Origin of the sequence: Coleofasciculus sp. E2-BRE-01 (genome assembly GCF_040221695.1) — a bacterium.
GTDB lineage: Bacteria > Cyanobacteriota > Cyanobacteriia > Cyanobacteriales > Coleofasciculaceae > Coleofasciculus.
Genome location: NZ_JAVKEA010000178.1, coordinates 1 through 50,309, shown reverse-complemented (window position 1 = coordinate 50,309; position 50,309 = coordinate 1). Strand labels below are relative to the sequence as shown.

At 43.7% G+C, this 50,309-nt stretch carries 47 protein-coding genes and 1 pseudogene; 21 read left to right on the top strand and 27 right to left on the bottom strand.

The genetic code is table 11. The features are described 5' to 3' along the window. The first annotated feature begins 449 nt into the window (after nucleotides 1-449). The 3 genes from RIG66_RS21975 (at nucleotide 450) to RIG66_RS21965 (ending at nucleotide 3,025) form a co-directional block, all read left to right on the top strand. Nucleotides 450-926, top strand: a complete 477-nt coding sequence (locus RIG66_RS21975; protein WP_446380856.1) for a PIN domain-containing protein — start codon at nucleotides 450-452, stop codon at nucleotides 924-926. Beyond that, nucleotides 913-1,119 (top strand): hypothetical protein, encoded by a 207-nt coding sequence (locus tag RIG66_RS21970; RefSeq protein ID WP_446371174.1) that lies wholly within the window; start codon nucleotides 913-915, stop codon nucleotides 1,117-1,119. The genes RIG66_RS21975 and RIG66_RS21970 overlap by 14 nt, the downstream gene beginning before the upstream one ends. 79 nt (nucleotides 1,120-1,198) lie before the next feature. Continuing rightward, the gene (locus tag RIG66_RS21965; protein WP_446380855.1) at nucleotides 1,199-3,025 is read left to right on the top strand and encodes an AAA-like domain-containing protein; all 1,827 of its coding nucleotides are present in this window, start codon (nucleotides 1,199-1,201) and stop codon (nucleotides 3,023-3,025) included. Between the two features lie 524 nt (nucleotides 3,026-3,549). On the opposite strand, the gene RIG66_RS21960 is transcribed toward RIG66_RS21965, so the two are convergent. From RIG66_RS21960 to RIG66_RS21940, 5 genes are all read right to left on the bottom strand, one after another. Continuing rightward, nucleotides 3,550-4,848: an ABC transporter ATP-binding protein gene (locus RIG66_RS21960; protein WP_446380854.1), complete on the bottom strand. Its 1,299-nt coding sequence runs from the start codon at nucleotides 4,846-4,848 to the stop codon at nucleotides 3,550-3,552. A 167-nt stretch (nucleotides 4,849-5,015) separates the two neighbouring features. Beyond that, nucleotides 5,016-6,119, bottom strand: coding sequence for a hypothetical protein (locus RIG66_RS21955; protein WP_446380853.1), 1,104 nt, complete (start codon nucleotides 6,117-6,119; stop codon nucleotides 5,016-5,018). Then, entirely contained in the window at nucleotides 6,116-6,631 is a 516-nt protein-coding gene (locus tag RIG66_RS21950) for a DUF4365 domain-containing protein (RefSeq protein WP_446343788.1), read from the bottom strand. The genes RIG66_RS21955 and RIG66_RS21950 overlap by 4 nt, the downstream gene beginning before the upstream one ends. A gap of 188 nt (nucleotides 6,632-6,819) precedes the next feature. Further along, nucleotides 6,820-7,041, bottom strand: a complete 222-nt coding sequence (locus RIG66_RS21945) for a hypothetical protein (RefSeq protein WP_446343790.1) — start codon at nucleotides 7,039-7,041, stop codon at nucleotides 6,820-6,822. Nucleotides 7,042-7,300: 259 nt separating this feature from the next. Continuing rightward, nucleotides 7,301-9,322 (bottom strand): protein kinase domain-containing protein, encoded by a 2,022-nt coding sequence (locus tag RIG66_RS21940; protein WP_446380852.1) that lies wholly within the window; start codon nucleotides 9,320-9,322, stop codon nucleotides 7,301-7,303. A gap of 243 nt (nucleotides 9,323-9,565) precedes the next feature. On the opposite strand from RIG66_RS21940, the gene RIG66_RS21935 reads away from it, so the two are divergent. The 6 genes from RIG66_RS21935 (at nucleotide 9,566) to RIG66_RS21910 (ending at nucleotide 15,482) form a co-directional block, all read left to right on the top strand. Next, nucleotides 9,566-10,114 carry an FHA domain-containing protein gene (locus RIG66_RS21935; RefSeq protein ID WP_446380851.1) on the top strand — a complete coding sequence of 183 codons (549 nt, stop codon included), beginning with the start codon at nucleotides 9,566-9,568 and terminating at the stop codon, nucleotides 10,112-10,114. Between the two features lie 127 nt (nucleotides 10,115-10,241). Next, complete coding sequence (locus tag RIG66_RS21930) at nucleotides 10,242-10,643, top strand: four helix bundle protein (RefSeq protein ID WP_446380850.1); 402 nt, start codon at nucleotides 10,242-10,244, stop codon at nucleotides 10,641-10,643. Nucleotides 10,644-10,866: 223 nt separating this feature from the next. Further along, entirely contained in the window at nucleotides 10,867-12,747 is a 1,881-nt protein-coding gene (locus RIG66_RS21925) for a mechanosensitive ion channel domain-containing protein (RefSeq protein ID WP_446380849.1), read from the top strand. A 257-nt stretch (nucleotides 12,748-13,004) separates the two neighbouring features. Continuing rightward, the gene (locus RIG66_RS21920) at nucleotides 13,005-13,241 is read left to right on the top strand and encodes a hypothetical protein (protein ID WP_446380848.1); all 237 of its coding nucleotides are present in this window, start codon (nucleotides 13,005-13,007) and stop codon (nucleotides 13,239-13,241) included. A gap of 71 nt (nucleotides 13,242-13,312) precedes the next feature. Next, nucleotides 13,313-13,984 carry a response regulator transcription factor gene (locus tag RIG66_RS21915; protein ID WP_446380847.1) on the top strand — a complete coding sequence of 224 codons (672 nt, stop codon included), beginning with the start codon at nucleotides 13,313-13,315 and terminating at the stop codon, nucleotides 13,982-13,984. Between the two features lie 226 nt (nucleotides 13,985-14,210). Further along, on the top strand, nucleotides 14,211-15,482 hold the full coding sequence (locus RIG66_RS21910; RefSeq protein WP_446380846.1) for a sensor histidine kinase: 1,272 nt from the start codon (nucleotides 14,211-14,213) through the stop codon (nucleotides 15,480-15,482). A 23-nt stretch (nucleotides 15,483-15,505) separates the two neighbouring features. Here the strand turns inward: RIG66_RS21910 and RIG66_RS21905 are convergent, their stop codons facing one another. From RIG66_RS21905 to RIG66_RS21895, 3 genes are all read right to left on the bottom strand, one after another. Next, complete coding sequence (locus tag RIG66_RS21905) at nucleotides 15,506-15,652, bottom strand: hypothetical protein (RefSeq protein WP_446380845.1); 147 nt, start codon at nucleotides 15,650-15,652, stop codon at nucleotides 15,506-15,508. A 161-nt stretch (nucleotides 15,653-15,813) separates the two neighbouring features. Further along, nucleotides 15,814-16,356, bottom strand: coding sequence for a glycine-rich domain-containing protein (locus tag RIG66_RS21900; RefSeq protein ID WP_446380844.1), 543 nt, complete (start codon nucleotides 16,354-16,356; stop codon nucleotides 15,814-15,816). A gap of 24 nt (nucleotides 16,357-16,380) precedes the next feature. Beyond that, on the bottom strand, nucleotides 16,381-17,841 hold the full coding sequence (locus tag RIG66_RS21895) for a serine/threonine protein kinase (RefSeq protein WP_446380843.1): 1,461 nt from the start codon (nucleotides 17,839-17,841) through the stop codon (nucleotides 16,381-16,383). 730 nt (nucleotides 17,842-18,571) lie between these two features. Between RIG66_RS21895 and RIG66_RS21890 the strand changes: the two genes are divergently transcribed. Both RIG66_RS21890 and RIG66_RS21885 read left to right on the top strand, forming a co-directional pair. After that, on the top strand, nucleotides 18,572-20,911 hold the full coding sequence (locus RIG66_RS21890; protein WP_446380842.1) for an NACHT domain-containing protein: 2,340 nt from the start codon (nucleotides 18,572-18,574) through the stop codon (nucleotides 20,909-20,911). 11 nt (nucleotides 20,912-20,922) lie between these two features. After that, complete coding sequence (locus tag RIG66_RS21885) at nucleotides 20,923-21,648, top strand: cupin domain-containing protein (RefSeq protein ID WP_446380841.1); 726 nt, start codon at nucleotides 20,923-20,925, stop codon at nucleotides 21,646-21,648. A gap of 94 nt (nucleotides 21,649-21,742) precedes the next feature. Here RIG66_RS21885 and thyX read toward each other — a convergent pair whose 3' ends face one another. The 5 genes from thyX to RIG66_RS21860 all read right to left on the bottom strand — a co-directional run bounded on the left by thyX (nucleotide 21,743) and on the right by RIG66_RS21860 (nucleotide 26,163). Beyond that, nucleotides 21,743-23,098, bottom strand: a complete 1,356-nt coding sequence (gene thyX, locus RIG66_RS21880; RefSeq protein WP_446380840.1) for an FAD-dependent thymidylate synthase — start codon at nucleotides 23,096-23,098, stop codon at nucleotides 21,743-21,745. Nucleotides 23,099-23,160: 62 nt separating this feature from the next. After that, nucleotides 23,161-23,871: a dCTP deaminase gene (locus tag RIG66_RS21875; protein ID WP_446380839.1), complete on the bottom strand. Its 711-nt coding sequence runs from the start codon at nucleotides 23,869-23,871 to the stop codon at nucleotides 23,161-23,163. 50 nt (nucleotides 23,872-23,921) lie between these two features. Further along, nucleotides 23,922-24,503, bottom strand: a complete 582-nt coding sequence (dcd, locus tag RIG66_RS21870; RefSeq protein ID WP_446380838.1) for a dCTP deaminase — start codon at nucleotides 24,501-24,503, stop codon at nucleotides 23,922-23,924. 59 nt (nucleotides 24,504-24,562) lie between these two features. Next, a complete protein-coding gene (locus tag RIG66_RS21865; protein ID WP_446380837.1) occupies nucleotides 24,563-25,459 on the bottom strand; it encodes a hypothetical protein in 897 nt (298 codons plus the stop codon). A gap of 167 nt (nucleotides 25,460-25,626) precedes the next feature. Then, nucleotides 25,627-26,163: a P-loop NTPase family protein gene (locus tag RIG66_RS21860; protein ID WP_446380836.1), complete on the bottom strand. Its 537-nt coding sequence runs from the start codon at nucleotides 26,161-26,163 to the stop codon at nucleotides 25,627-25,629. Nucleotides 26,164-26,182: 19 nt separating this feature from the next. On the opposite strand from RIG66_RS21860, the gene RIG66_RS21855 reads away from it, so the two are divergent. From RIG66_RS21855 to rph, 4 genes are all read left to right on the top strand, one after another. Beyond that, on the top strand, nucleotides 26,183-26,470 hold the full coding sequence (locus tag RIG66_RS21855; RefSeq protein ID WP_446380835.1) for a hypothetical protein: 288 nt from the start codon (nucleotides 26,183-26,185) through the stop codon (nucleotides 26,468-26,470). A gap of 13 nt (nucleotides 26,471-26,483) precedes the next feature. Then, nucleotides 26,484-26,639 carry a hypothetical protein gene (locus tag RIG66_RS21850; RefSeq protein WP_446380834.1) on the top strand — a complete coding sequence of 52 codons (156 nt, stop codon included), beginning with the start codon at nucleotides 26,484-26,486 and terminating at the stop codon, nucleotides 26,637-26,639. Nucleotides 26,640-26,734: 95 nt separating this feature from the next. After that, complete coding sequence (locus tag RIG66_RS21845) at nucleotides 26,735-27,331, top strand: adenylate kinase (RefSeq protein WP_446380833.1); 597 nt, start codon at nucleotides 26,735-26,737, stop codon at nucleotides 27,329-27,331. A 161-nt stretch (nucleotides 27,332-27,492) separates the two neighbouring features. Further along, on the top strand, nucleotides 27,493-28,209 hold the full coding sequence (gene rph, locus RIG66_RS21840; RefSeq protein ID WP_446380832.1) for a ribonuclease PH: 717 nt from the start codon (nucleotides 27,493-27,495) through the stop codon (nucleotides 28,207-28,209). 369 nt (nucleotides 28,210-28,578) lie between these two features. Here rph and RIG66_RS21835 read toward each other — a convergent pair whose 3' ends face one another. Together RIG66_RS21835 and RIG66_RS21830 are read right to left on the bottom strand one after the other, a co-directional pair. Then, a complete protein-coding gene (locus tag RIG66_RS21835) occupies nucleotides 28,579-29,793 on the bottom strand; it encodes a glycosyltransferase (protein WP_446380831.1) in 1,215 nt (404 codons plus the stop codon). Nucleotides 29,794-30,371: 578 nt separating this feature from the next. After that, nucleotides 30,372-32,312, bottom strand: a pseudogene (locus tag RIG66_RS21830) (KGGVGR-motif variant AAA ATPase); the annotation flags it as partial. 542 nt (nucleotides 32,313-32,854) lie between these two features. On the opposite strand from RIG66_RS21830, the gene bchB reads away from it, so the two are divergent. After that, a complete protein-coding gene (bchB, locus tag RIG66_RS21825) occupies nucleotides 32,855-34,381 on the top strand; it encodes a ferredoxin:protochlorophyllide reductase (ATP-dependent) subunit B (protein ID WP_446380830.1) in 1,527 nt (508 codons plus the stop codon). 109 nt (nucleotides 34,382-34,490) lie between these two features. On the opposite strand, the gene RIG66_RS21820 is transcribed toward bchB, so the two are convergent. From RIG66_RS21820 to RIG66_RS21810, 3 genes are all read right to left on the bottom strand, one after another. After that, nucleotides 34,491-35,114 (bottom strand): DUF4276 family protein, encoded by a 624-nt coding sequence (locus tag RIG66_RS21820; protein ID WP_446380829.1) that lies wholly within the window; start codon nucleotides 35,112-35,114, stop codon nucleotides 34,491-34,493. Further along, entirely contained in the window at nucleotides 35,111-36,265 is a 1,155-nt protein-coding gene (locus RIG66_RS21815; RefSeq protein ID WP_446380828.1) for an AAA family ATPase, read from the bottom strand. The genes RIG66_RS21820 and RIG66_RS21815 overlap by 4 nt, the downstream gene beginning before the upstream one ends. 161 nt (nucleotides 36,266-36,426) lie before the next feature. Further along, nucleotides 36,427-36,600: a hypothetical protein gene (locus RIG66_RS21810; protein ID WP_446380827.1), complete on the bottom strand. Its 174-nt coding sequence runs from the start codon at nucleotides 36,598-36,600 to the stop codon at nucleotides 36,427-36,429. A gap of 187 nt (nucleotides 36,601-36,787) precedes the next feature. Between RIG66_RS21810 and RIG66_RS21805 the strand changes: the two genes are divergently transcribed. From RIG66_RS21805 to RIG66_RS21795, 3 genes are all read left to right on the top strand, one after another. After that, entirely contained in the window at nucleotides 36,788-37,018 is a 231-nt protein-coding gene (locus RIG66_RS21805; RefSeq protein WP_446380826.1) for a ribbon-helix-helix domain-containing protein, read from the top strand. 9 nt (nucleotides 37,019-37,027) lie between these two features. After that, nucleotides 37,028-37,711, top strand: coding sequence for a hypothetical protein (locus RIG66_RS21800; RefSeq protein ID WP_446380825.1), 684 nt, complete (start codon nucleotides 37,028-37,030; stop codon nucleotides 37,709-37,711). A 123-nt stretch (nucleotides 37,712-37,834) separates the two neighbouring features. Further along, nucleotides 37,835-38,374 (top strand): UPF0175 family protein, encoded by a 540-nt coding sequence (locus RIG66_RS21795; RefSeq protein WP_446380824.1) that lies wholly within the window; start codon nucleotides 37,835-37,837, stop codon nucleotides 38,372-38,374. Between the two features lie 156 nt (nucleotides 38,375-38,530). Here the strand turns inward: RIG66_RS21795 and RIG66_RS21790 are convergent, their stop codons facing one another. The 3 genes from RIG66_RS21790 to RIG66_RS21780 all read right to left on the bottom strand — a co-directional run bounded on the left by RIG66_RS21790 (nucleotide 38,531) and on the right by RIG66_RS21780 (nucleotide 42,747). Continuing rightward, nucleotides 38,531-39,157, bottom strand: a complete 627-nt coding sequence (locus tag RIG66_RS21790; protein ID WP_446380823.1) for a type I restriction endonuclease — start codon at nucleotides 39,155-39,157, stop codon at nucleotides 38,531-38,533. A gap of 637 nt (nucleotides 39,158-39,794) precedes the next feature. Further along, nucleotides 39,795-41,741, bottom strand: coding sequence for an Hsp70 family protein (locus RIG66_RS21785; RefSeq protein ID WP_446380858.1), 1,947 nt, complete (start codon nucleotides 41,739-41,741; stop codon nucleotides 39,795-39,797). Nucleotides 41,742-41,847: 106 nt separating this feature from the next. After that, nucleotides 41,848-42,747 (bottom strand): hypothetical protein, encoded by a 900-nt coding sequence (locus tag RIG66_RS21780; RefSeq protein WP_446380822.1) that lies wholly within the window; start codon nucleotides 42,745-42,747, stop codon nucleotides 41,848-41,850. Between the two features lie 307 nt (nucleotides 42,748-43,054). On the opposite strand from RIG66_RS21780, the gene RIG66_RS21775 reads away from it, so the two are divergent. Next, nucleotides 43,055-44,239 (top strand): RRXRR domain-containing protein, encoded by a 1,185-nt coding sequence (locus RIG66_RS21775; protein ID WP_446380821.1) that lies wholly within the window; start codon nucleotides 43,055-43,057, stop codon nucleotides 44,237-44,239. 90 nt (nucleotides 44,240-44,329) lie between these two features. On the opposite strand, the gene RIG66_RS21770 is transcribed toward RIG66_RS21775, so the two are convergent. From RIG66_RS21770 to RIG66_RS21760, 3 genes are all read right to left on the bottom strand, one after another. Then, on the bottom strand, nucleotides 44,330-45,079 hold the full coding sequence (locus tag RIG66_RS21770; RefSeq protein WP_446380820.1) for a PEP-CTERM sorting domain-containing protein: 750 nt from the start codon (nucleotides 45,077-45,079) through the stop codon (nucleotides 44,330-44,332). Between the two features lie 315 nt (nucleotides 45,080-45,394). Then, the gene (locus tag RIG66_RS21765) at nucleotides 45,395-45,469 is read right to left on the bottom strand and encodes a PEP-CTERM sorting domain-containing protein (RefSeq protein WP_446380857.1); all 75 of its coding nucleotides are present in this window, start codon (nucleotides 45,467-45,469) and stop codon (nucleotides 45,395-45,397) included. A gap of 450 nt (nucleotides 45,470-45,919) precedes the next feature. Continuing rightward, nucleotides 45,920-46,309 (bottom strand): hypothetical protein, encoded by a 390-nt coding sequence (locus RIG66_RS21760; protein WP_446380819.1) that lies wholly within the window; start codon nucleotides 46,307-46,309, stop codon nucleotides 45,920-45,922. Nucleotides 46,310-46,485: 176 nt separating this feature from the next. On the opposite strand from RIG66_RS21760, the gene purB reads away from it, so the two are divergent. Next, nucleotides 46,486-47,781: an adenylosuccinate lyase gene (gene purB, locus RIG66_RS21755; protein ID WP_446380818.1), complete on the top strand. Its 1,296-nt coding sequence runs from the start codon at nucleotides 46,486-46,488 to the stop codon at nucleotides 47,779-47,781. A 155-nt stretch (nucleotides 47,782-47,936) separates the two neighbouring features. Here purB and RIG66_RS21750 read toward each other — a convergent pair whose 3' ends face one another. The 3 genes from RIG66_RS21750 to RIG66_RS21740 all read right to left on the bottom strand — a co-directional run. After that, entirely contained in the window at nucleotides 47,937-48,665 is a 729-nt protein-coding gene (locus RIG66_RS21750; RefSeq protein ID WP_446380817.1) for a hypothetical protein, read from the bottom strand. Next, complete coding sequence (locus tag RIG66_RS21745) at nucleotides 48,665-49,846, bottom strand: AAA family ATPase (protein WP_446380816.1); 1,182 nt, start codon at nucleotides 49,844-49,846, stop codon at nucleotides 48,665-48,667. The genes RIG66_RS21750 and RIG66_RS21745 overlap by 1 nt, the downstream gene beginning before the upstream one ends. A 174-nt stretch (nucleotides 49,847-50,020) precedes the next feature. Further along, the coding region (locus tag RIG66_RS21740; protein ID WP_446380815.1) for a transposase at nucleotides 50,021-50,309 on the bottom strand (289 nt) is incomplete at its 5' end.

Here is a 50,309-nt window from a genome sequence, read left to right as displayed (position 1 = left end):
AGGAAGGAAAGTAGACCAGTAGACAAGGAAGCTTTTTCACGAAAAACAGGGCGTTTCGGCTTTTTACAGTTAGCTTGACAGAACAAAATTCTGTACGGTTTTCCTCCCTTGTCTTCTTGTCACCTTGTCCCCCTTGTCTTGCCCCAACCGCACAGTAAAAAACCTACACCTGTCAGGGGATCTAAAGGGGGACATTGAGGAACCTTTTGTTCCTCCGTCCTCTGCCGACAACGACAACTAAAATTAAGTAACTGGACATAAATTCTGTACACTGTACGAAGAAATGTTAAGGAGTCTCAAATCGTTACTGTTCCCTGTTAAAAGTTACCTAATCTCAACCGTTAACTTTAATTTTGTCTGACTACTGTCTGACTACTTACGAATAAGGGCGGGTGAGAAGATTTGAGAGGGTCAGTATTTGGAGCCATGCTGTTACCGAAAACTTGCTCATGGTGCAACCACCTGTCATTTATGCCGACGTTTGTTGTCTCAACCGACCCCTTGACGACCTGCAACAATCTAGAATTCGCCTAGAAGCGGAAGCGATGATTTCTCTCCTGCAAAAATGTCGGGAGGAGAAATGGGTGTTACTCAACAGCGATGCCATTGCTTTTGAAATCAGTAGGAATCCAGACCCCTTCAAAAAAGAGCAACTGGACTCCATCTTATCCGTTGCTACCCGCCTACTTCCTTCCAGCGAGGCAATTGAATTGAGAGCCACCACCTTGATAAAACTGGGTTTTAAGTTCTATGATGCCTTACATCTGGCTTTTGCTGAAGCGGGGGGCGCTGATGTTTTCCTGACTACCGATGACAGGCTGCTGCGAAAAGCTCAACACTATAGAGATTCAATCAACGTAACGGTAGAAAATCCCGTGATTTGGTTGATGGCAACTTTACAGGAGGATAGTAATGAAATTAGCTGAATTGAGAAAACAAGGATATCAAGCTTTAGTTGACTCTTTAGGGGTGGTAGGAATGCTCCGCTTCCTGCAACAATTGGAAGTCGGCTATGGAGATTACACGGTCGAGCGACACCAGTGGTTGGATGAATTGACCCTCGCTGATTTTCAGAGCTACGTTCAGCAAAAGAAAAGCCTCAAGGGTGAGGAGTTATAAGAATAATGGTGTTGGGTACAATCTTGTCAGAATGGATCAACCTGCCGTTACAATTTATTTATGACTGTTTCTCAGGATAATGGATCAGCAAGAGTTCACCAACGCATTTACCAAACTCACGCCGCGACAAAAGGAAGTTTTACAGCAATTTGTCGCCGGAAAGAATGATGGAGAAATTGCGGCAGAACTCTGTATTTCTCAAGGAACGGTGCGAAAACACATCCAGAATATCTGTCAGATATTTGCCCTAAACAATGACGAAGATAAAGGATCATCTCACCGTTCTAAGTTAATTACTGCCATTGCCCACAATTTACCTAATTTAATCCCTGGAGATACGCTGGCGGCGACAAATCAACCTCAGGTTATTCTGAGTTATCATTGTGGCACTGATCCGGATAAAAGCCTTGCTATACAAATAGAAACGGCGTTAACTACCCAAGGGTGTCAGGTGTTCATTGCTAATGGTAGTCTCCGCATGGCAACCCAGGGATTGCAGCAAATTTATGCCGAATTAAACCGTTGCGATCGCGTGGTGTTATTATTATCCCCTCTGGCGGCGTCGAGTGAGATGGTAACCGAAGAGGTGCAATGGGCAAAACGGCGACGGGATCAACACCCGGAGGGGAAACCCGATATTTTGACGATTCGGATTAATTGCCCTTGGACATTACTCAACCATGACTTACGCGGTTATCTCAAAGGGGTGTCCCAGCAAGAATGGCGATCGCCTGAAGATACGCCGATTGTGTTAAATTTAGTTCGGGATTGGCTCTCTACTGATCAACCCACTACTAAAACAAACGCTGATCAGAAATCCTCGACGTTTCCCAGTCCCTATTCCCTCACCCCCAATCATCCGCCTCAACCTGTCGCTGAACCGGAATTACCACGGGGACAAGTCGAATTAGCCTCGGCGTTTTATGTGGAACGCCCTGGTGTTGAACAGCGTTGCTATGAAGCGGTGGCTAAACCCGGTTCCTTAATCCGAATTAAAGCGCCGCGACAAATGGGAAAAACCTCGTTAATGGCACGGATTTTACATCGAGGTACTCAGCTTAATTATGCCACCGTTCCGTTAAGTTTTCAACTAGCGGATAGTAATGTTTTTACGAATTTAGATCGCTTCTTACAGTGGTTTTGTGCGGTGATTACTTTAGAACTGGAATTACCCGATCGCTTGGATAAGTATTGGAGTCAGACGTTTGGTAGTAAGGTGAGTTGTAAGTCCTATTTTGAGCGGTATTTATTGGCAACGATTGCCACCCCCTTGGTGTTAGGATTAGATGAAGTGGATCGGGTGTTTCATTATCCTGAACTCACCGCTGACTTTTTTGGTTTGTTGCGATCGTGGCATGAAGAGGCGAAAAATCGGGAAATATGGCGTAAATTGCGATTAGTTGTGGTGCATTCGACGGAAGCCTATATTCCCATGGATATTAATCAGTCTCCATTTAATGTGGGATTACCGATTGATTTACCGGAATTTGCAGCCGCACAAGTCCAAGATTTAGCCCAGCGTCACGGATTAGCCTGGGAATCAAATCAGGTAGAACAATTAATGGCAATGGTTGGGGGTCATCCCTATTTAGTCCGACTGGCGCTGTACGCGATCGCACGTCAAGAGATTACGTTAGCACAACTGTTAACAACAGCACCAACCGATGCTGGATTGTATGGTGATCATTTGCGGCGACATTTATGGAATTTATCCCAACATCCGGAGTTGGCTACGGCGTTGAAGAAGGTGGTTACGGCTAATTCTCCGATACAATTGGAACCGATGCAAGGATTTAAGTTACATAGTATGGGATTGGTGAATCTTCAAGGGAATGAGGTTACGCCTCGATGCGATTTGTATTGTCAATATTTCCGGCTGCGTTTGAATCGTGTTCATGATTCTTGAGGGAGTTGATGGGACAATTTGGTAGTTGATTTAACGCAGAGGAACGCAGAGGGAAGCGCAGAGGAACGCAGAGGAGATGAAAGAATAGAACAAGGTTATCTATTGTTTAACTGAGTGTATCAATTTCTGCGATCGCGCTTTATCTTTATCTACAATAGGGTTTACGAATAGGGAGAGGATAGGTGATGACAATGGTAACAGCCAAGCCTACAATTACCGGGGAGAAGCTACCGGATGATTTTCCCTTGGGTAGAAACCGTAGGGGCGCAAGGCTTGCGCCCATTAAACCTGTAAAATCTCTTCTACTATTTTTGAGAACAACAATGAATTACAAAGCAGAAATTATCGATTTATAGCGCTTATGACTCAACCCCAAACTCAACCCCAACTCTACACCTTTGATGAATTTATCCTGAGTCTGGGCGGGTTTAGTTACATCTGGGTGCAACCGAAAAGATAATAGTGAAACCCGCCCCTACAGACGTGACATGGCTCACGTTGCGCTAGATGCCGTGAAGATTCAGCTAATTAGATCGAATCGCTTGACCTGTTCTATCGTCAAAGAAATGAACTTTATCAGCATTAATCGATAACCAAATTTGATCGCCGAATTTGACGACATGATCGGCGGGAATTCTGGCTTGTAACCGGGTTTTGCGATCCAGTTTGACTAATAAATAGGTATCATTTCCCAAGGCTTCGACTTGTTCAACAGTAACCGATAAGTTTTTGGGGGCGGGAACACTTACACTCAAATGTTCGGGACGAATTCCTAGAATTAAAGACCGTCCATCATAGTCTTGCAGAAAGGGTTGCCAAATCTCTGGAAGCGTGAGTCGAAATTGGCGATGCTGAATCAAGAGTGGCGCTTTAAATTGAACCGGAATAAAGTTCATCGGCGGTGAACCGATAAATTCGGCGACAAAGCGATTGGCGGGGTAGTTATAAAGTTCTAGGGGAGGGGCGATTTGCTGAATTTCCCCCTGATTCATCACCGCGATGCGATCGCCCATCGTCATGGCTTCGGTTTGATCGTGGGTGACATAGAGGGTGGTGGTTCCTAATTGGCGTTGTAAGCGCACAATTTGACTGCGGGTTTCCGCCCGGAGTTTGGCGTCGAGATTGGAGAGGGGTTCATCCATGAGAAAGACTTGGGGATTCCGGGCGATCGCACGCCCTAGGGCGACTCGTTGCTTTTGTCCCCCAGATAGCTGTTTGGGGTGTCGATTCAGCAGGGGTTCAATTTGTAGGAGTTTGGCGACATAACGCACCTGATCATCAATCGCCCGTTCGCGATCGGAGAAATAACGCCATTGTTTGGGAAGCGATCGCGTTATCCTAATTAAAGCATTCTCCACCCAAAGCGGCTTCTCGGTGGTAGGCTTTTCGTAGTCTAATCCCACCCTTGTCCGCCGCAAGCCAAAGGCAATATTATCATAGACCGTCAGGTGCGGATAGAGGGCATAATTTTGAAACACCATGGCGATATTGCGGGCTTTCGGAGGTAAATCATTCACCATGCGATCGCCCACCCAAATTTTACCCCCGGTTAATTCCTCTAACCCCGCAATCACCCGCAACAGGGTACTTTTGCCACAACCCGAAGGACCCACCAATACCATAAACTCGCCATCGTAGACTCTCAGATTAATCCGCCGCAAAACATTGACGCTTCCCGATGACGGAGACGATTGATCAACGGCTACCAGTGGCGCTTCATCCGTAGGAGTCAGCAAGGGTTCTGTCGTCACAGGCGCAACAGTTGACCCTTCCTGGCGACTAGGAAAGCTTTTGTAAACGTTTTCGAGAACAACCTGGGACACGATGGTGACTGGGGATGAGCGACAGTGATAGAGCTAACTATACTATTATGTTCGTTTGCGTCATCAACTGAAGTCTCGAACCCAAGTCCTCGGTGAGAAGCTGCTACTCGGCGAGTTAGTTATCAGTGTGGCATAATTTCAGAATACAGACAGGATACTTAGATTTTTTACAGATCGTCATCTCTAGGACATAGAGATATCATAGTGCGTTCAACTTTTTCTTCTCCTGTCGCTGGACTTATTGATGATATTTCTCTAATTCTTGCTAAATATATTTTGCCAATAGTGAGTTCAATATCGCTATTAAGTAGAATCTCATCTAAGACTTTACCTGAAATTTTTTCTTGAGTTGAAGAATCTTCAATTTCAAAACTTTTCTTTTTTTTGTTTGCTGCAATTAATTCACCTAAAATATCGAATTCTTCTGGTTCTTCCTCCTCCATTTTGTTTATAAATTCTATCGTCTCAATTGCATTTGAATAATCTAATTCGGCATATTCTCCTTTCTCGGGATTTACCGAACCCCAATCTACAGACAAATTCGCTTTTGAGCTTATTAGTGACATTAAAAATTTTCTATACTTCGCCGCAGATTTTCTTCTTAACCTAATTAACTCTTCTTTTAATTTTTGTTTATCTTTTTGGTTGCTGTTTTTTATTAGCCTTAAAAAACTTTCCGAAACCCTTTCTCCCAAAGGTCTTTCCAAGAAGTTAAGTTGGCTGGGATGTGGAGCTAGAGCTAGCTTTACACCAAAAGAACCTTTAAAAGTTTCAAATAAAGAAAGCTGACTTTTTTCAACTACTTCTTTTGAGATTTTCGTTTCTCTCCCAGATTCAAGCTGCCCAACGGCATTAAATAAATCTTGCAAAGATGTTAAGACAGACCCTATCTCCTTAGCGGGAACTTCTCTTTTTTTGGTATTTTCTAAAAACTTAAATTTTAGACTAAAAATTTCCCTTTGTTTTTCATTTGCTATTTTAGAGGCATTTATTATATTAGAAATTACCTCTGATATTGGTCGTCTCTCGACAAATTCAAGAGTTTTTAAAGCTTCTATCATTCGGTCTTCAAAATCGGGAAGATTTTGATCTAATGGTAAAAGAAGTTGGTACTTTTTTGCGCCATTACCATTCTGAATTGACCATATTGACGCCCTGTTGTCTATTTCTTGGTCTTTTTCCCATCCATGTTCTACTAAATACTCCTCTAAAGAGGATGGTTCTACTAAATCAATTTCTCTTATTCCTGAGTAGATTTGAAGTGAATTCATAAATCTTCACCCATACTAATTTTTTTCATTATCTCATTAAGAGATGAAGGTGTAAATAAGTTCATCCTTGGTATTTTTACCGTAATCGTTTCCGTATTTTGTGTTGATGGTCTATTTTTAAGAGAAGTCCAATATCCACATTTCTTCATCAAGGTTTCTTCTTCTGATATATTGATCCATTTTTCTATAGATTTAGGAACGACAACAACGATTAAAACTTGTGGTACTAAGGGACGTGGGTGTATTAGTTTATTATAATTTTTAACTTCTAAAGGAAAACTCAAAAAATCATTGCGAAGAATATCTGCTGATGTACATTTGACCTGAACGTCAAATTTTGGATATAGTATTTCGCCTATTTCCCCAGGGGTCTCTATAGTTAAATCAATTCCCGAATTGTCCATCATTCTTCTCTTTTTCTCTACAGCATAACCCGCAACTGAAGCAACGGCATGGATATACGCATAACTGAACTCTTCCTTTTTCTCGTTAGAAGATTTTAATTGAACCATGTTTTTCTTGAACTATGTTTAGAATACCTTATGTAAGTCAATCTATAACTTTTGATAAAAATGTTTAGATTCAGGGGAGTGACGAGTAGGATCGCCATCACCTACGCTGACAATTTCCGCTGCAAGAAGTGTTCCCAAGTCTATCCTGGAAGAAACAGCAGCAGTAGGGTTACTGACAATCGGTTAAGTTAGCGCTTGTCTAGCTCATGATTGACAATCTCTCTAATCTCATCTTCAGTGAATAGACCAATGGCAACGGGCTTGGGTGGCTTGCCTTGCGAGTTTTCAACGAATTGCTGTACAAAATCGATTATTACATCGCTGGCTGTACGCCCCTGCTTACGAGCTTCCTGCTTAAATTGCTCCCATAGCTCAGGCTCTATCCTTATCGTTGCCGTCTTAGCTTTCATTGGCTGTTTTGTCTATACAACACATACAGGCTAACACAAGTGATCGCACGGCATAGCAACGGAAATACACAAGCCTCTGGTTTCAATACTGCTCAATACTGCTCGGATAAGCCTTTTTTGGGAACGATGAACCACGATATTTCAAGGGTTTCATTCCCGTATACTGTTCTTAACCGAGCAGTATTGCCCCTAGTTGAGAATATAGGCAATCCTATCTCATCAAACCGTTGAAGTAAGGATCTTGCGTCATAATGTACTGTCATTTCTTCGCCTCGGCTGCGATTAACATGGTTGCAGCATATTCATTATTAGGTTGAATTTCTAACGCCTTTTTCAAAGATGCGATCGCGTCATCAAATCGTTCCAATTCCATATAGGCTTCGGCTTTGTTAATCCAAGCGTTTGCAGAATTGGGTTTAAGCTGAGTGGCGCGATCAAGAACCGGAATTGCTTTCTCCGGTTGACCTAATAAAATCAACGCCACGCCTTGATTAATCCAGGCTTCGGCAAAATCTGGCTTCAGGGTTGTGGCTTTTTCGTAGAGGTTTAGCGCTTCTTGATGTCTTCCCAACTGATCTAACGCTGCGCCTTTACTCCATAACGCTTCCGGATAATCAGGGTTAATGGCTAAAGCGCGATCGCACGCCTGAATCGCTTCGGTTGGACGAACCTGAGTGTTTAAATCATAGCAGCGTTGCCAATGGGTTTTGGCATTGGCGGTATTAGGGGAAGGAGAAGCCGATGGAACAGGTGATGGTGTTGGCTGAACCTTTGTTGGCTTTGGCGCTACGGGAGTTGGTGTTGACGTTGCTGGTTTGGGGGGTGCAGGATTTTGAGTGACTGGGGGTGACTTTTTCACAGAAGGGGAAGGAGTTGATTCCGGTGAAGGAACAGGAGAGGATTGGTTATTGGGTTTTGGTGTATCAGGAGTAGGCTGTTCAGACGTAGGTGATTCTGAGTCTGAACTGGGATTCGTCGTTGTCTCCTCCGTGGAGGAAGATTCAAGGGATGATCTGGGGGAGGCTTGAGTTGCAGAGTTCGCAGAATTAACAGTTAATTCCTGACTCTGATTCGTCGTTTTGCTGGTAAACTGCGGAATCAGCCGTGTTGTCGCGACTCCAGCAATTCCGCCGACAATGCCTAAAATTGCTACAACCCACCACAGATTCAGCCCTCGTTTTGGGTTGGAACCGGGTGTAACAATCGTGGGGACTGAACTCCCGGATGCGGGTTGAGAATTCCGCCAGGTTTCGGGTAACTGAGTGCTACTGGTGTCTGATGGGGATGTGGCTGGGGAATCTGGAAGACCTCTCTCCAAACCTCTCTCCTGCAAGGAGAGAGGCTTTGAATGTTCTGGAAGCGATGCTGTGGTGTCTGAGGAATCGGGTAATCGTTGCGTTGTATCGGAGGCTGGGATATCGCTGGATAGGCTTTGCAGGGCGTCTAAGGCTTCGGTGGCGGTTTGATAGCGATCGCGGAAGTCATACCGAATCATCTGATCCAAAACCTCTGCCAAGTTGAGATTAACATGAGGGGCTAAATCACGCCACTGAATTTCTCCCGTCTCCGGATTTTCCCGCAGCAATCGAGGATGTGTCCCGGTTAAGGCTTGAATCCCTAAGATACCCACTGCATACACATCACTACTAAACCGGGGTTGTCCACCCAACTGTTCTTTAGGAACATAGCCTTGAGTACCAATGGAAATAGTTAAATTGGTTTGTCCTTGAGGATGACTAAATTGAGTGGTAACTTGCTTCACCGCACCAAAGTCAATTAGGACAATTTTGCCATCCTGTTGGCGGCGAATCAGGTTAGAGGGTTTGATATCGCGATGAATCACATTTTGCTCATGGACATACGCCAAAACCTGGAGAATATCCTGTAGTAAGGCAATAGTTTTAGATTCTAACCATTGCTGACCTTTTTTAAATTCCTGGGTGAGGGGATTGCCAAGAATTAATTCTTGTGCTAAATAAAATTCCTGATTCTCTTCAAAATGTGCCAACAGCCGGGGAATTTGGTCATGATTACCCAGTTGATAGAGGACTTGAGCTTCGGTGTCAAATAGGCGTCTAGCGGTTTCCAGACTGGCGGGGTCAGTGGTTTTAGGTTTAAGTTGCTTAATCACGCATTGGGGGTGTCCAGGTAAGTGGAGATCTTGCGCCAGAAAGGTTTGACCAAATCCGCCTATTCCCAGTTGACACTCGATTTTATAGCGTCCACCGAGAGGTTGATCCGTATTTGTGGATTGAAATCGACGGAAAAGATTGAAGCTCATGCCCTACCGCTCATTACAGGAAAACTGAAGCCTTGACCTACTATCTTAATTATTTTTAACGATATGATTTTGATAGTGACCTAATCATCATTATCCTTATTCAGAATCCTTTACCCGATTGTTGAATCGACGACCCAAAAAATTTGACGTGACAACAGGCGTTGCGGTTTCAGCAAATGTCTACATTATCACTCAAAAAACGCGAACCATTACTATAACAGGTGTTCGAGGTCTACCACGTCTATGTATATTCAATTAACCTGGGAAGATCCAGAAATGGGGGAAGTTAAGCGATCGCTCTTAGCTGCACCGATCGCGATCGGTCGAGAATTGGATCAAATGCCAGAGTATTGGGGAGGAGAGTCGGTATCTCGGTTAGAACTGGCGAACCCAGAGATCTCCCGGTTTCATGTCCTGATTACGATGGCAAACAACCAAATCTATATTACCGATCAACGTAGTGCTAACGGTACCTTTCTAAATGGGCGACCCCTGCGCCAAGCCAATCAACCCATTTCCTTTAAAGATACCCTACGGATGGGTCCCTATAAAATGACCGCCACCTTAGTCCACAGCAATGATCTGAACGCCACCGCCCAGAGTCCCAATGTATCCAGTTTTACACCGTCGATGAAGTCTATCCCCCAAAAGAAAGTGGTGATCTGGGCGATTGGGATAGGGGTTTTGTTATTAACCACATTTGGTGCATGGGCAGTAGCCAGCACTATTTTAGAGCGATCGCGTCCTCAACCTTCGCCCACAGAGCCGTCTAGTAGTCGTCTGGTGAAATAAAGCTGGGGGAGCTGGGGAAGCGGGGGGAGCTGGGGGAGCTGAGGGAGTTGGGAAGGCTGGGGAGGACTAACTTAGAGTTTATTTGAGTAGTAAGTATTTGGTTTAGTCGAGGAAGATGAGTAGAAACATGTTGAAAAGCCATAGAGATTTAGAAGTTTATAAGATGGCGTTTGATTCAGCCATGATAATTTTCGAGTTATCTAAAAAATTTCCTGTAGAGGAGCGATATTCTTTAACTGACCAGATTCGTCGTTCTTCTCGCTCAGTTTGTGCCAATCTAGCAGAACCATGGCGTAAAAGACGATATGAAGCTGCCTTTATTGCTAAATTGAATGACTGTGAAGCAGAAGCGGCTGAAACTCAAACTTGGATAGAGTTTGCTGTTAAATGTAGCTATATGGATATTCAAGTCGATCGAGAAGTTTATGGAACTTACAACCAAGTTTTAACAGGTTTCGTCAACATGATCAACAATCCTTCACCCTGGCTTATGAAGCATTCAATTTATCCAATTAATTTACCCAATTAGTGATTTCTTAAATCCGGCGCTAGTAGTCATTTGTGAAAATAACCCATCCCTAAAAATGCTCCCCCAGCTCCCCCGGCTCCCTCTGCTCCCCCGGCTCCCCCGGCTCCCTCTAAGACGTTGGCGGTTTATCCTGTTAGGATTATTGACGCTGCTGCTAACACTGAACCCATTTCCCAGCTTTGCCCAAACATCCCCAACCAATCATAATGACAAAGCACCAATCGTGCTAGATGGTCGCGTTTTATTAGAGGTAAGAAGTTTAAATAATAACTATACAGCAGAAAATCGGGCAAAGCGGATCAACGATATTTTGGCGCAAGCGGTGCAATCCTCTCAACCTGCAAGCGTTGAAGTGAATCAGACAGAGGATCAAACCACGCTAACTATTCCTTCCTTGCTTGAGTCAGACCATTTACTCACTGTAACCGACAAGGATGTCCTACCAGAACTAACGGCTCTTCAGCAAGCCCGAATTTGGCAGAGAATTCTGGAAAAGGCATTTGTACAAGCCCAATTTGAACGATCGCCCGCCTATATTCGTCAGGCGTTAGGCTTTGTCCTTGGGGCGATACTGGTTGCGATCGCGATTCATCTGGGTTTACTGTTTCTGGGCAAATGGGTGTCTCATCGCTTGAGAGTGTGGCTAGGACAACCGACATCCTCCTTTCACGCCTGGGAAGATCCCGCCCAATTCATGGTACGCCTTGCCCAACTAGGGTTACAGGGCGGATTATGGATCGCAATCGCCTATTATGTGACTGATTTGTTTCCCGCCAGTCGGATTTGGCGCTATGAGTTATTCGATTTTATCGCTAAGGTTTTTGGCATTCTTAATGCACCAGTGATTAGCTTAGGTAGTAGTAAATATTCTGCCCTAGAATTACTATTGCTTTTGGGCTTAACTGTTGGATTGTGGTTTGCGGTTAGTGCTCTGACTAAACTGTTTAAATCCTATGTCTTAGCCCACACCGGAGCTGAACCAAGATTGCAAGAGGTGATTACTGTCCTCACTCAGTATGTTCTCACCTTTCTCGGATTGATTGTTCTGTTACAAATTTGGGGTTTAGATGTTGGATCTTTAACCATTCTTGCCAGTGTACTCGGTGTGGGGATTGGTTTTGGGGTTCAGAATATTGCTAATAACTTTATTAGCGGGATTATTATTACCTTTGAACGCCCCATCCAAATCGGCGATTTTGTCAAAGTCGGTGATTTACTGGGAACCGTAGAACGCATTGGCGCACGTAGTACGGAGATTTGTACGTTAGATCAAGTTACGATTATCGTACCCAACTCACGCTTTTTAGAGACTGAGGTAATTAACTGGAGTCACGGGAATCCGATTTCTCGGCTGCGGATTCCTGTGGGTGTGGCGTATGGATCAGATATCGATAAAGTCCAAACCGCGTTACTCGAAGCCGTGAAAAATCATCCCGAAGTGCTGCTGCAACCGCCGCCTCAAGTATGGTTTCAAGGGTTTGGGGAGAGTTCCCTGGACTTTGATTTACTGGTGTGGACAGGAGAACCGAAGAAACAGTTTAAAGTTAAAAGTGATCTCAACTATCGGATTGAGGAATGTCTGCGTCATCATACGATTGAGATTCCCTTTCCGCAACGGGATTTACATCTGCGATCGCCTAAACTTGACGAAATTTTTAACCTGTTATTATATCGGGATGCATCAACATCGTCTCCTCGATCAATTGAGCCGACGAATGGGAATCAATCCAACCCTACTTCCCAATCTCAACCGCAAGATTCCCTCGCGGCTACGACTGAGATATCCGGATCAGTATCCCGGACAATCACTCCAACTAAAACCCTAACCGAGGCAGAAATTGAAGCATTAGTTGCAGCGATGCGGGGTGCAGATGGTGTAGAAATAAAAGACCGCCGCTATCGAGGAAATCTTTATCCTCAATGCTTCATTGGTGCAGAAGCCGTGGAATGGCTAGCACAACGGACTCAGGGTTCTCGACAAGAAGCGATTCGCATCGGACAAATTTTGATTGATAGCGGTATTATCCATCATGTTATTGATGATTATCCGTTTCAAGATGATTATTCATTTTATCGATTTTATCGGGATGATCGTCTGGTATGACTTGAAGCTAGGGCGTCGGAGATCGGACTCATGACAGGATGATGCCTACCGGAGTGGCTACGGGTTTTATGGCAAGGCGGAAACTATTGGGCGGTTTTATCGAGTTTTTTACTTTTTGAGTTTAACTTGGCAGATGAACCCGAAAAATTCAGGGCTGTTTAAGGGTTTAACGGCGATGAACGCCAAGTAGAAAGGTATAAGCAACTTGATTACCCCGGTAAGAAGGTTGAATTTGGAAAATTTTAGGAGGTAATGCTGTGAAGCTGAAGATTATCGCTTTTTCACTGTTATTGGGTTTGACATCATTGCTGGGAGCTTGTCAGACTGATACAACTACACCTGATGAGACGGGTGTAGAAGAGCCAACTCCAGCAGGTGAAACTGAGGTTATGCCTGGAGAGGAAGAGGCTATGCCTGGAGAGGAAGAGACTATGCCTGGAGAGGAAGAGGCTATGCCTGGAGAGGAAGAAGAAGACGGTGAGGCTACGCCCTAAACCTAGCTTGATCAGAACGTGAACAGCTTACCTTGGGAGCGATAGGTTCTATTAAGTAACAGGTGTCAGAGATGAGACTTTTACTCGTGGAAGATGATGAGCGCATTACCGATGCCCTAGAAGAAGATCTCACCGATCAACATTATGCGATCGATGTGGCGCATGATGGAGAGGAAGGGTTCAATCTCGCTGATTCTGTCACCTATGACTTAATTTTGCTCGACATTATGTTACCCAAAATCGATGGGATTACACTTTGTCGGCGACTACGCTCCCAAGGCTGTAGCACTCCGATTCTGATGCTAACGGCTAAGGATACAATTACGGATAAGGTTGTGGGATTGGATGCAGGAGCTGATGACTATTTGGTTAAACCCTTTGACCTGCAAGAGTTATCAGCTCGCATTCGAGCCTTACTACGTCGGGGTGTTTCCACCGCCCCCCCGGTATTGGAGTGGGGTAAACTACGGTTAGATCCAAGTACCTGTGAAGTTTTTTATGAAGCTCGCCTCTTATCGCTTTCACCCAAAGAATATTCGTTGTTAGAATTTTTCTTGCGCCATGGTCGTCGTGTATTTAGCCGCGCTCAAATCTTAGAACATCTTTGGCCCTTTGAGCGACTCCCGGAAGAAGCGACGGTGAAAGCGCATATCCGCAGTTTGCGACAGAAACTTGAAGCTGGCGGCGCTCCCAGTGATTTGATTGAAACGGTTTATGGTTTGGGTTATCGTTTGAAACAGTGATTGGTGATTGGGAAAGATTTATAATTCAAACATCATAAGTTAGTCAGGGCGGGTTGAGTTCAGTTAGAGGTTTTTTCCTCAAGGTTATCGGTAAAACCCGCCCCTACGCTCGGTCAGGGCGGGTTTTGAATAAATGTTATTATACCTAGTGAAACGAAAGCACATAAACCCGCCCCTACACAATCAAAACTCAGACGTAGGATGCTACGTCTCTACGGTTCTTAGAATGTTTCAAGGTTTGCGCTGGCGTCTATTGTTGTCTTACCTAACTGTAATGGCAGCAATTTTGAGTCTCTTTGGCACGGGAGTTTATGTCTTTGTTAGCCGCAATCTTTATTACCAACTGGATAAAAAACTATTGACTCTGGCTCAAGCCGCCGCCGCCTCGTTTACGCCTGTGAAAATGAAGGGACCTCAATATCTTAATCAAGTGGATGCGGTTCCCTGGCGTGATATTTTTAATCGGGATCAGCAAAGCTTAGAATGGTTTGATGCCAAGGGTCAACTTTTGGCAAGTCGAGGCGCTCTAGAGTTGGACTCTCGACTCCGAGTCGGTTCTCAAACTCAAGAGGAAAAGCAAAAGCCTAGACAGGTTCGCACGTATACCATTTCTGTGTTTAAAGATGGCTCAACTCCCAATCAGCCCTCTCTAGAAGGGTATATTCGCGCCTCGCAATCGATGGAGGATATCCAAATTGTCCAACGCCAAATGCTGTGGGGATTGGGAATGGGTGGTGTTATGGGGTTAGGTTTAGTAGGTTTGGGTGGATTGTGGTTGACACAGAAAGCTGTGGAGCCAATTGAGCAAAGTTTTCAGCAACTTAAGCAGTTTACGGCGGATGCCTCTCATGAGTTACGCAGCCCTTTGATGGCGATTAAAGCATCGGTTGATGTGATGCGAAATCATCCGGAACGAATTCATCCCAAAGATGCGAAAAAGTTAGCGGCGATCGCGAGTGCTACGGATCAGATGAGTCACTTATCAGAAGACTTACTTTTTTTAGCGCGAAACGATAGTAAGATATCAACGCCTAGCCGTGAGAAAAGTACAATCTCTCTGAATAATATTTTAAAGAACTTGCTGGAGTTATTAGAACCTTTTGCACAAGGTAAAGAGGTGACACTCCAGTCTCAGTGGCTAGCCACAGTTTCTGTGGTAGGGGATGAATCACAACTGAGTCGTTTATTTTGTAACTTGCTGGAAAATGCGATTCAATATACGCCGACTCAAGGGAAAGTAGACTTGATTTTAGCGAAAACTAATCGTTTTGCTATTGTGAGTGTTAAAGATACCGGAATTGGCATTGAGCGAGAACAATTACCCTTTGTGTTTGATCGCTTCTGGCGGGCGGACAAAGCCCGTTCTCGGCGCGAGGGGGGGACAGGGTTGGGTTTAGCTATTGCGGCTGCGATCGCGCAGCGTCATGGCGGGAAAATCACGGTGACGAGTCAGGTTGGCGTGGGAAGCTGCTTTCAGGTGCGTTTACCCGCCGTGTAACTGACATTTGCATGTAGGCGTGATTATCGACTGACTAACAAACTGTCTTCCTGACGAAACGAACGCGATCGCACTCTTTGTCCCCGGTTAATCTCTGTGGGCTGGATCAGGAGTTCAACACCAAATACCAGCCAGATCAGTAGTAAGCCAATATAATGATTTTCATTCATTTTCTTTAATTTTTTCATAACTATTGACTATTGAAAAAAGCTACCGATATAGCAGTAGACACCTCGATTAGGACGTTCCGAACTGTTGTAGAGACGTTCCGGCGGAACGTCTCTACTAAATGATGTGTCCTAACCGCTATAGCGGTTGCTATATCTCTCCTCTACAGGAGTTTCATGATCACGGTTAACATCTTTGCCAAGCATTTCTGACCTACTGCGAATATATTTAGTTTTGGGATAATCCAGTATCGATGACGATTAATCCATTGAAAGGATACACCTTCGCCTCTCAACTTGGGCGGATTCCAAATATCTGCGGGGGGTTGACCAAAATAACAACGATAGATTGCTAAGGTTCGACAGTATTGATCGTAGTATTTGAGTCCCTCCTCTTTTCCACCTAAACTTGGTACATGGTGCAATGATCGATGGAGTACTTTGCCACAAAATTCATCCCAATAAGACTGGGTATAAAGTAGATGGAGATGCCAGACTCGATCAACTACTGTAGAAGGAGATAATACTTGATCAGCCACCATCACCAGAAACACAAATTTTTTGTACTCTTGAATTGCTCGATAGGTATAAATTCCTGTCCACTGATATTCCCAAGATAATTTAGCCGAAAAAGGAAAGCTAGCTGATGGCTGATCTAATTTAAATTCACATATCCGCGCATATAAGTCCTCCTGCTCTGGTGTCATGACTACTTCCTCTATCTAATAAGACTAACAGCCCCCACAACTAGGCGGTTCTGGTGGCACTCTTGGAGTCGGGTAAATTGTTTGCATTTCCAAATCTAGGAAATCACTTAATTCCTTTCCCAGCCACAATAACTCTGCTTGAGAGAGTTGATTATTCCCGACTTTGTATTCAATATTTCCAGCATAGATAGATAAACTTGGAGGAACAATAACGGTTCCTCTTTGTATTACTTGCCTTTGCTCATCTAAATAGCGATCAAATTTGTATCCCGGATTGTACGCCAAAAGATTAATGTCTTTAAAATGAGACCATTGTGTTTGCCATTGAATAGGTTGTGATCGCTCATGAAAAGTCCCTATACGTATACTGGCAGTTCGAGCAATACACATGATTGTATGACGCGGATATTTAACTTTATTTAAAATATGTATAGTACCAAAGATAAGCAAAAATATTCCAACGAATACCGTGAAAATATATCCAGTGACACCCAAATTAAAAACCACAATAAAAATAACTATAATTGTCGAAAAAATGCCAACAACGCTAACACAGGAACTCTCTGTTGACACATCAATACCTAAAGTTACTATTTTCAGTCGATCGCGATCGCGGTACAGTTCAACTTTACTCCCAGCGGGTCGAAGATTGAGATAATCTCCATTGCTTCCATCTTCTGATTTCAGCGCAGTCAGTGCTGATTTAGCTGAGTCAAATCGTCGATCAAGATGAGGATGTGTCATCTTCTCTAACCACCTTGAAAACTTACGGCTAATCTCACTACTATCGAATTTAACCTGTCCATTAACCTGAGTCAGTTCGGCTGGATGGACACCTGTAATTAAATAAATTAGAGTCATCCCTAAACTATACAAATCCGACGCCATGGTTGTTTTTCCACCAAATTGTTCCAGCGGAATATAACCATAACTACCGACGATAGTAATCGTACCGCTATCTTTACTTGCCACCGTTTGTACGGAGCCAAAGTCTACTAAATAGATATCGCCAATACTGTTGCCAGAACGGTTAGTGAGGAGGATATTACTCGGTTTGATATCACGGTGAATTACTGGCGGTATTTGCCCGTGGATATAGATGAGAATATCCAACAGTCCCTCGGCTAATTCGATCACCTCTGTTTCAGAAAATTTCCGTCCATTCTGAATTGCTGCTTCTAAAGAAGGAGCATCAATATAGGTTTGTACCAAAGCAAAACCATGAATATTTTCAGTCTCAAGCTCAAAGTAATCCAGATACTTGGGAATCGCTGGATGATTGAGGTTTTGCAGGGTTTTCACTTCTCGTTCAAATAGTTTCAAATCATCCCACTGGAAACCTTGGTCGAATTGCAGAATTTTGACAATCACTAATTTTTGAGCGTGAAGATCCTGTGCCAATAATGTGCGTCGTCCCGCTTTGTGACTGAGTTCCTGGCAAATTTGATAGCGGTTGATCAAGATAGTACCCATTTGTATTGCCATATTAGGCTAAATCCTATGTAATAAATGAGATAAGTTTATCTTTTGCCTAGGTTTTTGTCAAGCATGTTCTATTTAAATCCTATTTAAATCCTATTTAAATCTATTTAATAAAACATTAACGGATGTGCTTTTTGTCAATGAGTCAATATACTTAGTATTTTGTACCATTTTCAGTAAGCCATTGCTCAGCCTTTGTTTATAAATTCTGACGGTTAAGGGTAATTTTATGCCAAAGAGCAATGTTTGTTATAAAACTTAACATCCAGGCGATTATCACAGAACTTACGCCGATTAAGCATATATAGTTCCAATAGTGGGTTAGCGAACCGTAACGCACGCTATAGATAGAGGCTATGCGTAAGTCCTATCTCAATCAGGGAGTTGGGGATAAAGATTAGTTAGGGCTTGCTGAATAAGTAGTAGGTGTTAAGGCATTTGATGAAACTTGATTACGATTGTCATTATCGATAAGCTGTCGGGGAATAGTTGCACTTATAAAAAATTATCTTTAATCCTATTTTTCCAAAACAATGACTGACTTAAGCAATTTTAATTAGCCTCATTAAACCTAAAGTTTATTCTGCACTTTTTGGGCATATTTATATCAACGACTTTGGCGAATTCAAGTAGATTTTAACTGAGTCATGTCAGGCGAAAGACTGTTTATCCTCTATATTTGTTACACTATTACGATAAGATCACTTTTGCAAAATTTAGGTATTCCATATATATGGCAAAGCCGTCACTCAAAGCATCCACAAATGGAATTCAAGTTGCCAAACAAGCCCTAGTCAGCGCCGATTTAATGCAGAAGGACTTGATACTTCGAGTGGGCTGTAGTCGGCAGCCGATCACGAATTTCTTTAAGGGAAAGCCTGTGGCGCAGCCACTCTTTATCAAGATTTGCGAACATCTGGATTTAGATTGGCAAGACATTGCTGGTTTATCGATGTCTTCTCATCCAATAGTGGCATCGAATCCAACTCAGAGCAACCCCGATAATAGGACTGACCTAGATATCCTTATACAGGATTTGCGCCAGAAAGTCTATTCCAGTATTCGGGAACAATGCGGCACGATGCGAGTACTGGATATGTCTCACCCTATTGAAGTTAACGATATTTACACCAACGTGAATATCCTAGAGCAGATTACGGGGCGCAAACACAGACGGATTGAACAACTTTTACAGGAATGTGACGCTGATGACTTCCATCGCTTTGGCTTAGGCAAGATTACAGAAGAACGGATATCCGGGTTGGCAGCGGTGCAAACCTACCAGAAGTTAATTATTTTGGGCAAACCGGGTGCGGGTAAAACCACTTTTCTTAAATACTTGGCGATTCAATGCAATGCCGGAAACTTTGAAACTGAACGAGTCCCTATCTTCGTCACATTGAAAGACTTTGCGGAGGCAGAAGGTAAGCCGAGTTTGCTGGAATACATTAGCCAAAAAGTGGCTAACCAAGCGTTGCCAAGAACCAGCCCAATTGTCCACGATCAGTGGATAAGTGATTTTTCCACCCTTTTTCACTATGGTAAGGCATTAATCCTCTTAGATGGCTTAGATGAAATCAGAGCAGAAGATCACGATCGCGTGATCAAAGAGATTCGGGACTTTTCTCAACAATTTTGGCATAACCACTTTGTCATGACTTGTCGTATTGCCGCCTGGGAATACACTTTTGAAAAGTTTACAGAGGTGGAAATAGCTGACTTTGATCAAAATCAAGTTGAGGCATTTATCAACAAGTGGTTTAACGGTAAGCCAATCAGTGGGAGTCGATTGATTGAGTACCTAGCCGAGAACTCTCGAGTTCAACAGCTCGCCGTAAGTCCACTCCTTCTCACTCTCGTTTGTCTAGCATTTGAAGAATCAGGAGATTGTCCAAGTACCCGTTCTGAATTGTATAAGGAAGGGATTGATGCTCTATTGAAAAAATGGGATGCTAAACGTGGTATTCACAGAGATCAAGCCTATAAAAAATTGTCCCCTCAACGCAAAGAGGATTTGCTCAGTCAACTGGCGCTGATCACCTTCCAGCACAAAGATTACTTCTTTAGGCAATCCTTTGTTGAACAATTTATTGCCGACTATATTCGCAAACTGCCCAAGACTAGCTCTGAGCCTGAATACCTCCAACTCGATAGTGAAGCTATTTTACACTCTATTGAAGCACAACATGGTTTATTAGTTGAGCGAGCCAAAGGCATTTACTCCTTTTCCCACCTCACCTTTCATGAATATTTCGTTGCCCAAGAAATCGTTTTTCATAGTAATGCTTTGGACTCCGCCTTGGCACAACTGATGCAATATGTTACGGAGCGGCGTTGGCGAGAAGTCTTCCTTTTGATGGCTGAGATGCTACGAGATGCTTCGATTTTGTTATTATCTATCAAGCAGCGAGCCGATCAACTGCTGGCTGGATCAGATAAGTTTCAGAGTTTCTTAGCCCAAGTCTGTGAGCTGGCTGCAGCGCCAGAACTTTCTGGGATTAAAACGGCGGCTGTGCGAGCGTTTTACTTTGATATTGACTTTGAAATTGATGAAAATCGCTCGGTTGCCTTGCAATTGGATCGACGAGCTAATCAGTTAGTTTGTGCCAGTTTTCTGACTCGTATGTTACCAGGAGTAACGTTAAAAGATGCCCTTTCCATAGCCCAAAACTACGATAACAAAATATCTGAGCCGACAAAAAAAATAACCGCTGCTAAATCGGCGAACACCGTGATGCTGTTCGCCATCAAAATTGCTCTAAATTCAGGGGAATTAGCCATGAAAGAACGAGAACTACTCAGAACACTCTTACAACGCCTGAATGGAAAATTCCCGAATGATGAGACGACGAGAGAAATTGCCGATAAAGCCAGAGAAGTGGCTAAAACACGGCATCATATTGGACAAGAGGGATACTTTAACTTACAGGAGAAAGAAAAACTAAGACAATATTACTATATCATTCAACTTCTCGTCGAATGCTTAAATAGTGATGGATGTATGTTAGCCCCTGAGCGGCGTCAAGAAATCATGGATACTCTATTTTTCCCCTGCTCTGTCGTAGTTATTTGAAGACAATCACCATGACTCTGAAACTCTACTCACTCCAACACAATAGTGTTGAGGATCTTAGTCAGGATACATTCCCAGCAATCTTGAGAACTTGGCAAGGAGGCTCCCTTGAGCTGCCAACAACGGGAACTCACTTCGGGTTCATTCACCAGGGACATCCGCTGCTATTTCGGCGATGGCGTTCAGAACATTATCGTCTACACCCTTGGATGTACTTCTGTTTGCCGAATCAAGGTTATATTGAGGGACAAAATTCATCGGGAATGGTGATTACTTGTCTAAACTATCAAGGAATGTTCAGTTTAGGTGGAGCCATTGAACCAACGGGTCGATTTGCTTATATTGACGGTGGTACAAATAGCCTACTCATCCCTCCTATCAAGTTAGGTGATCCTTGTTTAAATGCTATGTATTTTCCACCAGGGGTCAATCAAACCTTGCATACTCACCCAAGCTATCGCATTGGCATTGTGGTAGCTGGTGCCGGGGACGTTGAAACTCCACAGGTTGTCACGAGTGTAGAACCGGGTACTCTTTTCTTGATTCCAGCGAATAGTTTGCATAAGTTTCGGACTCATCACAACAGCTTAACTGTTGTGGTGTTTCATCCTGATAGTGATACGGGGTTTACCCATCAAGACAATCCGATGCTGAAGCGAACAATAGTGGATGGGATGAGTGCGGCTGAATTACCTCAGATACAAACTAAAGTTTTAAGGAGAGGGAGATTATCCTAACTTGCTAAGTAGGAGAGACGTTCCGCCGGAACGTCTCTACAACAGGGAGGATTTTGTCGCTTTTGTTACAGTTTTTAGAAAATCTGGCATCGATTTAGGGCGATAATTTAGCTTTTTTGGCACGGTTTTCTTTATACCACTGAGCGACAGCCGGAGACCATTGTTCAAAATGTACATAGAGAAGCTCACAGAACTTCTGCGCCTCTAGTTGAGCATCTTTTTTCCATCGTAAGTCTAAAAGATGCATCAGCGATCGCATATTACAACTGAGGACAAAATTCTGTCTGGCGTCAAAGGGAATCAAGCCTCTAGCATGTTCTTCAGATAAGCCTTCTTCAATTCGTTGCTGATACCGTTGACACGCCGCTAAACACCACTTTAGATCTTCATTCCGTTGGGCTTCAGAATAGAAATAACGCTTTCCCTGACGGTTTGTGTAGTTTCCCACAGGGCGTAGGTAAAATACCTCTTCTACGTCTTGCTTTCCTTGAGCAACATTAATAATTCGCTGTCCAGTATAGCGAAAGGAATTATGAACCACCATTCCATTAGCGACAAAGTTATGCCATTCACCGTCTACCTCTAAATCATAGGTCTTATGTTCACCCAGATACTCAACCTTAATAACGTTGACGGGGTGCGCCTGAATGTTAGTACCAGTAGACTGTAGCTGAGATTGCCACTGTAATAGTTCTGTGTTACTAGCCACGGCTATACCATTACACATCACCGAGCAAGACTTTGTTAGTTTGATAACGCAGCCATCTGCCGATATGACTAAGCCAACGGCATCACCCATCCTCTGCCAACCTGCTGCTGTAAACAAGCGATGATTTACCGTGCAATCAAGGGTTTTACCATCGGCTAAAGTGACTCGATAAACGGGCTGAATTCCACTATATATTACATCTTTAATAGTCCCCATTTCAAATAATCCCTTGTCTTCATTGAGAACGCGCAACTTCATTGATTGGATGCGGTTTTCCCCGTTGCTGTGATAGGGTTTATACGGTTCTCGCTTTATCTTTGATATTGATTTTTGAGGGATATTTTTTTCACCATTTGTCCATAGGTCGTACAACTCCCCAATCGTTATTCTGAGTTCTTTGGACGTTTCCCCCTTATCGTTAACAAACGTTACCTGAGTATTAGCCGCCAAACATTGAACATCGAAGCTCACGCCAACTCTATGTGTGCGAACTTGCTGCATCATTGAGTGAGGGAAATAACCAACATTAAACGTAATTTGGGGATGTTCTAAGCATCCATAATGTCCTCGCTCACCCGCCAACAAATGCTTAACAATCAGTTCACCTGACCGCTGTTCGGGGGGCCAGCGATCGCGGCTATGCCAAACATAATCTTCTGAGTAATCTTGGTGCATTGCTGCCCAAACCAGTTGTTGCGGATTTGGTGTTGCTGCAATTACATCGATACAAAATCGTTCCACTTTACTCAACCTATGAAATAGTCCAGTGATCCTCTTTATTATAGTAGTACAATGACTAATATTTATCTTATTCCTAGTAATCTTGCGGCTATTCCTGAAGCTACTTTTTCTAATGCGATTCCTACCGTTACAGTAACAGCGAATCCCAAACTATTTTTAAATACAAGCCATCCTACGGCAAAAGCAATTCCGACAATAGTCACAGATGTTATACCCAGAATAATTTCTCGATTTAGCGACTGCTTGCGAGTTTGAGCAAGTAATTTAAAGAATTTTTCTCTACTTGCTCCTGAGTCATATAAAGAAGATGAATTGGAAGTATTTTCAAAAAAAACTATAGTGCATAGTTTATCCCCGTAGCTTAGTTTTACCGTATCTCTGGAAAAATTTTGCACTGGTATTATTAATTCTCCTTCTGCCCATCCAGGATCAACTTTTGTGGATATATTAGATAACCCCCTTGAAACTTGAGATACTCTTGATAAAATCAAAGCTGATATTGATCCATCTTGAGGCATTTTTATTTTTTCTAAAGTTCCAATCAGAGCAATATCTCCTGGTTTAATTTCTATTTTACCTTTTTCGTTTAGAGTGACTAGATTAGGCTTAGCAATAAATCTTTTGCAAAATCCTCCTACCCGCAAATCATACCCCATAGGGGTTATGCAATCATCTGAGCCATTCTGAATTAACAGGGTTTTTTCTTTTTTATTCCACTGTTCTTCATCAAAACATAAAATCTTTTTCAAGTCAGTGTCTGTGAGTATAGACATTTAACACTCCCGCTTAAACTCACAATATTTATTAGACTTTGAATGAGAGTTCAAACACGAGCAATAATTACAGAATTAGGTTGATCCTGATACTTACCCTGACGAGTTTCATAGCTAACGGAACACGATTCTCCTTCGAGAAACATCAACTGTACTATTCCTTCATTGGCGTAAATTCGACAATCCGCACTGGAAGAGTTAGATAACTCTAATGTTAAGTAGCCTCGCCAAGCTGCTTCAGCCGGAGTTACATTGGCAATGATTCCACAGCGGGCATAAGTACTCTTGCCAATACAAATTACTGTAACGTTTTCAGGGATTTCTAACCGTTCTAGAGCAACTCCTAGACCATAGGAGTGTGCAGGCAGAATAAAATAGCTGCCATTAACATCTGTATAAAGTTTTGTTGGCTCTAAATTATCAGGATTAAAATTCTTTGGATCGACTACAGTACCGGGAATATGTCGAAAAATACGAAATTCCATCGGTGAGAGTCTGATGTCATAGCCAAAGCTACTTAAACCGAATGAGATGACAGGTAAATCATCAACACGACGCATCTGCTTAGACTCAAACGGTGTAATCATACCCTTTTGAGCCATTTGAGTTATCCAGGTATCGTTTTTAATCATCGCAGATCACTATAAGCCGACTTACTAGGATACCCTAAATGGCAACCAATTGACTTATTTTATTTTGAAGATTTGAAAAAGTCACATAACAAAGGTACAACATTATCAAACCATCTCAGTTGCGCTCCACTCCAGGCATTGGTTTTAGAGGTGGCTAGCATGGCTCGCCCGTATGCTTTTCCTTTCTCGGTCAGTCGCCGCTCCCTCGAACCGGGTTTTGTCCATTCCTGAATGCCTAATTCATGGAGTGCGGCGTTGACTTGAGCGGCTTTAACTTTTCGTCCTAATTGCTGTGACACCTTCTCAGCCACTTGGGAGGCGATCATCCCGGATGGTTCCTCAACCGAATCGGTGACTAAAAGCTGCTGTGCTTCGTTGGCTGCACTGGTTAAAGCCGGAAAACGCTGGGTGAGTACATTCAATTTCCAAGACGCGATCGCACGTTGATCCAATCCCGCTTCTTCTAACCATTTGGCGATTAACTGTAACCCCTGATCCAGTTGCTGGAGTTGGTTATCCAGGGGAAATTCATCGGTTTGGGGTAATTCTGCGATCGCACCGTCTATGTCTTTGGGATAGGGAGTCTCAACTGACTCGATATCACTTGCTGTTTTAATTTGGAGAGTCTCTAAGGATGTAGCATTCGCCGCTTCCACTAAAGCCGTTGCTGTCTCATTCCCTGCATCCGCTTGATATTGCCAAAATGCTACGGCTGCATCCCAGGATGATAACGCGATCGGTCTCGGTTTGTCCGGAACCACAGTCTTGACAGTTTCTGGCAAGTTGTTTTCGTTTGATTTACAAAACTTTTGCGCTGTTCCCTTACTTTTTCCCACGACTTCGGCGATTTGCCTGTGGGTGAACAACAAACGCTGATCCTGATCAGAGGTTAGCTGATAACCAGAAACCTCAATGTTTCCAAGCTGGAAACGAACCGCTTTCGCTGCCGCTGCCATGTCACTGTACCTTGCGACAAAACACGTTCAGGTAAACATTGTACAGTGTTCTACTCTATTCTGTACCAAACTGACAGAGGGGTTCAATTTTTCCCTACACCCCACACCCCACACCCCACACCCTGCCTACTATTCAAGTAACTTGTCACCGCTTCAGCTTATAGCGGCTAAGGCTGATGACTGCGACGAATTTCTGTAATTTGGTCAGCCACCTCCAAAAGTTCTGGGGGCATATCGGGTCCTGTGAGAATAATATCCACGGAACTAGGGCGACTTTCCAGAAACCTCAATACTTCACTGAGGGGGATTAAGCCGTAGTTGATCGCTAAACTCAATTCATCAAGGACAACGACAGAGTATTTCCCCTCATACACGACCTGCTGAGTATGATGCCACAACTGCTTGAGTGAACTATGTTCTGCCTCATCTAACTCTGGGGTATCAATATATCGCGGTAAGTCACAGCGAATCCATTCTAAATACTGTCCTAACCGAATTGGATGCTGGTGTCCTTGACCAATACCCCCTTTGAGAAACTGAACCACCAGCACTGGTGTCCCCTGTCCAGCTATTCTCAAGCCTTGAGCTATCACATTGGTAAAAAAGCTGCGCTGGGAACTGGTAAAGACTTGTACCAACCCTTCTAGCGTGTAGGTCAAGGGATGGGTTGAATTAAGGGTAGGAGTTTCTAACTGGGAAACCATAGTCAACTATTAAAGAGCAATGAATCTAATGGACACAGCTCAAGCCTTCCTCGATCAGTGTCTATTGGTCGCTTTAGACAGCTTTTTGGCAGAATTCGCTTTTAACCATGTTGGAGCGATCGCCCAAAGCCGCTATTCCACCGAATCCTTTTGGGCTGGGAATTCTAGCCATTTACAACTTAAATCAAATCCAACACGTCCTCCCTTTTGCCCGATTCCTACCTACATTGTCACTGTATCACAAAACTCACAAGTACCTCAAGGAACCGTAACTAGAAATTTAATCGATGCAGCGAACAAGATATAGCGTATTTTTTTCAGTGGCATCCCTAATCAAACACCATATCTACAAGTCCGTCAAGAGTGAGTTCCGTAGGGAAGATGAAGGAGATGAGGAAGATAGAGAAGAGGAGGGAGATGGGGAAAAATACCTTAATCTGGAGAATGTTCATCCACGGGGATTCGTGGCAAAATGACGGTCAGTAGTGTCAAAACCTGCCCAGATGCAAAGGATTTGTGCAACATTTGTCATGAAAGACTTGTCCAGGCTAGGAACAGAGGAGCTATTATCGTGAGACTGGTGATTCTGGGAGGTCCAGGTTCAGGGAAAAGCACACAGGCGCGACAGTTGTGTCGCCATCTCGGTATGGTAGAAATTTCCAGTGGTAACATTTTGCGTCGTGCGATCGCATCTCAAACTGACTTAGGTCGTAAGGCGCAGCCCTACGTCGAGAAGGGAGAATTAGTCCCAGATGAAATCCTGATCGAATTCATGCGCCAGCACCTGATGCAACCCGACACGGCGAAAGGGTGGGTGTTGGAGGGGTATCCCCGTACCGCGTTCCAAGCCGAGGAATTGGATTTTCTGCTGGAGGACTTAAATCAGCAGCTAGATTGGGCAATTTACTTAACCGTACCCGAATCCGTGATGATGACTCGTTCCGTGGAGCGATCCCAAAACCAAGCTCAAGATAGCAGCACATCAACCAAGTCTCGTCTGGATGACCATCCCAAAATTGTCCCGCGCCGCATCGAGTTATTCCACGAGCGCACGGTTCCCATCCTGGAGTACTATGACTATCGTCAAAAGCTGTTGACGATAAACGGTGACCAACCGCCAGAGCAAGTTCAGCAGAATATCTTGCACAAACTTGAACTGGACGATTAAAATTTTTTGAATCGGAAATAAGGAGGTTGGTGGAAATAAACCTAACACCCGACAAGTTATGTCAATAGTCCTCAAACCCTTACATAAACAAATGACGAATGACGAATGACGAATGACAATCCCCACCGTTAACTTTAATTGTTCACACCTACTTAACTACCATGTCTTGGCAACGTCCTGATCATCGCCAACCCAACCAACTCCGTCCCATCAGTTTTGTACGCGGATTCACTAAGTTTGCACCAGCTTCTGTATTGACCAAGTGCGGTGATACCCAGGTGTTGTGTAATGTCACCATTCAGCCGGGAATCCCTCGATTTCTGGAAGGAACAGGTAGTGGTTGGTTAACCGCCGAGTATCGGATGCTTCCCGGCGCCACACCCCAACGCCAAACCCGGGAATTACTCAAACTATCGGGTCGAACTCAAGAGATTCAACGATTGATTGGACGCAGTTTAAGAGCGGCTGTAGATTTAACCGCATTAGGAGAACGCACCGTTTTTGTGGATGCGGATGTGCTGCAAGCTGATGCAGGAACCCGCACCGCTTCGATTACTGGGGGATACGTCGCCCTGGCTGAGGCGTTAGATAAATTAGTCCAAGCTGGAGAATTAGAGCGATCGCCAATCCGTCACCAAATCGCGGCAGTTTCGGTGGGATTGTTGGCGGGTGAGCCGTTTTTGGATTTGAAGTACGAAGAAGATGTCGCCGCACAAACGGATTTCAATATTGTCATGAACGACGAATTAAATATTATTGAAATTCAGGGAACGGCGGAAGAAGAAAGCTTTAGTCGGACTCAGCTTAATCAGTTAATTGATATGGCAGAAATAGGAATCCAGGAGTTATTAGACGCTCAACGTCACGCCCTGAGCTAATGCGAATTAAAACTTCTTGTAGTGGACTGACACAGCTAAAATCGTGGGATAGATTAGGTTCGTAGTAGGGGCTTTAGCCCCTAATCGTATAAGTTTTCTGGGTATAAGGCTAATCCACTAAATTAGGTGTGCCAAGCCAGTAGTGGGCTGACACAGCTAAAATTGTGGAATAGATTTGACGTTTAACCCTGAATTTCGACAGGCTCAATTGCCGCGAAGTCGAAGGGTTAAACCGGGCGCAAGCCTTGCGCCCCTACAATTCTAATCCACCAAATAAGGTGTGCCACGCCACTAGAGTGACCCAGCTAAAATTGTGGAATAACTATTACCATTAAATCGGGCGCAAAGCTTTGCGCCCCTACAATTGACTTATAACGTATTAGCTTGTTCGATCCACTGGATATGCTGCACTAATAATTGAGATAAATCATAACGATCCAGAATCGTTTTTCGCGCTTGAACTCGCAGCGCCGCCATCCCGTTAGGATGATTCAGCACTTCTTCCACCCGTTCAGCAATGGCTTGGGGCGAAAAAAAGTCGGCTAATAAACCATTCACCCCATCCTGAATGACTTCAGTTACAGGTGCAGTGTTCGACGCCACCACTAAACACGCTGTTGATAAAGCTTCTAACATTGACCAGGATAAAACAAACGGACGGGTTAAATAAATATGAACCGTAGAGGCTTGTAACACTTGCAGATAATCGGGATAGGGAAGTAACCCGGTAAAATGAACGCGGTTAAGATCCAGGGGAAATTTTTCTAGCATGGCATCCTTATAGGTTTTGCCATCCGGAAGCGATTTTCCATAAGCAACACGATTTTCCCCAACGATAACTGCATGGCAATTGGGGCGTTTTTCTTGCAGTAAGGCAATGGTTTCTATTAACTGGGGAAAGCCGCGATAGGGTTCCATCCCTCTAGCGACATAAGTGATAAGTTCCTCGACGTGAGATAGGTCTAAATTTAACCGAGGGAGGACTAATTTGTGTCCCGGTTTCGGTTGAAAAAAGTTGGTGTCAATGCCATCATGGTGTACCGTAATTTTATCCCGATACTCTGGGGGGAACTGTTGCTGCTGCCAATGGGTGGGAGAAAGTCCGCGATCGCAAGTGTACAAATCAATCAGAATCGGCGCATTTTTGATCCGAATCCGGGCTTCATCGTCGGCGTTGAGGGGTTCTGCTGGCTCGAAGTCAGCGTCTGAACCATGAGCGTGATAAAACCACTCAAAATAGCATAACAATTTCGCCTTGGGGAAACTGTCTTTGATAAAGAACGTCGGACCCCAACCGGAATGACCGTAAACCACATCGGGAATAAACCCTTGGGCTTTGAATTGTTCACACAGGCGATAAACCGCTTGCCCTTGTAGCACCGCATTTTCCAAGGGGCGGACGTAGTGATGGGTTTCTGGACGGGCTTGGCGGGACGGTGCATAGATAGCTTTGGCAACACCAGGTAATTGACCTTCTTTGCGGGTTGTGCCAAAGACAACCTGGTGACGCGGGTCTTGCGCCAAGCTAACGGCGAGGTGGCGGAATTGGGCGGGAAAGTTGGAATGCAAAAATAAGATTCGCATTAGGTGATGGTTCGTAGTCTGGGATACAGTTTTTCTCTTGTGGACTTTTTCCTGGATAACTGGGGAATCTCTTGATCCATTATCACAGATCGGGGATTCGTTCAGAGTCTAGTCTGTCGGTGATAATTAAAACTTTTCTTAGGAGTGGATTTAGATGAGAGATTTGTTGCTTTACAGAACGTTACGGTCAAAAAAACGGTGAGAATAATTCTTAATTAGCAACGATTTTGCGTTGGTTCAACGATTTGGTAGGATTTAAAATTGTGGCTTAGTGTATCTATTTTAAACAAATCCGGCTCACCAAACGTATCGCGCTATTTTTGCAATAGAGAAGAGATCGGTGAAAACCCCCGCTACATCGATGTTTCAGTGATTGGCATCCATGTACGGCGGCTAAAAAATCGCGCAAAGCCGCCCGGTGAGGCAGTTTTGATTTTTTGGTTGGGGGAACTTCAGTTTAAAGGCACACAAGTTGAGAGGTCAGTTAGAGGGTTTATGGGCTTGTTGGGTCGAGTATGATGGCGGTTACTACACTGCACCTTGGCAAATCATCTCGAAACCGTAGACATAGATATCGGCAATTTTATAGCGTTTCTCATTGCTTGGTGTCTTACCTCACAAACTTCAGGAAAATCTTCATCTAAATCATCATAGAGAAACCAAAGGGTTTCAGATTCACTTTTAGCTTGTTCATCAATAAGATCTATTGCATCTTTGACGATAAGCCGTAAACTTGAATCACTAGACAAACGAATCAAACTTTGAGTATACTCATATTGCCATCTGTCTCCGGGTAAATCCCTGAAAATTGCTTTCAAGTCATTAAAATTTGCACCTTTTTTACCTCGAGGAAACTTAAAATACTTTTCTTTAAATAATCTAAGCAGTAAATAAGCTCTCCAAAAAGCTTCCCATGATCCTTCTTCCCTCTGTAATTCTTTCTGAATCGTTTTGAATTCATCGCGAGATGGGCGGCTATCATGAAATCTACCATGACCGGAAAAGCAAACTGTATTATCTAACCGACCATGAGCTAGTTTTTGAGCAACACTTTTATGTTTAAGTAGAAGCCAATACAGAGCAGTTTTATCCGTTCCTTTCCGACCCTTGTTCAGACAATTCATATCATCTAAAAATCGTTCAAAATCAGTAGTGCGCTGAAACAGGAGACTCAGTTCTTGCTTGGGATCAGCAGCGTTGACTTCAGGAAATTCAAGACTTTCAATAATTTCCCAGCGATGCTCTGCGCCAGTTAAAATGCTTTTTCGTTTAAGCTTATCAGTTTCCTCATCAATTAGATTAGCGATGCGAGTATAATAATCTACCAACGCTGGTACAGGATAGCTATCAGCCAAAGCAATTGGCGAAAGGTAGGGAACTACTAGCGGTTCGGCTAGTTCAGGCTGAGATTCATCTAAATCTGAGTCACTATCACTCGTTTCGTCTTCATTTGTTTCATCATTGATATCCCTGGCATTCTTGATATTTTTATGCAAATTATTCCCAATTTTCCTGACTTTAGACATACCCGTTTCTGTTACATCAGGTACTGGGGTAAAAACAAAATTTATCGATATATTTTTTAGTGCCTGAATTGATTGGAGCAGCAGTTCAATTCCCTGTCGATTTTGTTCATTAGGAAATAGAAATATAATCACCTCGTCAGCCGCTTGTAGCAATGATAAAGCTCCCCATTGATTAATTCCAGTTCGCGAATCGACCAGGATAATGTCAGGTTGCAACTGGTCTTTAATTTCATGAGTGAAAACCGACCAAAGACTTTCTCCCGAGTCTACAACGGTAATAGCTCGCAGATCATCAACCTTAGAAACATAATCTAGGTTGAGATAACCAGCGGGAACGACGAATAATCTGCCTGTGGCATTAGGTATTCTAACTTCGCCAAATATTTTAGCAACTGAAATACTAGGTTCCACTCCCTCTGGTAAGTAGGAACGCTCATAAAAATAGTCAACAATTCCATACTCCGGTTGCGGATTTAGGTTGAATGCTGTACTTAAACCTGGTGCCTCTAGATCTAAATCAACAGCAACAACTTTGCGACCGCGCATCGCCAGAATCCAGGCAACATGAGTTAATGCAGTCGTTCGACCTACTCCTCCTTTAAAAGAATAAAACGTCACTGTCCGAGGCACACGAGGTTCGCGTTGAGCAGGTTGAGGATAATTTTGCGGATTAGCTGCCTGTAGCGCTAAATCTTGCCAGGTGTATACCAAAGATCCATTAACAACCTGTGGACGTGAAAGATTAAGTGATTCGGCTTCTTGAGGCGTATACAGGGATAAAAAACCAGGAGACAAAGGAACCTTTAATTGGTGCAGGAAACTTAGCACCTGCTCCTTTCGCTGAGGTATAGATAAATCGGCAAAGTGCTCACTCACGATAGTCAGATTCAATAAACCTGACGTGGAAATATTCACATCAACCCATTCCTGTGGACTTGACACATAGTGGTTGGTAATTTCCTGCTTGAGGTTTCCTTGCCACGTCTCCTGCATTTTTTATCCTCCTTAAAGCTGAGTGGCTTGTTTATTTAACCACTGGCTGAGACGCTGATATGCTTCTAACCAGCGCTTGTAGCTTGTCTCATCAGGCTCACTGCAATATTTCAGTATCGGTATGGCGCTCCATGAATGCAGCTTGGTAATCTTCCATTCTTCGTAAAAACATGATTCGTGTCTTATCGATATTATGGACGACTTTAGGGACTCAATGTACGGTTCTCGTCACAGACTGGATGTAACCAGATTGGGTAGGAAGGGGGTCATTGGCAGTTAAGGACTTGAACGTTGAGGAATTTCGCGAAAGTTTAAGAATGATTGCAATAAACAACAGTAAAGTTGTTTTATCGGGAGGCTGAATTCCAGTCACTAAAGGGGTTTGGGCGATTTACCTGCCTAGAAAATCAGTGTTAATACCTACTCACGAAATGCGAAAAGTCTGAGACAATCAGAAACGACCTCAACCATAAACTTACCGATAACACTGCCCATTCGTCCTCAATCGGGCTTTGTGCAACTAATACAAGGGAGAAACTCGTATGAAATTAGCTTACTGGATGTATGCAGGTCCGGCTCACATTGGCACTCTCCGCGTTGCCAGTTCGTTTAAGAATGTCCACGCGATCATGCATGCACCACTGGGCGATGATTATTTTAACGTGATGCGATCGATGCTGGAACGGGAGCGAGATTACACCCCAGTAACCGCCAGTATCGTTGACCGACACGTTTTAGCACGGGGTTCTCAGGAAAAAGTGGTGGACAATATCATCCGCAAGGATAAGGAAGTTACCCCGGATCTGATTGTATTGACCCCCACCTGCACCTCCAGCATTCTCCAAGAAGATTTGGCTAACTTCGTGGAACGCGCCGAACTTGAAGCCAACAGCGATGTGATGCTGGCAGATGTGAACCACTATCGGGTCAATGAACTACAAGCCGCCGATCGCACTTTAGAACAAATTGTCCAGTTTTACCTGAAGAAGGCGAACAAAAAAGGAGAATTACCCGAAGGGAAGACAGAAAAGCCTTCGGTGAACATCATTGGCATTTCCACCCTCGGCTTCCACAACCAGCACGACTGCACCGAATTGAAGCGGTTAATGGCTGATTTGGGGATTGAAGTAAACGAGGTGATCCCAGAAGGTGCTTCGGTTCACAATCTGAAGAATTTGCCTCGCGCTTGGTTTAATTTAGTGCCTTATCGGGAAATCGGTATGATGGCGGCGCGTTATCTGGAAGCCGAGTTCGATATGCCTTATGTGGATATCACGCCGATGGGTGTAGTGGAAACAGCGCGGTGTATCCGTAAGATGCAGCAGGTACTCAACCAGCAAGGCGCTGATGTTGATTACGAAGAGTATATTAACAATCAGACGCTGTATGTGTCCCAAGCCGCTTGGTTCTCCCGTTCCATTGACTGTCAGAATTTGACTGGGAAGAAAGCCGTTGTCTTTGGCGACAATACCCACGCCGCCGCGATGACCAAGATTTTGGCACGGGAGATGGGGATTCATGTGGTGTTAGCGGGAACGTACTGCAAGTACGACGCGGACTGGTTCAAGGAACAGGTAAGCGAGTACTGTGACGAGATCCTAATTAGTGATGATAACGGCAAAATTGGCGATGCGATCGCGCGGATTGAACCGTCTGCTATTTTTGGCACTCAGATGGAACGCCATGTGGGTAAGCGGTTAGATATTCCCTGTGGTGTGATTGCTGCACCGATTCACATCCAAGACTTCCCCATTGGTTATAAACCATTCATGGGTTACGAGGGGACAAATCAAATGGCTGATTTAGTGTACAATTCCTTTACCTTGGGAATGGAAGATCACCTGTTGGAAATCTTCGGTGGTCATGATACCAAGGAAGTGATTACTAAAGGGATTTCCGCTGATTCTGACTTGAATTGGAATAAAGAAGCGCAAACTGAATTGAATAAGGTTCCAGGTTTCGTGCGCGGTAAAGTGAAGCGGAATACAGAGAAGTTTGCGCGGGAGCGAGGGTTTAGTGAAATTACTCTTGAGGTGATGTACGCCGCCAAGGAATCTGTAGGCGCGTAAGATCTACCTACCGGCTTTAAGCCCAGACACCTAAATCTGTAGAGACGTTGCATGCAACGTCTCTACAGTTGTCGAGGCAGGTTTTTCTAGACATTAAGAGTAATTGCTGTTACGGGATTGCATCTCCTCCAGACAAAGATAAAATTGTATTGATAAACGCCTTTAATTCGGAACAAGCTTCAATAGCATCCATCAGATCGTTTTGCTCTAAAATTTTTTTGGCATCACGCGCTTTATTATAACTTCGAGAACTTTTCCCTAATTCAAAGATTTCTTTAATTCGCTGGGAAGGCGGATTATCATGATTAACTTTCTCAGGATTGCCACTGGGAGCCGACTTATTATGTTTAGCCAGTTTCTGAATGGTTGACCAAAACGGTAAAACCCAAGCTTCAAATTCATAGGACGCAGCATGGGGATAAAAATTGGGGTTATTTCCAACCCATCCCCTCATTTTTTTCTTAGCATCTTCTGCATCTTCAAAATCTCTAATTCCTTTGGTATCTGTATAAACGTCTGTCAGTGCAATGACAGCATCATAAGCATCTTTACCAGTCAGGAGTTTTTCAACCTGACGTTTGAGTTTATTTCCTTTAGGAATACGACCACCCGCTCCAGATGTGACAAACTTTAGTTTGGGCATCTGTTGGGGTAAATACCGCTTGAGGAACTCGATTAGGATAGGCTTAAACGCTTTTTCAGTTGATCCTTCAACTAAAATTGCAATCTTCATGGACGCCCTCCCATTAGGTTCATCGCCCATAGTTGGTCTAAACTATACTCTTCCAGCCACTTTTCTAAATCCAGAGAATCTGCCCACGTTAGAGTAGTTAATCCATCTTCGGCGTCACACACCAATACTTCCTTCGGTTCAAGAAATCCGATGAGTCTATCTGAATGCGTTGTCACGATCAGTTGAGTTCGTTGAGCAGCTTCTCGCATGACATGAGCTAACAATTGGAGCAACTCTGGATGTAAACTAACTTCGGGTTCATCAATCAGAGTTACAGCCGTTAAATCTCGGCTTTGTAAGAGTGTCACTAACCACAAAAAGCGCAATACTCCCTCAGATAATTGGTGCATATAGAGGGGTTCTGAAAAATTTTTATCTTTCCATGTCATTGCCAAAGTACCTGCTGCTACTGGCGGAAAACTCAATCGTTCAAAATCGGGAAAGGCAGCAGAAAGAGTATCTTCTACGATTTCAAATCGATCGGGATCGGTTTCTCGTAGATAATAAAGGCAGGAGACTAAATCTTCTCCATTGGCTCCAGGTAACGTGGCTGGACGCAGGGATTGAGGCAAACGAACGGGACTTTTAGGAGCAACATTTAATTCCCAGGATCGGTAAAAACTACAGGAGGCTAATCGCTTTCGCAATGTCTCCGGTTGTTGATACATTTTAGGAACCTGAGACAGGGATGTTTCTAAGGGATTATGTTCCCAATTTGGTCGCAATAATCCACGTTCCTGTGGCGTGGAATATTTGACATCTAAGCCACTTGAATCAATGTAATTGAAGGCTTGTGGGGCATGAGGATCACGCTGTTGAGTCAACGTTTCTAGACCAATTTCATAGAACTGACCTTTGAGATTTATTTTGAGGTTGTAGTTTAGGGGGAGTTCATCTGGAACAGACATGGACAAGGCGATAGCTAAACTATCCCTCTGGTTACGTGTCACAATATCACGAAGACCACCTAATTCGGAAATAGTGGATTGTAGTTGACCGTTTGCTGACGCGGCTAGGAGTGAAAATATTTCCAAAAAAGATGTTTTGCCTACTCCATTGGCACCAATCATCACCGTTAGAGGGCGCATATCCACTTGTACAGAAAACAAGCGACGGTATCCTTCGATGGTTATGTGTTCAAATGAGTTCATATCTGGATTTATTGCACTTGTTTATATTTACTGGAATGATTAGACTAATCGCATCATATTCCTATTTAATCTGAATGTCATGCATATTAAGATAAACAGCCTTGGGTTCAAACCCAAGGAACCCAAAGCTAAAGTCAGCTAAAGCTGACTGAATAAAAGTTTTAGTCGATTGGGTCAAAGATAATGGTCAATCGCGCAGTCGGAATGAGTTGTCGCAGAATTCGCACATGACCATCCGCATCAGACCAGCGGCGATATCGACCCATAACGACTCGTTGGAAATTTGGCAGCAGATTAACCACAATCCAAGGCTTGAGACGGTCTTGATATAGCATAATGAAATTATCTCCTATGTAAGTGGGAGCCAGAGCCAGTCCGATGCTTTTCCAGGGCGCGGGACTGGCTTCTGACTTTGAACGTTTCGCGTTCATTTTAAGAATATCACAAAAATAAATAACCTTATATTGTAGCGTACTTGGGGCTTTTTTTGTAGCTAATTTGTAGCTAACGCCCTATTTACGAGTGCAGACCTATAAGATTAAAAGCGATAATGAACGTCAACTGTTGGTAGTGAGCAAACGTATTCACGTTACAATTCCCGACTATATTTATGAAACTTTAGAGCAATGGGCAGACAACCAAGGCAGACCCAGAGCGAGTTTAGCTGCCTTTTTGATTGAGGTAGCTGTATTAGAAGCTCAAAAAACCGGACAGATACCACCTAAGCGAGAAAAACCAGATAAAGGCAGATAAGGATGATTTATGTCAACTCAGCGCGAATGGATAACTAACAGTCGCATCCCCTGGTTTTTGGGTCGAGTGTTGTGCTGTGTGAGTTTGGGACTGACTATTGCTTGTCAAGCAGAACCTCCCTCTGGGGTGGATTCTCCGGTAACGTCTGCGGAATCTGTCGTTTCCTCTAGTTCTACTGAACCAGCTACTCAGACTAACTCATCGTCAACGGATAGCCCAACACCCTATAAAAACGAGTCTTTGGGTATTCGCTTCGAGTATCCAGAGGGGTTTGTTGTTGATGATACAAATGAACAGTCCGATACTGAGTCTGAAATGTGGCGGGGAACCGTAGAGGTGTGGACACAGGCGGACTATCAGGCGATGCAGACGAATGATTTTGAGGGTACGGAATTGCCAGCCAACGTTAGCCTTTGGGTTTATGAAAATCCCGATCGCCTCTCGTTACAAGACTGGGTAGAAAGCCGTTCTGACTATTTTGTATCCCCCCAGAACTATAAAGAGCAACAGGTAGCCAATCAAGACGCGATCGCATTCCAATCTACCGGGTTGTACGAGTTTGATAATATCGTGCTTCCCAGTGGCGATGGTCAAGATATGATTGTGATTAGTCTGGCTAAAGGAACTGGCAATGAGGCGGCGTATCAACAGGCGTTTGAGCGAATTCAGGGGACATTGCAACTCTTGCAGTAGTAGGATTGTGTCCTGTGGGTTCGATGTATGTCCAACTTGTAGGTTGGGCCCTTGGAACGAAACCCAACAAGCGCGGGTTAGCGTGAACATTATGTTAAAGACAAAATAGTTGCTACAGAAAAGATGATGACTCAGCAGATTGTGATTAACGTGCCAGAATCAGTATTGCAGGCTGAAAACACTAATAAAGATGCATTTGCTCGTGAACTGTGCCTCTTAGCAGCGGTTAAATTATATGAATTGGGTCGCTTTTCATCGAGTCGAGCAGCAGAATTGGCTGGAATGTCGCGGGTTGAGTTTCTGATGAATCTGGGACGCTACTATGATGTTCCTGTTCCTGATGACTATCCCTGGTTGCAAATCGTTGAACCACAATTTATCCCACCTGAATTAACCACTTTGGATTTAGGGAGAGGTGAGCTTGCAGCTTTGGCAATGGCTCTAGAAACCCCTAATCGCATTGTGTTGTTAGATGATGGATTAGCACGACGCACGGCTCAAGCTTCCGGCTTAACTGTTTGGGGAACACTCAGGGTTTTATTGGAAGCAAAATCCCAAGGCTTAACTGAGATCATTACATCACTGGTTGATCAACTCCAAGACTCAGGCATGTGGCTCTCAGAGGATATTCGTAATCGAATTCTGAATCTAGCAGGTGAGTGAAGTGATAACACTTGATTCGCTCAAGGTATAGTACTGTTTCTGGCTGCATCACCTCCAGTAAATACCTCAAAAAGACTTTGATCTGACCATTGTTTTGGTATACGAATAACTGCCAGTAGGGTGCGTTATGCTAGCGTAACACACCAACTCACTCATTCACCCCCCTAATTGACTCAGACGCTTGATAATTTTCAAAACGCTGTAGAGTTCATTCCCTCGATTGTCAATCACAAACTCATCCGATAACGCATACTTCGGCGTTTTTTCTCGAACTAACTTGACAAACCTAAAATTGACGCCATTGGTAATCATACCAAACGTGGGGGTTTCTGGGTTAGGGTCAGCTAGCATATAAGTCAGAATTTGGGCTAACCCTTCTTCGATAGAGAAAGCCGTTTGCTTGGATTCGATAACCGTAACCCAGAAATTTTGTTTCAGAACCAGGATATCAATTCTACCTTCGATAATAACACTCTCATCCTCTGCTCGAATCTCCAGGAATTTTTCCGCTTTGATGTGAAATGGAGACAGATATAAACCCGCAATAAATAAAATCGGACTGACAATTGTTAATTTAACAACATTTTCTAACAACGGCGGATATTCGACTAAATTAAAATATCCCTCCTGCACCCGATCAAGTTCTTGTTTCTCTATATCCGTTACTTCAGGGAGATTAGTTTGCCATTCCCCAAAAAACTGGTCATCCCGAATGCGCTGAAGACCAAAGTTGTCAATTAGGTAGCGTAAATCTATTCTTTGGGCTTTTAGAGTTTCAACCATAAGACTTCATTTGTGATCACGTTGAGTAATAGCCGATAGCTGTCATAAGATATCATGTAGAGACTAATCTGGCACATCTGACTAGCAAATTTCACCTCAATCCTTGTTCACGCAAGATTTGGAGTGTGAGGCTATATAATAGCTTAGCGTTATTGGTCAAGATATTTGTAGGGGCGACCCGCCGTACAAAATCAACATAACCCATCCATCAATTTTATCGGGTCGCCCTGCATTAAGTATCAGTAATTATCTGACACGGCGTACATTGAGACCAGGGCGAGTCGATACAACTTAATCTTCACACCGCTATATTTGAACAGCGACTCGCCCCTACAACCTTTGCCATCCCTATCATCTCTATGACGAATTCAAAACCTGTAAAATCTATTTTACCATCGTAGGGGCGCACAGACGTGCGCCCGGAAAACCTATCAAATTTATTTTCAGCTATGGTTAATCAGGGCGGGTTTTGTTGTTCCGTTATCGTAGGAGGGCGGGTTTTGTTGTTCCGTTATCGGTGAGGAGGGCGGGTTTTGTTGTTCCGTTATCGGTGACTATCTAATTGAATCCCTAAACCCGCCCCTACAAATTTTTCCTAAACTCCAACGAATGCGTGATTATTATTTCCTAGGATTCTCTACTGAATTAAAATTACTGCTTCTTGCGCCTTCGCATTGAGCGCTTTCTTCAACTCTCGCCCCACCTTATTAATCAACTCATCAAACGCCTCCTGATTCTCAATCAGTTGTTCTCGAAACACCTTCTCTAACTCCGGCTTCATTTGCTCGCACGTCGAGTTAATCTTATTATCATTCAACAAAAATTGACGACTCCAACTGGGAATATCTAACTTTGTCTTAATCGCTTCCTGGGTTTTGCTGCGTGTGATTTCCACGCCAGCCGCCAGTACCGAAATCCCATAAATAACTAATAGGGGCCAAGCCAAATGCCCAGTTAGAATCAAGGCAATAATTCCCCCAACCGTTCCTCCACCAATCACGAGATTCACAATTAATAAAACCGTATCCGCCAAGATAGCATCGCCCACGGAGATTTCGGGGTTAACCACATCCGGATCAATCCCTTCCTCAAATCGTAAACTACTTCGGGGTATCTGATATCTTTGACAAATTGGATCAGTTTCTACTGATAATTCGGGTTGAATCTTGCTGTTAAACCAAGTAATTGATTGATTTTTGACAATCTGTCGGGCGGATTCAGTGCCATTATTCCCCATAACATCCTGTTTAATCCACGCCTCCGCCTTCTGCTTCATCCGAGTTTCCAAGTCACCTAATGTCCGGATTTTATTCATGCGCCAGTCTTGTAAACTGGGTTTAACCGCGTTGTCAATTAACCCCTGGGATAGCGGTTTAATCAGCAGTTCAATTAACTCAGGAATATGGCGTTCAATAATCGATTTGAGTTTCTCAGAATCAAACCGTTGATCCACTTCTTTTTTAAACGCTTCCGCCCGTAAATCCCACCGTCCGACTCGTGCTAATCCTAGAGCGATACACCGTTCCGGTTCAGGATCTGGACGCACCTGGGTGGCAGGTTCGGGGAAAATTTCCTCACAAATCTGACGGGTAAATTGCATCCGTGATGCACCCCCTGTCATTAATATAACTTTTGGAGTTATTCCTTGTTTCGCTAGAGTTTCTTTTGCCTCTATGACTGACTCTCGAAAGGATTCAATCCAACTTTTTCCCTCTAATTCCGTTAACGGTTGGTTTAATATCTCCGTCATGACGGTTTTATTGACTTGGGGGATAAAATAAATCTGTTCATTAATCGATTCAAAGCCACGGGCAAAGGATTGGGGATGGCTGTAGAGTGGTTCGTTAGAAAAATAATCTTCTTTGGCTTTCCGGCTAGCCAAGAGACAACGGGATTTATGATGGGGATATTCCTCAAACACCCATTTTAATAAGGCGGTATCTTCATAGTTCGCCACGGTTCGCTCAAAAATTGCTCGGTCAATCAGGAATGCACCTAGGGTATTACTGCCAAAATCCAGGGGAATTTCATGTAAACTCTTGACTAAAGTAAAATCAGTTGTAGACGAGCCAATATCAATAATCAGTACCGCCGATTTGAGCTTATCATAGTCCAACTTCCCCGCTTCCTTTGCCTGCATAAATGCCGCCCGTGATTCGGGAACCACGCTGAGGCGGGGAATTCCAGCGGCTTTACAGATGGTTTGGTAATCATTGCGATCGCGCTTTGACCAGCCGGATGGACAACCGACGAAAAAATGACTCTTTTCTTCCCCTTCCAGTTGTTTGCTTTTTTGCAAAAGTCTGTAGTAGGTTTCTAGAAAATGACGAATAGTCTTACGGTAATCTAGATCCGTATTCGGTTTTTGTTTAAAGGCAATATCCAGTTGAGTTACACCCACTTGAATTAAAGCCTGTTCCCCCACCAAATAACCCAGATCCGGATGCCAGCCTAAGGCTGTAATTTGCACTTTCTTATTATTCACCTCCAGCATTTCTGGCGGATCAATGCTCTCCACGAACGCCTTAGCTACGGCTGTTTCACCATGCCCTAAATCAAATCCAATGGTCTCTAAAACGTGCATATTATCTGGAATAATAGGAGATAATGGGGACGTGTTTAGGGTTGAAATACTTTCGTTGTGTTCAGAGTTGGTCAAGGAAACTACATCAGTCATAATTAATTATTTATTAACGTCTCGGTTCAATTACCCGTCCCCGCCGCAATAAGCGATCGCCTTTCACTAAAGCGGGCGCAATTGTAATATACTCTTTAGCGTTGGGGTTGATATTTGGCTCAAAGTCAAAATACTCCCGGTGACTCTTGACATCATCCGGTTGATAGAGTTTGGCTTCAATCCCCTGCTCAACCAAAATTTGGGGTATAAGTTTAGTCAGTTCTAGCGCCATCTGGGGCTTTTCTAGAAATGATGCGCCTATCAACCGTTGTAGCAGATTTAATAGTTCGGGTTGTTCCTCAATTGCATTCGCCTCGACGGTTTTCTTCCCATCTTGGGCTTGAGCAACAGCTAAATCAATGGTGTTGAGCGCCTCGGCTATATTGTCTAACAAGACTTGACTATCGATTCGTAGGGTAAGCTGAGAGGCGGTTGATTCAGGTGTGTCTGTAGGGTTTTCTAGAGAACTTTTATCCAGTTGAGAGACAACCTCAAGCCCAACCAACAACGCCATCAGCAAAATATCTAACCACACTCCGGGCGCATCAGAACTTAAGTTGAACAGCGAATCCAAGATACCGATACAGAGAAGTCCCTGAAGAACTTTGAGAATAAGGCGTTTGGGAGACAACTGTCTCTTTGGTTTAGCCTCTGACTCCGATTCTGGGGGGGTAACCCGCATCGGGTTGGTTGGATTCGCCGCCGTTAGCGTCGCCACAGACTGGCGCAGCGCATCCAGGAAAAAAGCCGCCAGACGCACTTGAGAGACACTCAGTCCCCCAATGTAACTGCTTTCCAGAGTATTGAGTTGGTTTTGCACCAACATCACCACCTGTTCTGGATTCGTGGTTTTATCGATCGCGCCTTGCAGTTCCTGCCGTTGTTTGCTAAAAAGCGTTAGTAATGTGGTCATCGCCTATTGTGAGACTATGGCACTGCTTCTAAGTGATACTCTAAAGCAGTTCTTCGTTGTGTGGAATACTCTCCTAAGCTTATCGTTCATGAACCCTAACCTACTTCGTTGAGGTTAGGGATTGGCAGAGGGAACCTGCCAGGAAGTCATGAATAGGGCATGAGTTGGTAAGGGATAACCACTTCCAAGCACTTCTCTAGCTTGGCTTAAATGTAGGTTCAGGAATCTCTGAGAACTGGGTAAGTCCAGGACACACCCTTACCAATGCCTTAAGAGACGTAAACATTTACACGAGTGGATTATATCTATGAATCGTGTTCCAGTAGTTAGTAAAGAAGGAAAACCTTTAATGCCCACCAAACCATCCAGGGCTAGACGGTGGGTCAAGGAAGGTAAGGCAGTGGGGAAGTGGTCAGACCTTGGCGTCTATTACGTCCAGCTCACCACACCACCATCGGCTGAGGACGTGCAACCAATCGCGGTAGGAGTCGATCCGGGTAAGTCCTACTCCGGTGTCGGTGTCCAGTCGGCTAAATGTACCCTGCTACAACTGCATCTTATCCTTCCGTTTGGGCGGGTCAAAAAACGGATGGAAACCCGTGCCATGTTGCGACGGTCACGGCGATCTCGGCGGATTAACCGAGATGTCCCATTCAATCAACGCAACCATCGGCAATGCAGGTTTGACAATCGCAAAGGTCACAAAATACCCCCATCCATCAAAGCTTCTCGACAGTTGGAGTTACGGATAGTCAAAGAATTGGCGGCTATCTTCCCGGTGGCGGCGATTGGGTATGAGAGGGTCAGAGCCGACATAGACTTTTCCCAACGTAAGCGTGCCAAGTCGGGTAAGGGGTTCTCTCCGGTCATGGTGGGTCAGGATTGGGCAATATCCCAGATGGAAAAAATCGCCCTTCGACAAGCTCAGGGTATCACCCCTGTCTATATCCGGCACGGCTGGCAAAAGGATGGGAATGGTACATCTCAGCTCCGAACCCAACTAGGGTTAGAGAAGGATAGGGCGAACAAGTCCATAGCCAAACCGGAAACCCACGCGGTTGATGGGGTGACACTGGCTTGTGGGTATTTTGTCAAATATGTCCCGTTTACTGGCTCTAACTCCCACGGTTACACCCACAAGGGTAACGTTACCGTGACCCCTTCCCCATTTAAAATCATCACCCGTCCTGGCGCGGTGAAGCGGGGGAAAGAGTATGGCTTTTTCCGCCGCCAATTACATTTTGAAGTCCCGGATAAGTCGGGGGTCAGAAAGCGTAAGGGTGGGACGATTACCCCCTTTGGAGTGAGGATTGGTGATTTGGTTAGAGCCGAAAAAGCTAGGAAAGTTTACATTGGCTACGTCAGCGGGTTTACCGATACCAAAAAGACCAAAAATATTTCCGTTTGCGACTACACCTGGAAGCGTATCGGGCAATTTGCTCCTAGTAAAGTTGAGTTAATCAGGAGAAATAATGGCTTATGCGTAGCGTAAAAAAAGTTGGATGCCTCCATTCTTCCGGCATCCCGCTATCCCTCCTCGCCCTACGAGAGTTGAGGGCGAGGATTCCCGCGATTTTGTTGACTAACGCCGCCGTGACTGTTGTTTCTTGAACAAAGCGCCAAATCCCAATGCCAACCCTGATCCCAGAATCGTCAGGGGTTCAGGTACTGCATCATAAGCGTGGTTATCGCTTTCAAAGGCGAGGGTTTCATCCTCACCCCGTTGAGTCAGCACGACTTTATCAAACCATTGATCTGATCCCTCAGCCGAGAAATTCATGTAAGGATTGTTAGACTCCTCCGTTTGATTATCTCCCCCAGCGCCGGGACCCACTCCCAAACTGACAAAATCATCGGGTGTAAACTGGGCTAAACGTGTATCGCCCCGGAAAAATTCAATTTGGTTACTCGAATCCATGGAACCCCAGTGCATACCCCAATAGTTGGAGGGTTTAGGTAACTGAATTGAGACTTGGTTTGTGCCTACATCATCCTGAGAATTTGTTGGCAGTGATAGGTAAGCTGACGTGTTATTTTGAGTCAGACTGGAAAAGGGAACCGCCCCTGTTGTTTCTACAAGTTCACCACCATTGTTGATGACTAATGCGTCGTTTGGAGAGTAGGTTGCTCCTTTTTGATTAACAGCACCAACCTCTGTAAAGTCAAGGTCAGGCGCATCATTGAAGTCGATAACCACAGCACCGGGTCTACTGGTAGTCAGTCCCTCACTTCCGGCTGGGCTACCTTTAAGTTCACCGCCCGTTGTAATTGTAAAACCACTGAGAGAAATAACCCCTATCATAGCCGTTGCTGTAGCAGCTACGGTAGCCATGATTGATGCATCCTTATTCATTGTCATAGGTTTATCAAGCTCATCTAGTCTTTATAAAGAGAACTTTATTTGTTCCTCTAGGTAGATGTTAATTTAATGAAGCTTGCTTTTAGGTGAAGCTTCCGTGAAGATAGCCGAATTAATAGCAGGGTTTATATAAAGATTCGGTAAAAGGAGAATTACTGGGCGAAGTCGGAGTCGGAAGAAAACTCTGATGTTGATCAATCCGTTGCAGGAATCCACGCAAAATTATAGAGACGTACCATGGTACGTTTCTACACAGAAGTAAAGGTTATGAGATAAGGAGTGAATTAACTAACGCCGCCGTGACTGTTGTTTTTTGAAGATAGCGCCAAATCCTAAAGCCAAGCCGGAACCTAGAATGGTCAGAGGTTCGGAAACTGGACGATAAGCGTGGTTGTCGCTTTCATGACTAAGGCATTTCCTGGAGAGTACATAGCGCCATTTTGAGCGACTTGATCGACTGTTGTAAACGGAGAGGCAACAGCATCATTAAAATCGATAACTTATGAGTTGATTTCATAATTTTATTAATCTTCTCCAATTTTTTGTGAAATTGATGTAGATGCTACCCCTCTAGATAGATATTAATCTGATAAAACTTTACATTTATAAAGTTTTGGTAAAGATTTAGTCGGAAAACTCAGTATTTATATAAAGTTTTCATGAAGACGCAACAAACTTTATGAAGATTTCACACCACTTCCAGACGTTCCACCGGAACGTCTCTACCACCACAAGACTCCCGACAGCCAACCCTAATTAGCACAAGCAAAATCCCCGACTTCTCAGGGAAATCGGGGATCTTGTCCTTTGGACTTAAGGAACAACTACAGAATCACGACGCTTATCAGAATGGCGGATACGCCTCATCACCCAGAACCACCCTCCTCGCAGGAAACCCGCCATCGTTTGCGGGGAAAGACTTGCCCAGACATTAATCCCCACACAGATACACGCTAACCCTAATAAGATGAACGTGGGCGCCATCACCACCCCAATCATCAACCATGTCCAAACATGGAGAACCATCACCCCAGCCGGAATATAAGCAAGTACAGTAGCTAACCGCACCTGACGTTGAGAGCGCTGGAGTCCCGTCAAAATCATCGTCTGCAACGTAAGCAGTAAGTTAAGGGGAACTAACCCCCCACAAATCGCCACACAATGGGCGCGGGAGAATTCAAGTATGGAAGTGAGATCAAACATGGAAATATTGCAATAGGTACTTTTGCTAGTTTATCCTGCAAGTCCTAACGATACCTGTCCAGAAAGGCGGACTTATATCACCCAATTACAAAGCTTTTACAATCCAACCGCTAAAAAAATGGAATAAACCAAAGCACAGTTGTACAATATGACGGTTGTATTGGGCAATACAGGCATTGATCGAGCGCTATACCTTGCCTGAAATGGGCGAACTCTGGACGGATACCTATAAGTTCAAAACCTGGCTACAGGTGGAAATTGCGGTTTGTGAGGCAAAAGCGGAATTTGGTGAAATTCCGGCGGATGCGGTTGCGGAAATTAAAGCGAAGGCAAATTTTGACGTTGATCGCATCTTGGAAATTGAGGCGGAAGTCCGTCATGATATGATCGCATTCCTGACGAATGTGAATGAGTATGTGGGGGATGTGGGGCGCTACATCCACCTGGGATTAACCAGTTCTGATGTTTTAGATACGGCGTTGGCATTACAACTGGTTGCCAGTCTGAATTTAATTGTGGAATGCTTGGAGCAACTGATTCAAGCGATTCGCTATCAGGCGCAACAACATCGATACACGGTGATGATTGGGCGATCGCACGGGATTCATGCAGAACCGATTACCTTTGGCTTTAAGCTAGCTGGATGGTTGGCGGAAATTCTGCGACACCGCGATCGCTTGGTGAATTTGCGTCAACATATTTCTGTGGGTAAGATTTCTGGTGCAGTGGGAACCTACGCCAATACTGACCCCCGTGTGGAAGCGATCGCCTGTCAGAAGCTGGGACTTGATCCAGATATGGCATCAACTCAGGTTATTTCGCGCGATCGTCATGGTGAGTTTGTCCAGCAGTTCGCCCTGTTAGGGGCGTCTCTGGAACGCTTTGCAGTAGAAATTCGTAACTTACAACGCACCGATGTCTTAGAAGTGGAGGAATTCTTTGCCAAAGGACAAAAAGGTTCTTCTGCCATGCCTCATAAGCGTAACCCGATTCGGTCTGAACGCCTAAGCGGGATGGCGCGGATTCTTCGGGGTCATGCGATCGCGGCATTGGAGAATATGGCACTATGGCACGAACGGGATATTTCTCACTCCTCTGTGGAACGGATTATCCTGCCCGACACTTGCATTTTGACCCACTTTATGCTTCATGAAATGACCCATTTAGTCAAACACCTATTGGTGTACCCGGAAAACATGAAGCGGAATCTGAATCGGTATGGGGGTGTCATCTTTAGTCAACGAGTCATGTTAACTCTCGTGGAAAAGGGAACCAGTCGAGAAGACGCCTACAGTATTGTCCAGTCTTGCGCTCATCAGGCATGGAATCAACCGGGGGGAAATTTCCGGGAACTCATCGCCCAAGATGATCGTGTTCAAAGTCAGCTAACACCGGATGAAATTGAGGACTGTTTTAATCCCCAACATCATTTTCGCCATCTCGACGAGATTTATCAACGTTTAGGCATTTAAGAAAGCGAATGGTGTATGTTAGTTCAGGACACCTTAAAAAGTTGGCAATAACTCTTAGAAATGTCACCTTTAGTCCTCGTGTAGGGGCGACCCGCTTGCACCAATTAACAACTGTATCCACTCAATTTGATCGGGTCGCCCTTTACTCAAATCAGTCAATAATCCTGCTGAGGTAATCCAAGATTATCCAATACTTCATCTAATCTGTCTTTAAATGCTGTAAGACTAGGCATATCTATAATTTTGCTAATATCTAGGTTGCCTTGATCAATCTCATCATTCAGTAACTCTCTTGTTGCTGGTTCACCTAGATGTTCCTCTAACTGTTTTTTCAAGGAGTTAGGTGAATCATCATTACCTGACTCATTTTCAAGTCGCTGGCAATTTTGATAATGCTCACGCAAGGCACACAAAATCCAAGCTTCAGACTTGGGTTTGGGAATCATTGGAACACCATTTACAAGTTGTTCAGCTTCAAAGCCATTCAACACAGATTGATGTTTATCTTGCCATTCTCCTCTATCAGAACTTGCCGTACCGTCTGCATCTCTAAACAAAACTGGTATGACTATTGTCTCAAGCTTACTACTCTCTTCCTTAGCTAATAAAGCTAAAGCTCTGGCATTTTTATAGAAATACCCTGTTTCTTTCTTGTGCTTTTTTCCTTTTCTAGAAAGAGGCTTTAGCCTAGTTTTAGCGATATCGGCTAATTTCTTTTTGGAAACAATTTTATAACACTTTATATCAATTAAGGAGTAATCGCTACGTCGCATGATCCAACGATCAATAAATTTAGTCATTGATCCAATTTTATCCTCCTGAGTGCCTATGTCAGATGATTCTTCTCCACTTAATAATAAGAACATCGCCAAAATCCATGACATTACTTTGTTTGTTTTAGGCTATTGATTTCTTGGTCAAGTTGAGTTAATAAGGTATCCTCATAAACTTCTCCTGGACACATAACCGTTAATTTCTCTCGCATAGAAGGAATATCAAAGAGTCGCACAGCTTGTGTCGAGCCATTTTGCGTTTTGTATAGGTAAATTACACCGGCAGTGGCAATATCATCTTCGAGATAATTCAAAATCATTGGACTATGAGTTGTGACTAGCACTTGTGGAGGAGATTCAACTAAGCTATCAACGAGAAACTCAATAAGTTCCGGATTAATACCATTCTCTATTTCATCAAGCAACAAAAAACTTTGCTCTTTAGACAGTTGCGCCAAAATTGCCAGCATACGCAAAAACCCATCAGCTACATGGCGTGCTTCTGTCTTTAATAGAGTCTTTTTAAATTCCTCTTCAACTAGAAGTCTTTTCCAGCCAAAACGCAGTTTTTCTACATCAATTTTTTTGATTGTTGGATAAACTTTAGTCATTCTTTGTTTAATATCGTCTCGTTTGGCTTCCCCTATTTCATAGAGAAAGGCTGAAAGACGTTCACCACCCAATCCTAAACTATTCGTTGCCTCTCGTGTCCGCTGTCTTAACAACTCAGGAACCAAAAGATCTAATGCATTTATTTCTGAAAAAAACTTCTTTAGTTCAAGGGTTTGTGTGGTTAATTGAGATTCTTTAATCTGTGATAGTAATGAGCCTTGATAATCAAATGTGATAGTTCCAGATAATTTGTTCTCTCGCTCTTGCTTAGTCAAAGCCCAGATATTATATTTTCCATCTTCTACTTTTAGGATTAAATTTTTATTCCAATCTATCCGTTCAGCAGTACAACGCAATGTTGTCCGGTTAAAGCTGGCAGACCATTTAATCTCAAAGCCTTCATTATGTAGAAGAAAAGCTTCAAAATCAATATTATTTTTGCGAGTTAATTTTGAATTAATATCAGAGGGTTCCCACTGCCGTTTTTTTAACCAATCGTCTACATCGCCTTTAACCTGTTGAGATAAAAAATCAAAGAATTGTAATACTGTTGATTTACCTGAACCATTCAGTCCAACTAAACAGTTGAATTTGGCTAAAGGCAAATCAAAATCAACGAGTGATTTAAAGTTATCAACCCTTAGGTTGGTAATTCTCATATTCATGTCTTTTTCTGACATTATAGAGGCGATTCAGTTCATTTTAGACAACCGAATAAAACAACTAATTTTGCTGAAAAATCACATAAAACTGCGTAGATTTTCCACCTTATACTTAACCTGAATGGTACTTAGTTAGGGCTTGCTGAATAAGTCGGAGAAAAATAACCGATGGACTAATTAGTTGTTTAACTGTTAAGCAATATAAATATTTCCGGCTTTATTTCCTCTTAATGATAAGGTTTGATCATAATTAAAGCCTGAAAAATACTTGATTGTGAAAAGAAACAAAAAAAGACAAAAAACCTGCCTGAGCAGGGCAGACAGATTCATGACGAGGAAAGTAATAGCAATGGCTGTTTCTGAAGTATGTGGCAGTCTAGCCATGACTCGATTCAGGCTAAATCTACGTTTAGAAACTCCAAATTTTCCCTCAATAGTATTACGAATTCTCTCGTCTTCTAATGCTTGCTTCTTTTTTTCG

What these genes read in the sequence shown, in the direction of transcription:
- RIG66_RS21815 (WP_446380828.1), bottom strand. Translation starts at nt 36,265, where the DNA reads ATGAACTCATTTGAACACATAACCATCGAAGGATACCGTCGCTTGTTT.
- RIG66_RS21790 (WP_446380823.1), bottom strand. Translation starts at nt 39,157, where the DNA reads ATGGTTGAAACTCTAAAAGCCCAAAGAATAGATTTACGCTACCTAATT.
- RIG66_RS21820 (WP_446380829.1), bottom strand. Translation starts at nt 35,114, where the DNA reads ATGAAGATTGCAATTTTAGTTGAAGGATCAACTGAAAAAGCGTTTAAG.
- RIG66_RS21745 (WP_446380816.1), bottom strand. Translation starts at nt 49,846, where the DNA reads ATGTCAGAAAAAGACATGAATATGAGAATTACCAACCTAAGGGTTGAT.
- dcd (WP_446380838.1), bottom strand. Translation starts at nt 24,503, where the DNA reads ATGATTAAAAACGATACCTGGATAACTCAAATGGCTCAAAAGGGTATG.
- RIG66_RS21895 (WP_446380843.1), bottom strand. Translation starts at nt 17,841, where the DNA reads ATGGCAATACAAATGGGTACTATCTTGATCAACCGCTATCAAATTTGC.
- RIG66_RS21780 (WP_446380822.1), bottom strand. Translation starts at nt 42,747, where the DNA reads ATGACCACATTACTAACGCTTTTTAGCAAACAACGGCAGGAACTGCAA.
- RIG66_RS21865 (WP_446380837.1), bottom strand. Translation starts at nt 25,459, where the DNA reads ATGGCAGCGGCAGCGAAAGCGGTTCGTTTCCAGCTTGGAAACATTGAG.
- RIG66_RS21915 (WP_446380847.1), top strand. Translation starts at nt 13,313, where the DNA reads ATGAGACTTTTACTCGTGGAAGATGATGAGCGCATTACCGATGCCCTA.
- RIG66_RS21970 (WP_446371174.1), top strand. Translation starts at nt 913, where the DNA reads ATGAAATTAGCTGAATTGAGAAAACAAGGATATCAAGCTTTAGTTGAC.
- RIG66_RS21965 (WP_446380855.1), top strand. Translation starts at nt 1,199, where the DNA reads ATGGATCAGCAAGAGTTCACCAACGCATTTACCAAACTCACGCCGCGA.
- RIG66_RS21855 (WP_446380835.1), top strand. Translation starts at nt 26,183, where the DNA reads ATGAATCTAATGGACACAGCTCAAGCCTTCCTCGATCAGTGTCTATTG.
- RIG66_RS21905 (WP_446380845.1), bottom strand. Translation starts at nt 15,652, where the DNA reads ATGAATGAAAATCATTATATTGGCTTACTACTGATCTGGCTGGTATTT.
- rph (WP_446380832.1), top strand. Translation starts at nt 27,493, where the DNA reads ATGTCTTGGCAACGTCCTGATCATCGCCAACCCAACCAACTCCGTCCC.
- RIG66_RS21930 (WP_446380850.1), top strand. Translation starts at nt 10,242, where the DNA reads ATGTTGAAAAGCCATAGAGATTTAGAAGTTTATAAGATGGCGTTTGAT.
- RIG66_RS21775 (WP_446380821.1), top strand. Translation starts at nt 43,055, where the DNA reads ATGAATCGTGTTCCAGTAGTTAGTAAAGAAGGAAAACCTTTAATGCCC.
- RIG66_RS21760 (WP_446380819.1), bottom strand. Translation starts at nt 46,309, where the DNA reads ATGTTTGATCTCACTTCCATACTTGAATTCTCCCGCGCCCATTGTGTG.
- RIG66_RS21810 (WP_446380827.1), bottom strand. Translation starts at nt 36,600, where the DNA reads ATGCTATATCAAGACCGTCTCAAGCCTTGGATTGTGGTTAATCTGCTG.
- RIG66_RS21800 (WP_446380825.1), top strand. Translation starts at nt 37,028, where the DNA reads ATGTCAACTCAGCGCGAATGGATAACTAACAGTCGCATCCCCTGGTTT.
- RIG66_RS21890 (WP_446380842.1), top strand. Translation starts at nt 18,572, where the DNA reads ATGGCAAAGCCGTCACTCAAAGCATCCACAAATGGAATTCAAGTTGCC.
- RIG66_RS21750 (WP_446380817.1), bottom strand. Translation starts at nt 48,665, where the DNA reads ATGTCATGGATTTTGGCGATGTTCTTATTATTAAGTGGAGAAGAATCA.
- RIG66_RS21860 (WP_446380836.1), bottom strand. Translation starts at nt 26,163, where the DNA reads ATGGTTTCCCAGTTAGAAACTCCTACCCTTAATTCAACCCATCCCTTG.
- RIG66_RS21770 (WP_446380820.1), bottom strand. Translation starts at nt 45,079, where the DNA reads ATGGCTACCGTAGCTGCTACAGCAACGGCTATGATAGGGGTTATTTCT.
- RIG66_RS21875 (WP_446380839.1), bottom strand. Translation starts at nt 23,871, where the DNA reads ATGTCTATACTCACAGACACTGACTTGAAAAAGATTTTATGTTTTGAT.
- bchB (WP_446380830.1), top strand. Translation starts at nt 32,855, where the DNA reads ATGAAATTAGCTTACTGGATGTATGCAGGTCCGGCTCACATTGGCACT.
- RIG66_RS21795 (WP_446380824.1), top strand. Translation starts at nt 37,835, where the DNA reads ATGATGACTCAGCAGATTGTGATTAACGTGCCAGAATCAGTATTGCAG.
- RIG66_RS21975 (WP_446380856.1), top strand. Translation starts at nt 450, where the DNA reads ATGGTGCAACCACCTGTCATTTATGCCGACGTTTGTTGTCTCAACCGA.
- RIG66_RS21955 (WP_446380853.1), bottom strand. Translation starts at nt 6,119, where the DNA reads ATGAATTCACTTCAAATCTACTCAGGAATAAGAGAAATTGATTTAGTA.
- RIG66_RS21945 (WP_446343790.1), bottom strand. Translation starts at nt 7,041, where the DNA reads ATGAAAGCTAAGACGGCAACGATAAGGATAGAGCCTGAGCTATGGGAG.
- RIG66_RS21785 (WP_446380858.1), bottom strand. Translation starts at nt 41,741, where the DNA reads ATGCACGTTTTAGAGACCATTGGATTTGATTTAGGGCATGGTGAAACA.
- RIG66_RS21935 (WP_446380851.1), top strand. Translation starts at nt 9,566, where the DNA reads ATGTATATTCAATTAACCTGGGAAGATCCAGAAATGGGGGAAGTTAAG.
- RIG66_RS21940 (WP_446380852.1), bottom strand. Translation starts at nt 9,322, where the DNA reads ATGAGCTTCAATCTTTTCCGTCGATTTCAATCCACAAATACGGATCAA.
- RIG66_RS21885 (WP_446380841.1), top strand. Translation starts at nt 20,923, where the DNA reads ATGACTCTGAAACTCTACTCACTCCAACACAATAGTGTTGAGGATCTT.
- RIG66_RS21910 (WP_446380846.1), top strand. Translation starts at nt 14,211, where the DNA reads ATGTTTCAAGGTTTGCGCTGGCGTCTATTGTTGTCTTACCTAACTGTA.
- RIG66_RS21950 (WP_446343788.1), bottom strand. Translation starts at nt 6,631, where the DNA reads ATGGTTCAATTAAAATCTTCTAACGAGAAAAAGGAAGAGTTCAGTTAT.
- RIG66_RS21835 (WP_446380831.1), bottom strand. Translation starts at nt 29,793, where the DNA reads ATGCGAATCTTATTTTTGCATTCCAACTTTCCCGCCCAATTCCGCCAC.
- RIG66_RS21900 (WP_446380844.1), bottom strand. Translation starts at nt 16,356, where the DNA reads ATGACACCAGAGCAGGAGGACTTATATGCGCGGATATGTGAATTTAAA.